Consider the following 47,922-nt stretch of genomic DNA (forward strand, 5'->3'; position numbering starts at 1 on the left):
GACAGGCTCCGGGTCGGGCGTCGGCGTGGGCTCCGAGGGCTGCTCGGATTCATCCGGCTCCGTCGGTGTCGGCGCGGGAGTCGTGGGTGTCGTGGGGGATGGCGCGGGCGGGTTGCCCGTCGAGGGCGCCTCATCGGTGGACGGACGTGAGCCCGTGGTCTGGGTCAGCTCGCTCGTGCCATTGCAGGCAAGCAGGGCAAGCAGGGCAGCGGAGCAGTAGGCCGTCAGCAGCGGTGAGCGTTGGCGCATCCTGTCAGACTCCATGTGTGGGTCGCGGCGTATGGGGCGCTCGCGAGGACGGCCGCCAATCGGGGCGCGCGTCCTGTTCATTCCCCGACCCGATGGCAACCCAGACTCGCCAGGCCGCAGGGCAAGAAGGCAGGAAATGGGATTTCGGGCGGTTACGTTGAGCGCGAAGAAGTCAGGCTGATGCGCGCGGGCCCGAACATTCGTGCTGCTGCCTGTGCAGGTGTGCGGATGAAGGCGGTTTCATTCCCGACGCGGGTGGGCGGGACTTCACTCGGAGAGAAGGTCGCTCCGAGCGGGAGCATGCGGACGGGGGCGCGCCGAGAAGGCGTCTCCGACGAGCTGTGGACTGTCCGGTCGGCTCTGGGGGCACCGCGCGGCGAGGGCCTTTCCCCGTGCGCGGGCCGGGGCCTCGTGCCATTTAGCGCGCGAGGCATCGCATCCAAAGGGAACGCCATGAACGTGCTGGTTACGGGAGCCACGGCCGGGTTCGGCCTGGCCATCGCGCGCCGCTTCATCCAGGAGGGTGCGCGGGTCATCGCCACCGGGCGGAGGACGGAGCTGCTGGAGAAGCTGCGCGCGGAGTTGGGTGAGCGGCTGCTGCCGGTGACGCTCGACGTGACGGAGCGCGAGGCGATGGCGCGGGTGCTCGGCGCGCTGCCGGCGGACTTCGCCGAGGTGGACGTGCTGGTCAACAACGCGGGGCTGGCGCTGGGGTTGGAAGCGGCGCAGTCGGCGCACCTCGACGACTGGGAGGTGATGGTCGACACGAACGTGAAGGGGCTCATGTACTGCACGCACGCGGTGCTGCCCGGCCTGGTGGCGCGCAACCGGGGCCACATCATCAACATGGGCTCGGTGGCGGCGGACTATCCGTACCCGGGTGGCAACGTGTACGGCGCGACGAAGGCCTTCGTGCAGCAGTTCAGCCTCAACCTGCGCGCGGACCTGCTGGGCACGGCCGTGCGCGTGACGGACATCGAGCCAGGGCTCGTGGGCGGCACGGAGTTCTCCAACATCCGGTTCAAGGGCGACGCCGCTCGGGCCGCGGCCCCCTACGCCAACACGCAGCCGCTGACGCCCGAGGACATCGCGGACGCGGTGCACTGGGTGGTGTCGCGACCGGCGCACGTGAACATCAACGTCATGTCACTGATGCCGGTGACCCAGGCCTTCGGGCCGCTCGCGGTGAAGCGACAGGGCTGAGTGAGCCACTCGGTGGGCACCCGACGGGGTGCCCGCCCGCTCCACTGCCTGGTGGCGTCACACCCCGGCCCACCGCAACTCCAAGGAGGGAGAAGCCTCGCGCTCCTCGCCGGAGTCCCGGCGGGCCGATGTTCGCGAGGCAGGGGGAAGCGCGATGAAGCGCTACGGCACGACCTGGTCCATCATCCTCGCGGTCTTCGGCGTGTATGGGCTGGTGATGTTCGGGGTGTCCTTCGCGGGCCTGACGGGAGAGACGCCCATGGTGCTCTCCTCGGTGCTGGGCCTGCTCGTCTGGGCGGCCTTCGTCGCCCTGGTCATCCACGCGCTGCGCTTCACGCTGCCGGTGGCCAAGGGGAGCGACGACAAGGTCGACGAGAGCCTGCGCTGGACGTCCCGGACCTTGCTGGCGGCGGCCATCGCATCGCTCTTCACCGCCGTCGCGCTCGCGCCGGGAGCGTTCGCCGCGTGTGGCCCCACGTTCCTGGCGAACCTCTACCACTGGGGCGGGATTGTCGGCAGCATCGCCGCCTTCGCCTTCTGGTTCGCCTTCCCGCACATCGCGCGCGGCATGCTCGAGGGGCGCGCGGCGAAGGTGGAGCTGCACCGGGTGCGCAACATCGTGCTCACGGGCGCCGTCGTCTACGGCCTCATCGGAGTGTTCTGGCTCGGCGCGTGGCTGGTGCTGCGCGGCTCCATCGACTCCGGCGAGTACCCCAGCGCGGCGAGCTCGCCCTACCGGCTGCCCTACCCCGAGGGAGACCGCTCCTGGGTCATCCAGGGCAACAACTCCCACCTGAACCACAACGACGACGAGGAATACGCCTGGGACTTCCGTCGACAGTGCGGCACCCCGGTGCTGGCGGCGCGCGCGGGCACGGTGTCGCGCGTGGTGGACACGAACAGCGGCAACGGCGGCGACAAGCCCAACAACCGCATCGAAGTCGAACACGGCGACGGCACGGTGGGCCGCTACTTCCACATCTCGAAGGGCACCGCGAAGGTGGGCGTGGGCGACACGGTGAGCCAGGGACAGCAGCTCGCGGAGGTGGGCAACGTGGGCAACAGCCTCACCGGCCACATCCACTTCGATGTGGAGAAGGGCGGCGACAGCATCCCCGTCACCTTCAACAACGTGGACGAGGACAAGGGCATCCCCCGGACCTTCGAGGGCTACGCCTCCACGAAGTAGCGGGCACCGCGTGACGCGGTGCTTCCCCGCCCGCTTCAAACATGAACCACCATTCACTTTTTGGACAGGGTCCCCTGCGTCCCCGGCGCGGCTTGGGTTAACGTCGCGGGCATGAGCGACTCGGACCGCCCGCCTCCACCCAGGGGACTCCTCGCCCGGGGATTGAAGCTCCTGGGCCACCTCACCCATCCGGAGACTCGAACGGGCCAGGTGTTCACCCGCGCCGAGCAGCGCCTCACCCGTGTCCTCACCCGCGTCTCCGAGAGCCCCACCTACCTGCGCGCCAGCGGCACCGTGCTGCGCCAGGGCCTCAACGCCCGCATCCGCCGCAACAGCTTCGTGGAGAGCGCGCTGCACACGCTGCGCCTGCCCACGACGTCCGAGGTGGAGAGCCTCCGCGACCAACTGCGCCGCGTGAATGACCAGGTCGAGGCGCTCGGCTCCCAGCTCGAGGTGGTGGTGGACCTGCTCCATCGCCAGGAGTCCGACAGCCCTCCCACCAAGCCCGGCGCCTGAACATGACCGCGTCCACCCAGCGGCTGCGCTCCTTCGTCACCGGCCAGTTCGAGCTCACGCGCGCCGTCGCTCACGCGCTCAAGGCCCGTCCCTTCAATCCCTACCCGTACCTCAAGCCCTTCATCGAGCGGGCCTCCGGTGTGCGCGAGCCGCCCATCAGCGCCACGCCCCACACCGTCGTGTACACGCGGGGCAGCATGCGGCTGTTGCGCTACGCGGCGCCCCGTCGGCGCCACCGCACGCCCATCCTGTTCGTCTACTCGCTCATCAATCGCTGGTACATCCTCGACTTCCTGCCGGGCCGCAGCCTCATCGAGCACCTCACCCAGGAGGGCTTCGACGTGTACGCCATCGACTGGGGCGTGCCGGGACAGGACGAGGAGCGCCTCACCTGGTCGGACCTGCTCGGAGGGCGCATCCAGACGGCGGTGCGCTGGACGCTGCGGGTCAGCAAGAGCCGGGACCTCACGCTCTACGGCTACTGCATGGGCGGCACGCTCGCGCTGGCCTACACGTCGCTGCATCCCGAGGGCGTGCGCAACCTCGTCGCGCAGGCCACGCCCGTGGACTTCAGCAAGGGCGGTGTCTACACGCTGTGGACCGCCGCCAATCACTTCGACGTGGACTCGCTCGTGGATGCCTACGGCAACGTGCCCACGCCCGTGCTGGAGAGCGGCTTCCTCATGGTGGCGCCCGTGCAGCGCCTCACGCGCTGGCTGGAGGTGTGCCGCCGCATCGACGACCCGGACTTCGTCAGCACGTTCCTCGCCATGGAGCGCTGGGGCTCGGACCCCGTGCCCTTCCCCGGTGAGGTGTATCGCCAGTACATCAAGGACTGCTACCAGCAGAACCTCTTCCACCAGGGACGCATGAAGGTCGGCGGAGAGGCCGTGGACCTGGGCCGCATCCAGGCCTCCGTGCTCAACGTCATCGCCGAGCACGACACCATCGCCTTTCCCGCCATGAGCGAGCCGCTCGTTGACCTGGTGGGCACGAAGGACGCCCAGACGCGGCGCTATCCGGTGGGCCACATCGGGCTGTCCGCCTCCAGCAAGGGCCCCACCCATGTCTGGCCCTCCATCTCCGAGTGGATTGCCACGCGCTCACAAGCAATGGAGCCCTGATGCACTCCGTCTCGGAAACCACCTCGGGCTCGGGCGTGCAGGTCCGTGAGGGCGTGCTTCGGCTGAAGGATGGACGGCGGCTCGCGTACGTGGAGTCGGGAGACCTGGACGGAGTCCCGGTGTTCTTCGTCCACGGCAACCCGGGCTCGCGCTACATGCGGCATCCGGATGACCGGCTCACCCATGGCCTCGGCGTGCGCCTCATCACCCCGGACCGGCCCGGCTATGGGCTGTCCGACTACCAGTCCGACCGCACGCTGCTGGACTTCCCGGACGACCTCGAGCAGCTCGCCAACGCCCTCAAGATAGGCCGCTTCTCCCTCTTCGGTGTATCCGCGGGCGGCCCCTATGTCGCCGCCTCCGTGTGGCGACTGGGCGAACGAATCATCCGCTCCGCCATCGTCTCCGGCGCCTCGCCGCTGAAGCGGCCCGGTGGCATGGAGGGCGTCAACCGCGACTACCGCAACGCCTACGCCATGGCCGCGTGGCCAGAGTGGCTGCTGCATCCGCTGATGGCGATGCATGACAGGCAGGTGCGCTCGAATCCAGAGCGAGCCCTGGCGGCGCTGCTGGCGCATGCGTCGGAGGATGACCGGCTCGTGCTGTCGGACCCGCACATCGCCGCGCAGGTGCAGGGCTGGCGACGCGAAGCCACGCGCCGAGGCGTGGCGGGCATGCGCCGCGAGGCCCACATCCTGGCGTCGCCCTGGGACTTCGCGCTGGAGGAGATTCGAGGAGAGATGGACCTCTGGTACTGGGACGGCGACAGCATCGTCCCGCCGCAGATGGGGCGCTATCTCGCCTCGCGAATCCCGCGCACCGTGCCCCACTTCCTCTCCGGAGGCGGACACTTCTCCCTCTACTCGCACTGGCGCGACATCCTCGCTCCGCTGGCACGGCGGGGCTCGTGAGCCAGGAGGGGCGGTGGCCCTCTCGGGCCTTCATCGAGGAGGAGGCGCACGGGCGGATGGAGCCGGAGATGCGGCTGCTCCTGGAGGGCTTGCGCGCGAAGGGCATCCCCACCGAGTGCTTCACCGCCAAGCGCCTGGAGCGGCGCCAACTCCCGCTGACGTCGGACACGCTGGTCGCGGGCTACGTGCCCACGGTGCTGGGCGCGCTGAAGCAGTTGGGCATCGAGCCACCTCCAACGAACGACTACCCGCCCAGCCTCACGCCCTTCCTCCACCGCCGACTCTGGATGAGCACCGTGCGACAGCTCACCTCGCACCTGCACGACGTCGCGAGTCCGCCCGTGTTCGCCAAGCCCCAGGGACGCAGGAAACGTTTCACGGGCCAGGTCTTCCAGAGCGCCAGCGACCTCCTCTTCCTGGAGCGGGCGTCACAGGGCACGCCGCTCATCTGCTCGGAGGTGGTGCGGTGGCTGAGCGAGTACCGCGTCTTCATCGTGCACGGAAGGCCCGTGGGCACGCGTCACTATGCGGGAGACGTGACGGTTCCCCTCGACGAGGCGCGAGTCCACGAAGCGCTCCGCCTCCTGGAGTCCTCCGGGGAAGCGACCGCGGGCTACTCCGTCGACTTCGGCGTGCTGTCCACCGGTGAAACAGCGCTGGTGGAGTGGAATGACGGCTTCTCGCTGGGCGCGTATGGACTGGAGCCGGAGCACTACACCGCGCTGACCGTCGCCCGCTGGTGTGAGCTGACGGGACTCGCTCAGCCACCGCCGCGAAGCACCTGACAACGTTCAGTGTCCGACGCGGGCCTTGCCTCCGGGAGCACCACACCCCAGCTTCGCCTCCGGCCGGAGGGTGAGCGGACTCGCGGAGAATGAACATGGGACGGTGGCGGGCAGGCACTGCGGGGCTGGTGCTGAGCATGTGGACAGCACTCGGCTGTGGTGGGAGCGGCGCGTCCACGCAAGCCCCTCCCCCCGAGGAAGAAGACCCAGGCTCCACGCCACAACCCCCCAATCCTCCGACGCTGGAGCCAGGGGATGCGCGGTGGACCGTTCACTCGCGAACCCTGGGGCGACAGGACGCGGTGGCCGTGGCCTCGGACGGCCTGGGCGGCAGCGTGCTGCTGGGCACCACCCACGGCGCGACGGGCACACCGGATGCGTCCTCGACGGATGGCGGCGGCACGGCTCTCACCCTCGCCCACCATGATGGCGCGGGACAGGTGCTCTGGATGCGGAGCTTCATGCCCGAGCCGTCCGAGAGCGGAGCGGCCCAGGCCCACGCGCAGTTCCTCGCCGTCTCCTCCGGGGGAGAGCTCTTCGTCGCTGGCAAGCTGGAGGGCCGGCTGCGCCTCGGTGAGACGCTCATCACCGACAGCCACTTCGTGGCGAAGCTGGCCTCGGACGGCACGCCGCTGTGGGCTCGCGCGACAGGCACCGTGAAGGCGCTGACAGCGGACATCGAAGGGGAAGTCGTGGTGGCGCACGGCCGGCTGGTGACGCGCTACGACACCCGAGGCACGGCGCGCTGGTCCCAGGAGATGCCCGCGCTGGCCTCCGCGTCCGTCGTGGCGCTGGACTCGGATGGCGGCGCGGTGCTCGCGGGGCAGCGCCCGCTGGCCCCTTTCGAGAGCATCGGGTTCATCGCGCGGCTGTCGCCCGTCGGCGAGGTGTACTGGGAGTTGGAGGTGGGACCGGACGCACCCTCCTTCACGCAGGTGATTTTCGCGGCCGATGGCGGGCTGCGACTCACGGGCGACTTCCAGGGCACGCTCCACTGGGGAGGCGCCGTGCTCATGCCGTCCTGTGTCGCGGAGGGCTGCGCTCGCGCCGCCTTCGTGCTCGCGGCCGATGCGGCGGGACGTCCGCTGTGGGGACATGCGCTGACCAGCCCGTCGCCAGGGGAGGCCCGTGGCGCGCGCCTGGCGGCGGATGAGGAGGGAGGCGCGGCGGTGCTCTGGAAGCATGGCTGCGGCTCGGAGCTGGTGCGACTGTCACCCCTGGGTGAGCTGTCGTGGCAGGCGCCCTACGTCACCCAGCCGTGTGACGAGAGCCTCCACCTGCGAGACCTCACCTTCCTGTCGGGCGGAGACATCCTGGGTACGGGCACGTTCTCCGGCACTCGCGCGCTGGGCGGCGAGGAGTCCTTCACCTCCGACGACACGGACGTCTTCCTTCAACGCCTGGTGCCGTGAGGCCCGCGTCGCCCCTCAGGCGGCGCGCGTCTCAGCGGGGACGGCCACCTCCGCCACGGGCTCGGGGAGCGGCTCACCGTCCGCGCCGAGCACCACGGGCTTGATGCCCAGCTTGCGCTCCACCAGGGCATGCCCCAGGTAGATGAAGGGTGTCAGGCTCACCGCGACGAGCAGCTTCACGACGTACGACGTGGCGATGATGTTGAAGATGACCGCGGTGGGCAGCACGCCCGTCCACGCGACGAACTGGACCACCGTCGTGTCGATGAGCTGGGAGACCAGCGTGGAGCCCGTCGCGCGCAGCCACAGCATCTTGTTGTTCGTGACGCGCTTGAGCAGGTTGAAGATGGAGATGTCGCAGAACTGGCCCACCAGATAGGCGATCATCGACGCCAGCAGGATGCGCTGCGAGCCACTGAAGACGTTGTTGAACGAGCCCTCCACCGTCCCCGTGAAGTCCGGTGCGCGCGTCAGCGGAGCGAAGGGCACCTCCACCGCGATGGCAATCACCGTGAAGGCGAAGATGGCCATGCTGAAGCCCACCCACGTGACGAAGCGGGCGGCCTTCTTGCCGTAGAACTCGTTGAGGATGTCGGTGAGCAGGAACGTCACCGGGAACGGCAGCATGCCAATGGACATGACCGCCACCACGAAGCCCAGGTTGACCTCGAACAGCTTCACGCCGATGAGGTCTCCCACCACCAGCGACGTGACGAACACCGCCGCCAGCACCACGAAGAGCTGCATCCGCCTGTCGAGGTTCATGCCGTTGTTTCCTCTGGGCTCCGAAGTCGCGTCATACCGTGTCTCGCGTCCTCGGAAACAGTCCCCTCACCGAGAGTGCGTCCCCGTTCCTCAGGGCTGCTTGTCCGCGGACACACCGGGCGCCGCGGGCTCGTCATGGGGGTAATAGGACGTGCCGGTGATGGACAGGAGCGCCGACGCGGGAGCACGCGGCTCCACCGCCTGTGGCTCCGGCTCCAGGAAGCGGGGCCGATACACACTCAGCACCGTCTGCTCCTGCGCGGAGGGGTTGTCGTAGCGACGCGGAAAGCCCCGGGGCCAGTGGAAGGCCATGCCCCGCTCGACGGGGTGCCCCTGCGACATCAGGCCCTGCCCCAGCACCAGCTCGCTCTCCTCCATGCCTGGATTCGAGCTGGCGGGGACGGTGCCACCGGGCTTCACGCGCAGGCGATACACGCCGTATCCCGCGCCCTCGTGGATGACGTCCAGGCGACCGAAGGACCGCTCCTCCGACGCATAGCTCATCTCCTCCGCCGTGCGGTGCACCTGGAGCGAGGGCACCGCGAGGCCGCCCAGGGCCAGGGGCTTGATGACACGCACGGTGGCGGCGTGGACCTGCGCGCGCGGCACGTCCGCGGTGGGGGTGGCGAGCAGGTAGCGACTCACCGCCTCTACGGCGGACTCCAGCAGCTCGAAGCGACACGCCTCCAACAGGAAGCGCAGCTCTCCGGCCAGCCGCCCATAGTTCACCGTGTGCGCCAGCCGGCCGCCCGTCGCCGCGTTGCGCGTGTCCAGGAAGAGCGCCACGTCCAGCCGGAGCGGCTGCGCCGAGACGCGCTCGCGGTTGTACACGCCCACGATGCAGTCCACCGTGAGTCCGCGCAGCTCGATGACGTCCAGCGGACGGCCCTTGCTGTCATTGACCACGGGAGGATGGAAAGCCAGCTCCGCGCTCATAGTCTCGCGCTCCTGCCGCCGTCGACGGCGATGACCTGTCCGGTGACATAGGGCGCTTCGCGCGCGAGGAAGACGATGGTGCGAGCCACGTCCTCCACGCTGCCCTCGCGTCCCATGGGAATGTGTCGCAACACCTCTTCGCGCGCGGCGGCGTCGAAGCTCTCCGGGAACGCGGCCACGCCGGGTGATACGGCATTGACGCGCACGTGCGGCGCCAGCTCTACCGCCAGCGCGCGCGTCAGCATCAACAGGCCCGCCTTGCTCACCGAGTAGTGCGCGAAGTGGCTCTCCGGACGCTCACCGGCGATGTCTCCGACGTGCACCACCAGCGGGTCCCTCCCCGCGCGCAGCGCGGGCAAGAGCGCCTGGGTGAGGAAGAAGGGCGCGTCCAGGTTGACGGCGAGCATGGTGCGGTACTGCTCACGCGAGATGTCCGCGAAGTCGACCCGCTCATAGAGGCCGGCGTTGTGGACCACCACGTCCAACGCGGGCCAGGCCTCGCGGACGCTCGCGGCCAGGGCGTCGACCGCGTCGGGCTGACTCAGGTCGGCGGCATGAAGGGTGACGCGGCGACCTTGTGCCCGGAGCTCGTCCGCCAGCGAGGCCAGCGCGTCCATGGAGCGGTTCGCATGCAACGCCAGGTCATAACCCGCGCGAGCCAGCGCCCTCGCCACGGCGCTCCCGACGCGGATGCCTGCTCCCGTGATGAAGGCGGTCCCCATGCGGCGCACTGACTAACAGGCCGCACGGGGAAAGGCACCGGGGACCTGAAAACACGAAGGGCGATGCTGGATACCCCCGTATCCGGCACCGCCCCTCGACCCCCTGTTTTTTCTCAGCGAGAACTACGGGTAGTAGCTGGCCGGGTGCGTGCGGTTCGAGCTCCAGCCATTGCCGCGCTCGTAGGACACCCAGACCCACTCGGCGGTCTGCACGTAACGGCCTTCCACCCACCGGTTCTCATAGAAGCCACCCGAGCAGCGGGAGACGCGGTGCCGACGGCCACGACGCTCCTCGCACACCTCGGGCACCCACACCTTCTCGTAGCGGCCCTCGACCCAGCGATTCACCGTCTGCATCTCGTAGCGACCGCGAGCCTGGGAAGGAGGACGGGGCGCCGGAGCGTGGTGGCAGCCGCCCGTGTGGATATGGGCCTCATAGCGGTCCGGGTGGTGGCCCCGGCGGTTGTCCCGGTCCTGGTGGCCCCGGTTGTCGTCGCGGTCGTTGTCCCGGTCATGGTTTCGGTCATCGCCGCGGCGGGCCTGCTGCGTCGCCCAGTCGCGCACACTGCCGTCCTCCGCCAGCGCCGTCGAGGAACCAAGGAACAGGGTGCCGAGAGCCAGGGTGGTGAGAGCAGTCTTGAAAGCCATGGTGTCCGTCCTCCGTCGTGTTGCTACTTCTGACGGGGCACCCTCCGGAACATTCACCATCGGGCACCGCCCTTCCTCGCGGACATCGAGCGCGGATGTAGGCAAGGCGCTCAAACCCCTGTAGAACCAGGGACTTACCGGGCGAAGCGAGGTGCGACCTCCGCGCAGGTGAGGCCCTCCTCGGGCGCGCAGTTGCGCCCCACGAAACAGCCTCCCGCGCCTTCATGGTCCACGCAGCGGATGGGCCGGCAGTCCGCGTCACCCACGCACGAGCGACGACTCACCGTGCACGTGCCCTGGCTGCAAGCATCCTGCACGCAGTCGGTGTCCTGCTGGCATGAGCAGAAGCCCTCCACGTCCCCCTCCGCAATCGAGCAACGTCCCGCGCACGCGCCCTCGGGCTGTCCGTCCGACTTCACGCAACGCCCGCCGCGTCCACAGTGCGAGTCCTCGCGGCACGGCAACGAGGGCGACGGCGCGCACTGCGCATCCGAGCGACAGCGCGCACGACTGGTGACCACCACCACGTCCGAGCACTGGTAGCCATGAGGGCAGCCCTGCCCCTCCGAGCAGTCCGCGCCGCAGAAGGCAGTCCCCGGGCTCGCCGTCTCGCGCAGACAGAAGTTCGCGCCGCGACCACAGACCTGGAGGCCACCGCCATAGGTGCAGCTGGCGCAGTAGGGACGTCTCACCGGGTCGAAATCGCTGAAACACGTCCCCGTCTCCGCGCCCGACGACGTGCCGCAGGACTCACCGAAGGCGCAGTCTCGCGCGTCCGCGCAGAAGCTCGCGTCGCAGACACCCAGGGCACACGCGGCGCGCCCTTCTGGCGTGGTGGCATCGCAGAGACACGGCGCGTCGCCGCAGCGGCAGGCCGTACCCGCGCAGTCTCCGGACGTCCGACAGCCCGCAACGCACGTGGTCCGCGCGAGGTCACAGACTTCGCCCAGCGGGCAGTGCAGGTCCGTGGCGCAACGGCCACGCGTGAGGCAGGTGCCGGTGCTGGTGTCGCAGAAGAGAGAGTCCTCGCCGCAGTCCGCGTTCGACTCGCACCCCGCGCGGTCCTGGCAGAAGCCCGCTTCGTTGCACAGCTCTCCCGGCGCACAGGCGCCGTCCGTGCGACACCGACAGGCCGACGTCTCTGTGTCACACCGATACGCCTCCGACGGCGTGCCGCAGTCCGAGTCCACGCGACAGCCCTCATCGCCCACGGGAGCGTCACCGCGACAGGCGGCGAGGAGGAGCAGCAGCGGCACGGCGAGGGGAAGCCAGCGGCGCATCACGGGTCGAAGACCTCCGAGCGCCCCAGGACGTAGGCCGTCCAGGTCGCGGTGGACAGCGTGTCGTAGGTCCACTGCGAATACTCGAAGCGAGGGACTCGCGCGAGGGAGAGGTCCGCGCGAAGTCGCGCGCCTTCGGGCAGCTCCGCGCGCAACGCCTGCAACGCGGCCTCCGGGAGCGTCACCCGCGTCTCGCCGCCCGGAAGCACGGCGGTCCAGCGGATGCCACCTGTCGTGCCGGGCGCCGTCAGGGTGAGGACCTGCACGTCCGGCATGGCACCGGAGGACGACGGAGTCCAGGCCACCGCTCCCGTGAAGCGGGCATCCCGCGCGGGCTCGGTGAAGACAGGGAGCGGGAGAATCGGCGGGAGCGTCACGCCCGCCTCCAGGGCTCCTGGCTGCCGGTGATACAGCACGCTCTGGGGATAGGCCGTGGTGCCTCGAAGCAGGTCGAGGAAGAGAAGGCTCGCCCCGTCCACGCGAGGAAGCTGGGGGAACGTGAGCAGCGGACCGGCCCCTTCGACGGAGGAGAAGAAGCGCGAGCCCGTGCCCCAGTTGTGCGGATGCGGAACCAGCCCCTCCGCGCCCAGGTCCAGCCACGCGTAGACCTGATGCAGGGCTTCCTCGCCCGCGATGATGACGGGCCCCGCCACGGAGAGGGGCACGGCGACGTCCAGATGCACGTCGAACACCACATCCTGTCCTTCGGACACCCGCGTGCCCGAGGCCGCGATGCCGCGACGCACGCCGAGCAGGTAGGGCTCGAAATCGACCTCGTCCTTCAGCACGCCGAGCACCGCGTACACCGCGCGCAAGCCGGGCTGCGCCTGCACGACGTAGGCGCCCCCCTCTTCGCGAATCCGCCACGTCTCCGCGCGACGGTCTCCTGGCCCCGCGAAAGGAGGGCCCGACGCGGGGCTCAACTGCGCCACGAAGACGCGAGCCTCCAACACCTCTCCAGGCTGGAGCGGCCTGGGCGGCTTGAAGCCTCGCACCCGGCCCGTGATTCGAGCACTCGCGGGCACAGGTGGATTGCCCGGGTTGCCTTCGCTGTCGAGACGGCGCAGGTACACCGTCAGGTTCTCCGAGCGGATACCCGCCACCGTCACCACGTCGTGGCCCGCCTTGAAGACGGTGACGCTCTGCGCGCCCACCATCCGCGAGTCGGACAGCGTCAACTGTCCGCGTGCATCCGTCTCACCCTGGAGGAGTGCCGTCGAGCCCGTGCCGAGCAGGACCTTCGCGCCCACGACGGGCTGCCCGTAGGTCCCCGAGGAAGTGTCGAGCACCGTGACATTCAACGTTCCCGTGAGCAGTGCACCCGAGAGACCTCCAGGGCCTCGCGGGTCGAAGTAGGTGAAGGCCTCGGAGAGCGCCGAGCGCACAGCCCCCTGGATGACTGCCACCTCCTCGGGCCCCTGGCTCCGCGACACGGGAGTTCGACAGGTGAGGGTGTGGGCGTCCACCACGTGCACGTCGCTCGCGGGCTCTCCACCAAAGGTGACGCGGATGCCTTCGACGAAGCCGGTCCCTCGCACCGTCACTCGCGAGCCTCCCGCGATGGCACCGCGCGCGGGCTCCACCTGGGAGAGTACGAGCGCGGGCTCGTAGGTGAAGGCGTTCGGGAACAGGGCTTCGTTCTCCGGGTCGCTCGCGGAGGAGACATGGAGCGCGTGCGCTCCCGCGCCACCTGGCGGCGTGGTGAGGCGGAGCTCCGTCGTTCCCAGCACCGTCACATCTGGAGAGGGAAGCGCGCCGACTCGCACCACGGCATCCGGAGGCAGTGCGTCTCCTTCGAGGAGGACCTGACTTCCTCCTTCCGAGGAGCCTGTTCCAGGCGTCACTCGCGTGAGCCCGAGCCGATAGGTGTAGCCCCCTGGGAGGTGACTGCGCAGCGAGGCCGCGCTGACCGTCACGGGGACCGTGCGCGAAAGCGTGCCGCGCGGGGGAACGCGGACCGTGAGCGTGAACCGGGTCGCCGCGACAATCTGGACGGGCGTTTCATCGAAAGTGACGGAGAGGTCCGGAAAGTCGAACGCCAGTCCTGTCAGCGTCACCGTGCCGTCCTCTCGCGCCCCCACGCGTGGAAAGACTCCCAACACACCGAACAAGGTGCCCTGCGGACTGTCCGCGTACGTGAATCCCTGGCGCACCGTCCAGACACCTCGTGGGGTGACGATGCGCACGGGGACTGCTTCCATGTCCATGTGCCGTGGCGAGGTCACCACGAGGCGCGTGGGTGACTCCACGCGGAAGGAGGGAGCGGGCGTGTCTCCGAAGAAGACCTCCGTCGTGCCCTCGAAGCCCTGCCCCGTGAAGACGACGGATGTGCCCCCGAACGTCGTCCCCGTGAGCGGCTCGATGTCGGTGACGCGGGTTTCCTCGACGTAGCGGTATGCACGCCTCAGCACGTCACCCACGCCGGCGCCCTGCACCCGCACGTCGACGGGGCCGACAGTGGTGCTCCGGGGAACAACGGCTCGAAGCTCCGAGGAGGAAACGCGCGTGACGGAGGGACTCGCCGTGCCTCCGAAGAGGACCTGGAGCCCAGTGCTCGAAGGGAAGCCCGCACCCACCAGCGTCACGGTGTTACCGCCCCCTTGCGCTCCCGTATCGGGAGAGACAGCGCGGAAGTCGAAGACATCGAAGTACGTGAAGCACGCCGCGCAGACCGTCGTCCCGTTCGGGTTCGTCACCGAGACGTCTGCCGTACCTTCGATGCCAGGAGGCGTGCGCAGGTCGAGCGTGGTGTCATCGATGAGCTGGAAGTCCCGAACCGCGCGCGAGCCGACCCGCACCTCCGTGCGCAGCGCGGCTTCCGAGGGCGTCGCGGCCACCCCTTCCACGAAGCCACGGCCCTTCAACGTCACCCAGGTTCCACCCCCACTCTCTCCCCGCGTGGGCAGCGCCGAGTGGATGACGGGCGCGGCCGATGCCCCCGCATCGACCTGAGTCCCCGCGTCCGTGGGGCCTGCGTCCTCCGCACCCGCATCACGTGAACCCGCGTCCGGCAGGTCGCCCGGTGGTCGGGACGAGCCTCCGCAGGCCGCGAGGACAAGGACCAATAGACTCAGCACGAACCCGCGCAGAGGTCGCTCGACATCGACACGACTCGCGCAGCCGGGCCAGAAACGGCCGCTCCTGGCAGCGAGCCACAAGCCCATACGCACCAGGGTGTCATGCACGATGGAGGAGCAGTTGCCCGCTCGGGCCGGAGCCCTCATCGCGAAGCCATCCGGGATTGGCGTGCGTGATTCCCGCGAGCCCGAAGGCAGGTGGTTGTTCGCCGTCGGCACCGCCATGCGGCGACCAGGCCAGGAGGAACTCCTCATGGGAGCCACTCCACCTGGAGCGTGTAGCCATTCGTCGTTCGCGCGTCATCGCCCACCACTCTCGCGGTGAGCCGCTGGCCCGCCACGGTCGGAGCCGGCAGCGACACAATGGCGCCCTCCGCGTCTTGCGAGCAGCCCAGTTCCACGCCTCCGCTCTCTCCCAAGAGACACAGGCGCAGCAAGCCACGGTCCGCCGCGTAGCCCGACAGCGACACCTTCACGCCTTGGGCCGCGGGCACGGTGAATCGAACATGGTCCTGCTCTCCCGGGCAGACCATCCCCTCCAGCGACAGGCGCTCCGGCAGGTCCGTGGCCGTATCGACGGTGTCGTTGGGCTCGTGGACATCGTCATCACAGGGCGTGCCTCGCGAGAGGAAGAAGCCGATGTCATACGCTCGCGGCAGCGTGTCACAAGAGGCGACGCGCACCGTATACGTGCCTCGCTCCGCCACGACATGCGACATACGGAAATGTCCCGTCGCCAGCACCCGGCCCCTCGCGTCTTGAAGGGTCGTGGAGAACACCGACTCCGCGAACACCTCCGCGTCCACGTTCACGCCGAGCTGGTCCCCTCGCTCCAAGGTGAGCGAGTAGTGGTCCACGTCATCCGGGCACAGCGTCAGCTTCACGTAGCGACTCGCGCTCACGGGGAACGCCGTGGACACCGTGTCGTTGGGCTCCAGCGCATCCGGCTGACAGGCCCGGGGCCCACAGGTTCCCGTGCCGAGGTCGCAACGCTGGTCCATCGCGCAGTCATCATCCGAGCCACACGGCGGAGGACGCGGCAGGCATGCCCCGCTCGCCAGATGACACACCCGAGGCACGTCGCAGTCCCGGTCCGAATAGCAACGCGGTGTCGATGAACACCGTCCCGCCGCGTCACACACGAAGCCCACCGCGCAGTCCGTGTCCACGTCACACTGGACGCAAAGCCCCTCCGTGCAGTGCTCCCCTTCCCCGCACGAGGTGGCCTCGGTGCAACGGGCCACACAGGCATGCAGCCCCGCGTTGCAGCGCTCCTCGGCACCACAGTCCGCGTCCTCGACACATCCCAGGTCCTCCTCGCAGACGAGCGTGGACCCATTGCAGCGTTGCCCGGTAGGACACTCGCCCCTCGCTCCCGAGGGACAAAGCACCACCTGCGTCCTCGCGAGACAGAGTCCCTGTCGGCACCACAGCCCGAATGCACACGCCTCGTTCGTCTCGCAGTCCGTGCCCCAGCCCTCACGAAGCACACAGGCCCGCGCCTCATCGTCACAGCGTTCCTTGAGCCGACACTGGCCGCTCGACTCACATGCACCACAGACACCCGCGAGCGTGCAGACCTGTCCTCCCTCGCAGTCCTCGCGTCGCGCACACGACGTCGGGCTCGGCCCCGCATCCGGCACGGGTGGCACTGTCTCCTTGGAGGAACAGGCGAACACGCAGCACGCCACCACGAGGAGCCACCACCGCATCGTCACGGCACCTCCGTGACCACGCCCGAGGGCCACCGCACGTCCGCCACCGTCCACACCTCACCCTGACTCGCCAGGATGCGACGGAACTCGCCCTTCAACACGCCCCGGTCATACACACGCACTGTCGCCCCGCTGCGCGGGTCCACCGCTCCATTCGCACGCGCCAGCACCACCGCCACACGGTAGGTCCCCGCCACCGGGTTCTCGTAACCGAACACCTCCGGGCCGTAGCCCGTCAGCCGGTCTCTCAACAACTCCGGGTCCTCCGCGAGGCCGGGCGCACCCCAGTCCGGACGCGGATTCGCGTAGTGACAGTCGTCCACGGAGCCCGGCACCGCGTCCACGCCCCGCGACACATGCAGGTCCAGGTCCGTCTCCGCGTGGTCCCAAGACACGTCCACCAACAGTCGCTGCGCGGGCACCGCCAGGACCCGCGCGCTCGCGGGCCGCGGACTTCGAGCGCCGGCGGCATCCGTCACCGCGAGTTCCACCACGTACGCCCCCGGCACCACCGGGTCCAACCGCAACACCGTGCGGGCCGCCCCCGCCTCCATCACCTGAGCCCGCGCACCCACCGGTCGCTCCCGCAGCACCCATTCGTACGTGAGCGGCCCATCCCCATCCGGGTCCGTCGAGGCCGTTGCGTCCAGCACCACTTCGCCTCCCGGTACGCTGTCCGCCAGCGCCCCCATGACAGGCACCGGCGCCAGATTCACCCCGCCGTGCAGCGCCACTCGCGCCTCGCGGTGGTCCGGGTCCGTGGTCCGCAGCAGGAGTCCTCCGCTCACCTCCTCGGAGGCAGCACCCAGGGGCACCGCATAGCGGACCGACAGCTCCACCTCGCTCGACACATCCAGGACCGCCGGGGTCGTCGTGGAGCCCACGAGCTGAAAGGCCGACGGTATCGAGTCACCAACAAGAGTCAGTGATTCGAGCACCAGCGGCGCGTTGCCCCGCGAGCGCACCTTGAAGGAACGCACCACGGCGGCACCTTCAGCGACACGTCCGAACTCGATCCGCTCCGCGTCCAACTCCAGAATCGCCGAGGTACGCCCCTCTCCTCGCAATGACACGTCGAGCGACGGACGACTCGGGTCATCCGTGTGCAGCTCCAAGGTCGCCGTGTACAGAGACTCGCGCGGAGGGACGAAGGCCAACAGCACGGGGGACTCCGCCTGCGCGGGGACTTCCACTGGCGCGGAGATGATTCGAAACGGACTGTCCGCCTCCCGCACCGAGACACCCACCACGCGCAGCGGAGCGCGCCCCGCATTCACCAACGGCAGGGACACCGTGCGCTCGTTCAGCGCGGGCACCTCTCCGAAATCGAGCGTGGATTCGGGCGCCACCCAGCGAGGCACCACCGACAGCGGAGGCGCATCCTTCCCGCAGCCTCCCGTCAGCAAGCAGCCCACGACGAGCCACCACCCTCCGCGAGCCGCCCACGTCCTCACGACGCGTCCTCTTCCACGTACTCCAGCTCCACCCTTGACCCGAGCCCGGGCACCGAGTCCCCCGCGAAGAACACCGTCCTTCGCTCGGGCTGGTACACCCAGCCATCCACGGCTCCGGCCCTGGGCGTGCAGACGGCATCCAGCGCTTCGCCTGGTTGACCCGCGCACGCCTCTCGGTCCACGGCGTCACAAGCGCTCAGCGCGTCCTGCGTCGCGCCACAGGGATACCGCACGCGGACCCGCAACGAGTCCACACGAGGGACACGCTCCAGCGCGAACGTGCGCCGCAAGCCCACCGCGCTCGTCGCCAGCGTGCGGAGCGCTCGCGCGAAGTCCTGGTCACAGATGCTCCCCAGCTCCCCACCCATCAGCGTCACCAGCTCCGCGTACCGAGTCCCCGGCTCCGCGCCACAGCCATTCGCGGGCACGTCCCCGATGATGGCGGAGGCCACCACCGTCCCGTCATTTCCCAGCCCCTTCGCCTGCTCGAACGCGCGCCAGTACATGCGCACGTCATGCGGCGAGCGGTCGTCCTCGTCCGTCACGAAGGCCAGATAAAGCCACGCTCCCGGACGCAGGAAGTCCACGGCGTGCTCCAGCGCGCAACCGTCGCGGCAGGGCTGAGTGGAGCAGCGCGCCACACAGGCCGCGCGGGCCTCCAGCACCGGTGCGTTCTCCCGAGCCACCTGCTCCAGCACGAGGTTCGCGGCCTCCAGGCCCTCCTCGTATGCACTTCCCTGCGTCCCCACGCGCACGCTGTTCGCGAAGGCCTGCTCCAGCTCAGGTGTGTCCGGCCTCAGGATTCGCGGCGTGCCCACCAGCGCCCCCGGTCGCGTGAAGGTGTCCGTCGTCGCCACGCCCATCCGGTAGTCGACGTGCCCCTCGCGGAACAGCGAGATGAAGGACTGGAAATTGCGCGCGAGAGACTCCTGACGCGGTGCCATGGAGGCCGAATCGTCCACCACCCACAGGACATCCACCGCGGGGGCCGGGCGCTGCGCGTACGTGTCGACGTGATAGCCGGCGGGAAGCGAGGGCACGAGCCGCTCGTCCCGACAATCGACGACCAGGAGCGCCAGGAAGGCGACGGCGGCTGCACGGCGCATGAGCGAGCAGCCTATTACCACCGCTCCTCGGGAATCGAGCAGGCCGTCCCGCCGAGCGTTCATGGCGCACATGGACAGCCAGAAGCAGTCCTGGCGCGGCCCCGGGTGCGGTACACCCAACCTCACCATGTTCCACCGCCAAGGGCCCACCCTCCTCGAGCTGGCCGAGCAGGCCATGACCTCCGTCGAACACGGCTACGACCTGCTCGCCCCCAAGTTCGACTACACACCCTTCCGCACGCCAGACCCCGTGATCCAGGCCGCCATCGACGCCCTGGGCCCTGCCGGCTCCGTCGACACCGCCCTGGACGTGTGCTGTGGCACCGGCGCCGCCATGCGCCACCTGCGGCCACTCGCCCGGGAGCGCGTCGTCGGCATCGACCTGAGCCAGGGCATGCTCGAGGAAGCCGACCGCCGCCTCTCCGGCGCTCCAGGCACCGCCGCCTTCCAGTTCGTCCGGGGTGACGCGCTGGAGATGACCTTCGACGCCGAGTTCGACGTCGTCACCTGCTTCGGCGCCTTCGGTCACATCCTCGAGTCGGACGAGCCGCGCCTGCTGCAAGGCCTCCATCGCGCCCTGCGTCCCGGTGGCCGGTTCCTCTTCGTCACCGGGCATCCACCGTCGATGCTGCGTCCAGGCTACTGGGTGGCCCGAGGCTTCAACGCCGCCATGCGCGTGCGCAACGCCCTCTGGAAGCCACCCTTCGTCATGTACTACCTGACGTTCCTGGTGCCTCGCGCCAGGGCACTGCTGGAGGCCCAGGGGTTCACCGTCGAGGTGCGCGACAGCATCCTCCCCGAGCCCTTCACGCCCCTGGCCACCGTCATCGCGACGAAGCGCTGACTACTTGCTGTCCGTCGCCTTCGCCGCGCCCTTCTCCAGGCCGCGGTACACCGTCTCCAGCCACACGTCCGTCTTGATGTAGCCCTCGCCGAAGGACTTGAGGTGCTCCGGCACGCCCTCCGCCTTCACCTGCTCCAGCGTCTTGCCGGCCTCGCGCCGGGTGCGCACCAGGGTCACCGACTCGCGCAGCGCCGCCACGAAACGCTCCAGGCCCGCGCGGTCCGTCAGCGGCCCGTGGCCCGGAATGATTTTCACGTCCGCCGGGAGCGTCTGGAGCAGCTTCTCCACGTTGCGCACGTACCCTTCCACCGAGCCGCCGCTGTTCACGTCGATGAACGGGAAGGCGTCCACGAAGAACTGGTCACCCGTGTGCATCACGTTGGAGCCCACGAAGTGCACCAGCGTGTCGCCGTCCGTGTGGCCCGCCGGCAGGTGCGTCAGGCGAATCTCCTCGCCGTTGAAGTACAGCGACATGCCCGTGTCGTAGGTGATGACCGGCAGCGCCTCCTTCTTCGCCGGAGGGACGACTCCGCGGTCCCCCCTGTCCTGCCCGACCACCAGCCGCGTGCGCACCTCGCGATGCGCCACGATGCGGCCCTCGCGGCCGAAGACGGCGTTGCCGCCCGTGTGGTCGCCGTGCCAGTGCGTGTTCAGCACATAGGCGATCTTCGCCTTGCTCAGCTTGTCCAGGGCCTTGTGAATCTTGGGCGCCAGGGGCTCGAACTGGTCATCGACGATGAGCAGGCCATCCGGTCCCACCGAGACGCCAATGTTGCCGCCCGCGCCCACCAACATGTGCACGTTGCCCGCGACGGGACTGCTCGTCACAGAGACCTTCTCCACATCCTTCAACTGCGCCAGGGCCAGCGAAGGAATCGCGACCAGGACCGCCAGGAGGCTTCGCATGTCGGGGACTCACAAGGACAGGGGTGCGGGAAACGGAGAGGCACCATAGTCCACCGCGACCACCGTGTACTCCACCGCGCCCCGGGGTCGCTCCACCTGCACGGACTCCCCCACTTCCTTGCCCAGCAGCGCACTGGCCAGCGGCGACTCCACGCTGAGCCTCCCGGCCTTCACGTCCGCTTCATCCAGGCCGACGATCCGGTAGCGCACCCGCTCGCCCTCTTCGTCCTCCAGCTCCACCCACGCGCCGAAGAAGACACGTCCCGCCTGCGCCGGGTCTGGCTCCACCACCCGCACTTCCTCCAACGTCGCCGCGAGGTGCCGCGCTCTTCTCTCTCGCTCCTGACGCCGCACCCCGGCTTCCAGCGGCGTCAGCCCTTGCGCACCCGTGTCCGGGCCCTGCATGGACGCCAGTTCGTCCTGCAGCGCGCGGTAGCCCTCGGGTGTGATGTAGCGCTTGTCTCCCGAAGCGGACCTCGGGCGCGGAGGCACCAGCGCCTCATCCCCACCCGAGTCTTCCTTCGTGAACGCCTTCGACATTCCCGCCTCCACGAGCCGAGGCACTTCAAGGCCCCGAGATCAAGCTACGCCGCTTCCTCCATCACTCAAGGGGTGCGCGCATGGCAGGGCAGGCAAGGCTGACTGGCAAGCAAGGCCAGGAACTGGCGGGCTCTCGTGGTGGGGCCTGAACGCGCACATCCAGGGCGTCGCCGACCGACTCGCGAAGGAGGGCTTCGCCGTGTTCGCGGTGGACCTCTACCACGGCCGCACGACGAAGGACGCGGCGGAGGCGGACAGGCTGCTGGCGCAACTGGACTGGGGCAAGGCCAGCGAGGAGCTACGCGCCGCCACGGATGCGCTGCGCGAGCGCGGCGGGCCGGGCACCAAGGTCGCCGTCCTGGGCTTCTGCATGGGAGGCGCGCTGACGCTGCTGGCGGGAGTCAATGACCCGGGGCTCGACGCCGTGGTCCCCTTCTACGGGATTCCTCCGGAGACCGTGGACGTCACGCGCATCCGCGCGCCGGTGCAGAACAGAACGCGCGCCAGGCGTGGAAGCGCACCGTGGACTTCCTCCACGCGAAGCTCGGCTGAGTCTCGCGCGGAGGACGGACGACGCTCGGCTCAGGTGCCGGGCGTGGGCGCGGGCGTACCGGACGGCTGCTGCACGGGGCTGGGCGCCGCCTCCGGGGTGGTGGCCGGCGTGCCGGACGCGGGGGTCTCCGTGGCCGGGGTCTCCGTTGCGGGGGTCTCCGTCGCGGGAGCCTGCTCCGGCGCGGCGGGAGCCTGGGGCGCGGTCTCCACGGGAGCGGCGGGCGCCTCACCCGAGGGCGCGAGCTGCAGGCGGTACTCCTTCACGCCCTTGGGCAGCACCACCTCCACCAGCGGGTTCTCCTTCAGCAGCGCCTCGTTCGCCTCCAGCTTCACCAGACCATCCGCGTCGCTGAGGACGTTCAGGCGCGTGCGGCCCTCGCCCGCGCGTACCCGGGCCCCCTCCACGGGCTTGCCGGAGCCATCCACCACGCGCAGCGCCACAATCTGCCCGGGGGCGACGCCAGCGGCGCTCGGAGGAGCAATCAGCTCCTTGTAGGTCGGCCGCAGGGCACAGGCGGTCAGCAGCGAGGTGGAGGTCAGGACGACGGTCAGCAGGGCTCGGCGGAGGCTCATGGGAATTCCGTACGGACGTGAGGGGACTAACGGGCGCGGCAGCATAGCCGCAGACGGCGAGCCGCCAAGCCCCACGCCCGCCCCCTTGGGTTTGCCTGGCCCGTTTTCCCCGGCTTGCCCCTGGGATGAACCAGGGGGCCGCAGGGCGGCCCGCTCACCGATGGGGGCAGCAGCCCTTCCACATGTCCGTCGCCGACCCCACACCTGAGGGACGGCGGGAGCGCCACACCTGCCCCTTGGGAGGCTCGAAAGCCATGGTCGAGATGATTCGCTCCGATAGAACCACCAACCCTCCCCCCTATGCGCGGGATGTGCACCGCGAGCTCAGGTACTCGGAGCTTCCAGCGGGCATCGGGATGAAGTCCGAGGAGATCCGCTTCAAGCACAACCGGTTCGTCGTCAGCGTGGCGACGATGCTCATCACCAGCTTCGTCGTCTTCTTCGTGCCGCTCTTCAACGGCCTGATTGGTGGCGCGTTCGGCGGGTTCCACGCGCGGACCATGAAGCGCGCGCTCGGCGCGGCGCTCGTCAGCTCCATCGCGCTGCCAGTGTTCATCGCGCTCTTCTCCTTCCTCGCCGGCCCCACCCAGCTGCGCATCTTCGGCGGGCTGGGGTTCTGGGGATGGACGGCACTCTACGTCATCGGCACGTTCATCGGCGCCGCCACGGGCCCCTACTGTCGCCCGCTGTTGACCGAGGACTTCAACGCAGCTCCAACCCCAGTGCCAGCCGACGGTCCATCGTACCGGACCACCACGACGACGGAGACCGTGACTCGCGAAGTGATTGTGGAGCGAGTGAACCCTCCCAACGAACCTGTGCGCGAGGAGTGAGCAGCACCCCGAAGGGCCCCGCGCGCCCCAGCCACCACTCCACCTGGAGCCAGGCCCCCGCCTCGTGCGTGAGGCGGGCGTCGCCCATGCGCCAGGTGGGGGCATAGGCCGCTTCCAGGCGCACCGCGTTGGCCCCCGAGCCCGGCAGGCCCGTGCGGTGTGTCAGCGACAGGCGAGGCCCCGCCGCGGGCGTCAGGGCGTGCTCGCTCCAGTGCATCCGCGCGAGTCCTCCCACGCCCACCGCCGTGAAGCGCGAGAAGCGCGCGCCCGCGTCCACCACCACCAGCGCCTCCGCCTGCACGGTGGCCCGGTAGGGCAGCGCTCGCGCCGCGTCCGAGGCCACGCGCGCCTCCGCGCCCCACCCGAGCGAGTCCCATGCGGACTCGCGGAACTGGGGCAGCTCGCGCTGCAACGTGCGGTAGCCCACCAGCGTCATGTCCGTGGACACCACGCGCGGAGGGCCCCAGCGCGGCTCCAGCGACAGCTCACCATCCAGGACCCGCAGCTCGCTGCTCGACTGGAAGCCATGCAGGCGCGAGTCCCCCAACGCCTCCGCCATCCCCGCGGTGCGCACGCTCACCACGGGACGCGCCGCGCCCACGTCGGGGAAGTCCATGCCCACGCTCACCACCGTGCGCGCCGCGCCGGACTCCCGCAGCGCCGAGGCCGCCCAGCGTTTCTCGGCCTCCACCTTGCGACGACGGTCCGCCCCCAGGAAGGCCACCGCGTCGACCTCCGCCAGCACGCCGTCATTCAGCTCGCCCTGTGCCTCGGTGGCCCGGACGAAGGCGGCCTCGGTGCGCTCCGCGCGGACGAGGACCTTCAGCTCCTTGGGCGTCGGCGGGCGGCGCGGCGCCCTGGCCAGGGCTTCCTGGAACAGCGCCGTCCGGTCCAGCACCGCCAGCTTCCGCTGCAGCGCGTCCTCTCGCTCGAAGACCCGCTGACGCTCGCGGATTCCCGCCTCCGCGGAGCCCTTCAGGGGTGTCTTCACCGCGAGCAACCGCTGGCGCTCGATTCGCAGCCGCTCTCCTTCCAGCCGGTCCAACGCCGCGCGCTCCACCCGCACCGCGTGGGCCACATAGGCATGCAGCGTCTCTCGCACGGAGGCTCGGGCCTTTGGCGATGCGGAGGCGAGCACCCCGCTCACCGTCTCCGGCAGCTCTCCATAGGCCTCGCGTCTCGTGTCGGGCTCGGGAGATTGAAGACGGGCGTGAAGGCGCAGCAGCCGCGTCAGCGCGGAGGTGTCCACCAGGCCCGTGAGGGACTCCAGGGTCTCTCTTCGTATCGCGTCCGCGCGCACGGCGCGGTCTCCGGTGGACTCGAAGGCGTCCGGAATCAGCTCCAGCAGCGGGCCCGCGGGGCCTTGCTTGCCCAGCACCTCCAGCTTCGCCAGCGCGTCCAACGTGGCCGTGGGCAGCACCCACAGCGCTCCGGGGGGACTCACCTGTCGCCCGTGCTCCAGGACTCCGTTGAGGAGGAAGAGGAGCGCGCTCGCGCAGTTGTCGGTGAAGAAGTAGTAGCCCATGTACCCGCGCCGCTCGAGCTCCCAGATGCGCTCCAGCATCCGCGCCTCCTCGCCGCGAGTGAGGCGCAGTCGGAAGCGGCGGATGGTGCGTTGCTCCAGCTCCAGCGACTCGTGGGTGAGGTCGCCCATCGTCCCGGTGAGGAAGACGGTGTCGTAGCTGCCCGTCATCCCCTTCACCACGTAGCCCAGACCTCGGGGCTCCAGTCCCGTGAGCGCCACGAGCTGCACGACGCGCTCGAAGGAGGGGCCTCGCACCTGGGCGCCCTCGTTCCAGACGGGGCGCAGCAGCAGGTGGCCGAAGAGGGACTCGGGCTGCCGTCCCGTGGCCGCCACCAGGAGGACCTCGACGTGGGACAGGAGGTCGAGCTCCGCCCAGGCGTCGAAGGCCGGACAGTCCCCGCGTGAGCGCGGCGCTCCGAGCCCCGTGGCCTCCACCAGCTCCGTCAGCGCGCGCGACTTGGAGAACTCCTGACAGCGCACCTGCTCGTCCACGGACAGCGCGTCCTCGCGCAGGGACTCCACTGGGACGAAGTATTCTTCCGCGAACGTCACCAGGTCCTGCGATGCGCTCTTCTGTCCGAGTGCGCGACTGAAGGCTCCGGCGTAGTGCAGGCGCGCTTCCTCCTTCCAGACCAACGGGCGCTCGAAGGGCTTCATCCAGCCCGACAGGCGGCGCCAGTTCACGGTCCGGCTCCACTGGTAGGCGTCGTCCCAGCGCTGCACCACCGCATGCACCACGGCGCGGCGGCGCCACAGCCGCGCCGACTCCTCATCCGTCAGTCGTGACAGTCGCAACGTCGCACGACGCTCTGAGGACAGTGCGTACTGGTAGAGGTGGAAGCGGGCGCGCTCCTCGGACCAGTCCGGGCGTGCCGCCGTGCCATCACCCAGCCCCAGTGGAGCGGGTTCGGGATGAAGGACGAACTCCAGCGGGCCTCCTGGAAAGCGGCGCATCGCGGGCGGCAAGGCGCTCAGGCCTGCTTCCACCTCGCGCACCAGGGTCTCGTCGCTCGCTGCGGCACCTCGCAACAGGACGCCTGCTCGCTCCAGCGCGGACACGCGTTCCTTCAGGGGACGTGTGTCCTCCGTCGTCCCGCCTCGCGATGGAAGCCCGGCCTGCTCCGTCACTCGCGCGCCATCTCGTGGCGACGCTTCGTCCTCCATCGCCGCACTTCGCGATGGAGGCTCGGCCTGCTCCGTCACTTGGGCGCCATCTCGCGGCGGCATTTCGTCCTCCAGCGCCACACTTCGCGATAGAGGCTCGGCCGGCTCCGTCACTCGGGTGCCATCTCGCGGCGACACTTCGTCCTCCATCGCCGCACTTCGCGATGGAGACTCGGCCTGCTCCGTCACTCGCGCGCTATCTCGCGGCGACACTTCGTCCTCCATCGCCGCACTTCGCGATGGAGGCTCGGCCGGCTCCGTCACTTGCGCGCCGCCGGGCTCCGCCCACGCGGGCAGCGTGAGCGCGAAACTCAGCAGCCACGCCGCCCGGCGCCTCACTCCACCACCTCCGCCGTCGCCTCCTCCCCACCATGGGCCGCGAGGAAGGCGCGCCGGTCCTCGTCGAGCCTCGGGTCCGTGCGCGCCAGCTCACCCACCCGCGCCAACCAGGCCAGCGCCCGCTCGGGCGTCAGGGTGCGCGTGTCCGCCATCGCCAGCAGCTCGCGCCGGTTCGCCCGCAGCAGCCGCCCGAAGGTCCCCAGGTTCTCCCGACGGATGCTCGCCGCCGACGCCAGGTCCTCCACCGTGGGCCCCGCCCCCAGCGCCAGGTCCTCCCGAAGCTGGTGCGTCCGGGAGCGCAGATACACCTGCGCGGCCCGCCCCACCTCCTCCGGCGGAGGAGGCGCCTGACGACGCCGCTCGGCCGCCGCTATCACCCGCCAGATGACCACCCCCAGGCCAATCACCGTGGCCGCCACCGTCGTCGCCGACACCACCCGCCCATCGTTGTTCTCGCTGTTGCTCGTCTCCGAGCGCGAGTCCTTCCCCTCCCCTGCACCCTCCGACTCGCTGGTCCCCGTGTCGCTCTTGCTGGAGCGCGACTCGCTGGACCCTCCCTCCTCGGAACTGTGGTTCGAGTTCTCGCTGGAGCCCGACTCCGACTTGCTCGAATCGCCGGACCCCTTCGACGAGTCCCCGGACCCCTTCGATGAATCCCCGGATCCGTCCGACGAGCCACCCGACCCCGACCCCGAACCCGAACCGTCGGACGACCCCTCCGACGCGCTCATCCCTCCACTCCCCGTGGCCCCCGGCGTCCGACACCCCGTCACGCCCAGCAACACGGCCATTCCCAACGCAAGTTTCCCGGTGCGCATCATCGTCATCTCAGACTCCCCCTGAATGAGCATTCGTTCGCCGCGAGCAATGGACAGACATCCGTCCAGCCTCACGGAAGGAATTCATTGTCATGAATATGTTAGCCAGTGGCGTGCCGGCTGCGAAACAGTGATGTTTCGCGGCCTTGCGGATGACGCCACGCATCAAAGCGCGAAGCGGACGTCCCAGGGGTGCGTCACGGGCTTCGCGCCAGATGTAGGGAAAGTGCGGGGTACAAGGGCGACGCGCCGGGCATCGACTGTCGATCCCCGGCGCGCGCTCACATGAAACCTACCGCGAAAGGCCCTCCCCCCCGGTGGGCCTGCACTTCATTGTCGCGCGGTACGCACTGCGATTTCCATGCGGGGAAGCCCTGATGTCTGCTTCCACCCGGAAGCCTCAGACTCCAGGGCATGTCGCCGATAAATGCTCAACAACTCACAACTTCGACGTGTTGGTGGGATAGTGGGAGTCACTCATTGCCAGCGTATACTCAGGATATCGTGATTCGTTTGAATTCCGAGGAACAGCGTATCCTGGCGGACCTGGAAGCCCTGCTCGTCGAAGCGGAGCCGAGTTCGGAGTCCCTTCCCACACTTCTGGGGGCATTGCGCGACACGCTCAAGGCGGAGCGCGCGGTGGCCTACGGCGTGGATGTAGGGCCGGACCGCTACCACGTCAGCTATTCCTTCAACTCGGGCTTCCCCCAGGAGGGGGAGTCGGTCTTCGACGCCCTGGAGACCTTCCTGTCGGACCGGGAGAGTCTTTGGGGTTGGTATGATCCAGCCCGTCCCGCGCCGGCCCAACGCAACCGGGCGCTGCACTTCCGCTCGCTGCAGGAGTCGGAAGCGCGGCAGATGCCCTTGCATGACCTGCCCGCCTATGAGGTGGGGCGGCGTCTGGGATTGACCGAGGCGGAGCTGGACGCCCAGAGAGACCGCGTCAACACCCGCTCCGGCGCGGTGTACCGGCAACTGGGCATGGAGCGCATGGCCTTCCTTCGCACCCTGGTCTGCGAGGGGCCGTCGCTCCTGGGCTGGCTGGGGTTGATGCGCGAGGAGCCCTTCACCGAGCGCGAGCAGCGGGTGCTCCAGGCGTTGACGCCCACGCTGCAGCGGCGGCTGACGATGGAGACGCGCCTGCGCGAGTCGGGCCTGATGTCCACCGCGCTGGAGGTCGCGATGGAGGCGCTCGGTCGCGCCGCCTGGGTCGTCAGCGGCAGCGGCCGGGTGGTGCACGCCAACAGCGCGGGCCGGGTGTGGCTGGAGCGCGGCGAGCCGGAGCTGATGGAGCAACTGCGCCGAGGCGCCCAGGGCATCCCCTGCTCGGGGCCGCTGACGCTCACGCCGCTGCGCACCACGGGCCTTCCCGCGCACTACCTGGCCATCGACACGGGCACCGCCTCCAGCGCCGCCGCGCGCGTGCAGGCCCTGGCCGCGCGCTGGTCGCTCACCGCGCGCGAGTCCGAGGTCCTCACGCACATCGTCCAGGGCGAGACGAACAAGTCCATCGCCGGCAGGTTGGGCTGCGCGGAGCGCACCGTGGAGGTCCACGTCACGCACCTGCTGGCCAAGGCGCACGTGGAGAGCCGCTCGGCGCTCATCGCCCGCTTCTTCCAGACGTCCTGACTCTACAATGAGCGGGTGAACGACTCCCAAGCCACCCGCATCCAGGCCGCCCACGCTCGCGCCCGACAGGCGGTGGAGACAGGTCCCCGCTCCGCGCCCCCTGACGGAGTCCCCCGCCGACGACGGCTCGCCCTGGGCGACCCGCAGGCGGACTTCGACAAGGTCCTGGGCATCCTCGACCACCACGGACTGCTGGGCGCGGACGGTTGGCTCCTGCCCGACGTGCAGCTCGTCTCGGTGGGAGACCACTTCGACTGGGGTCGTCCCGAGGAGCGCCTGCACGCGGCGAACAGCGCGCTCGCGATGGTGGCCTGGCTGGCCGCGCATCCCGCGGACCAGGTCCTCCTGATTCTGGGCAACCACGACCTGGGCCGCGTGGGAGAGCTGGCCGACTTCGACGACGCCCGCTTCACCGTCGCCCAGGCGGAGGCGGACCGCGTCTACCAGAAGGGCCTCACCGACGAGGCCGGGGAGAAGGCCTTCCTGGCGCGCTGGCCCCAGGTGCCCACGGCCGAGCTGGTGGCCCGCGACTTCGGCAACTTCCTGGAGGCCCAACGCGCCTGGGTGGAGCACCTCTTGCGCGTCCGGCGCTTTCGCACCGCGCACGCCGCGGGCCCCGGGCTGCTGGTGCTGCATGCGGGCGTCACCCACGAGGACCTGGACGTGACGGGCCTTGCCCCCGAGCGCCGCGCGGACGCGGACGCGGTGGCACACGCGCTGAACGCGACGATGGACGCGGCGGTGGAGGCCTGGACGCAGGGACGGCTGGAGGTGCCGGGCCTGCACCAGCCGGGCGACGCCGCGCGCGGCGAGGGCACGGGCATCTTCTACCAGCGCCCCAGCACGAAGCCGGAGGACGCCGAGCGCACGCGTCAGACGCCGCGTCGGCGCTTCGACCCCAGGCGGCTTCCCTCGGGACTCACCCAGGTGGTGGGGCACACCCGCGACAAGCGCATCCGGGAGCTGATGGGCGTCACTTCGGGCACGGCGCTCGACGGGGTGGTGCGCCACCTGGTGACGGACGGCACGCGGGTGGACTGCGCGCACGGTGCCCCGCCAGCCACGGGCCCGGCGGAGGCGGTGCTCATCTTCGTCGACGGCGGGATGAGCCACTGTCCCGTCAACGCGTACGAGCTGTTCGACCTGGGTCTGCGCGCCGCCGTACGAGCGACGGCGCGCTGACCTGAAGGACTACTTCGGCGCGGGCTGGGCCTCCGCCTGGAGGCCGGCGAGCTTCTTCTCCAGGCCCTTCATCATGCGCGGCGACACCTGAGAGGCGGGCAGCGTCTTGGCGTAGGCGACGGCGTCCTCCACCGTCTTCGTGGCACCCGCGATGTCCTTGCGCGCGACGTGGATGTCGACCCGGTTGGACAGCACGTTGATGCGGCGGGAGCCCTTCACCCGCGCGAGCGCCCGGTCATTCGCCGCGAGTGCATCATCCAGGCGCCCCAGCAGCCGGTACAGCGTGGCCAGCCGCGCGGGCGGGTTGTAGTCCTGGGGCAGGTCCTTCTCGCTCTGCTCCAGCGCGGGCACGGCGCGCTCGGGCGTGCCCAGCTTCATCGCCGCCAGCATGCGGTGCGAATCGAAGACGGAGCGTGCGTCGGGGTTGGGCGCCTTGGCGGCCTCCGCCTCCAGGAACGCCAACCACTCGCCCGCGAGGGCCTTCACGCCCGCCTCGTCCTTCTCCAGCTCTCGCGCGCCCACCCGCATCTCGTAGAGGCCGGAGCGGTCATCCCCCGACATCTCGATGATGGGAGCGCCCATGGCCTCGACCACCCTGGCCTCCAGGGCCACACGCAGCTCCTTGCTCGCGGCCTGGTCCGGAATCGACAGCGCGCACATCAGGCCCATCATCGAGGCGTTGGCCCACGACAGCGAGCGCGGCGTGCCCGGCAACAGCTCCAGCGCCTTCTTCGCGCACGGCTCCACCTGCATCGCGCCGTACATCGCCGTCATCAGGGACTCCACCGCGCGGCCCCGACGGGACCAGTCCGCGGGCGCCTCGGCCAGGGCCTCCGTCAGCGTCTCGACGGCCTCCGCCGAGCGTCCCTCGCCGTAGAGCGCGTCACCGCGCGCCAGGAGCGCCTCCGCGCCGGTGATGCCGCCCTTGTAGGCGCGCTCACCGTCCTCGAAGAGCTTCACGAGCTGCGCCACCGTGGCGCTGCCGGCGAAGCGCAACAGCGGCTTCTCCTCGCGCGGGTCGATGACGTACAGCGTGGGCCAGAACTCGATGGGGAACTTCTCCTGGAACGCCGCGTTCTGGGTCAGGTCGGTGTTCACCTCCAACCAGACGTAGCGTCCGGCATGGCGCGCCAGCGATTTGTCCGACAGGACATACGCCTTCATGGAGCGACAGGTGTGACACCACGGTGCCCAGACGTCGACGAAGAGGGGGATGCCCTTCGCCTTCGCCTCGGCGAGCGCGCGGGCGTAGTCATCCTCGATGAACGGCAGGGGGGCTCCGGCATGCGTCGCATCCGTGGACACGGGGGTGTTCGTGTTCGCGGCGGTGCAGGCGACGAGCCCCAGCAGCAACAGGCAGGCGGCGTGGATGCGCATGGCGGCGGACCCTACCGCGCCCTCGCCGCTCTGTCCCTCAACGACATCCGCCACGCAAGCAACTGGGCACCCGCTCCCGCACATGCTCTGGTGTGCGCGGACCTCCGATGACGAGAGACCCCTACACCCTGCGTGATTCCCTCGCGTCCGCCCTGGACGCCCTGCCCGCTCCCGAGCGCTTCCCCGAGGCGTCGGACGCGGACCTGGCCCGGCGTCTGGCCGAGCGGCTGCGCAGGGACCTGCTTCCCCGCCTGGGCTCCGCGGACGCGCCCCTGTTGCTGGTGGCCATCGCCGGTCCCAACAACGTGGGCAAGTCCACGCTCTTCAACGCGCTGGTGGGTGCGCCGCTGTCGCCCGCGAGGCCCGAGGGAGGCCTGACGAAGCAGTGCCTCGCGGCGGCCCACCCGGAGACGTGGACGGGCGCGCTGAAGGACTTCCTCACCCGTCGGTACGACACGGTGCCCGTGGCGCCGGGAGCGCTCGCGCCCGTGGACCAGCCGGGCCCCGCGGGGCGGCTGTACCTGGTGCTGGCGGACGCGGTACCGCGCGGGCTGCTCGTCATGGACACGCCGGACTTCGACAGCGTGTACCGGGAGAATCGCGAGCGCGCGGAGGCGTTGCTCGTCACCGTGGACGTGCTCGTGTTCGTGGTGAGCCGGCAGACGTACCAGAACGCGGCGCTGGTGGACTTCCTGCGCGCAGCCGTGGGCCATGGGCGGCCGTACCTGCTCGTCTACAACGAGGCCTCGCGCGAGGAGGTGGCGCGTGGGCACCTGGACAAGCTGGCCTCTGACGTGGGCCATCCTCCGCTCGCGCGTTACCTGGCGCCGCACCAGCCCGACGTCGAGGCGGGCCTGCGGGCCCTCGCGACAGAGCCGCTGGACGGGAGTCCTCCGCTCGATGCCCTCCTGGGGGAGGCCGAGCACGCACGGGAGCTGAAGGCCCGGGCGCTGGAGGCGTCGCTCGCGGATGCGCGGGCGGAGCTGGAGGCGGTGGCGCGCGCGTCGACTCGCGCGGCGAGCGAGCCGGAGCGGCTGCGGCAACGCCTGCGTCACGAGCTGGAAGGCGTGGGACGCGCGGCGGCGCTCAAGGCGGTGCCCGCGGACGTGCTCATCGATGCCTTCCGCGACGAGTTGGATGCGCGCAGCCAGTTCCACAAATGGGTGCGGCTGCCCTTCCGGGGACTGGCCACGGCGCTCACGTACGTGAGTCGCAAGGTGCGCCAGTCCTTCACCGGGCCGGAGCCGGAGGGCTCGCAGACGCCCTCGCGCACGGTGGACGCGACGATGACGGATGGGGTGCGGCGGCTGGTGGATGCCTTCGCGCCGGAAGTCGCCGCGTGGCGCGGAGACCCCGAGACGCGAGAGAAGCTGACCGAGGCCTTCGGGCCCGTGACGCTCGCGAAGCTGGAGGAGCCGCTGGGCTTCGAGTCCCTGCACGCTCACGCGGCGGACCGCGCCACGCTCTATGCCTACTGTCGCGAACTGGTGGCGGGCGAGCTTCAGGGAGGCATGCGCGAGGAGCTGCTCCAGGCGCTGACGACGCTGGTGTACTCGGTGCCGTCGGGCGCGGCGGCGGTGGTGACGGTGGCCACGGGCGGCTTCGGCCATGACGCGGTGGTGTGGGCGGGGACGCTGTTGTCCACGCCGCTGATGGAGCGCTTCGTGGACCTGCTGGGCGCCCAGGTGCGTGCCCGCGTCACCCGCAAGTGGGCAGACGCACATGGCGCCACGCTGGCGCGCGCGCTGGAGACGCGGTTCTTCTCGGACGTGCTGGGTCACCTGGATGGGCTGGCGGACGACTGGAACCACACCGCCGCGCGGCTGGAGGCCACGCGGGTCGAGCTTTCGTGACGGCTGGCGGGTGGACGAGCCGTCGTCCTCCTGCTCCAACGGGCTGGGAGGCGTGCGCACTGAGACACCGAGGCGACACCGCGCGGACGGACAGGACGGATGACATTCGGTCCGTGCGTGTGCGGCGACAATGCGCCATGCTGCGAGCGTCATGAATGGCTCGGACCCCGGAGCACCGGGCTCCCCACCTCCCGTCCTTTCCTTCCGCCACCTGCTGACCGACGCTGTCGGTACGTTCCTGGATGAGGCGGGGATGTCGTGCGCGCAGACGGCTGACTCCATCGGCGAGCTCATCGTCACGCTGTCGCGCTACCGCGAGGAAGGCGCCCCGCTGTTCCCCATGGCCTTCATGGGAGACGACCTGGGGCAGATGCTGGCGCTGCTGGGCGGCAAGGACCCCATCGCCATCGGCATCGGGCCCCGCTCACGCGCCACCGTCCAGCGAGCCCTCAAGCAGTGCGCGCCGTTGGGGCAGGGGCGGTGGTGGGCGCTGTACCTGCTGCGGGTGCCGGAGGGCTTCGCCTACGGCGTGTTCCGCACGGACCCGTTTCCGCTCGCGGAGTCACCGCTGGAGCGGCTGCGGCGGACGGAGGAGGCTCAGGCAGGGGTCGTGGGCGTGCTCCAGCTCGCGGACAACATGCTGGAGCTGCGCGCGGGTGGCGGGCTGTGCCGGCACGTGTACCTGTCGGGTGCGCGCGTGGAGGGGGCGTCACCGCCCGCGGTGCTCAACGAGTTGGCGGAGGCCATCACGGATGGCGTGGCGAGCGCCAGTCTGGAGCGAGCCCGAGGGTTCTTCCGGCGCGTGCTCTTCGAGGTGATGCAGTCGTCCCATGGGGCGCTGGTGGCGGTGCTGCCCCGGGAGCGCGCGGGCTCCACGCTCTTCGTGGACGGCATCATCCTGCCGCGCCCGTTGGACATCGTGGCGCTGCTGGACCGCTATCACGCGGACCCGACCGACTCGGCGGCCACGGCGGTGCGAGCCACCGGGCAGCTTTTGCGCGGGATGATGGCGACGGATGGAATCACCGTGCTTCGCGCGGACGGGTGCATCGTCGGGTACAACATCTTCGTGCGGCACCCGGAGTCGCTCGCGCATCAACCGTCCGTCGTGGGCGGAGCACGTCGGCGCACGTACGAGGTCCTGGGCGCCGCCGTCGGCACCGAGCTGACCGCCGCGTTCATCCGCTCCCAGGATGGTGACGCGGCCTGCCGTCGCGCATAGCAATTCCTTCCACTGCCTATCCACAGCGCCTGGTCTGGCCGACAATCATTTGTCAGACCGCCGCGAAACCGTCGTCTCTTCAACAGCCACCCAGCCATTTCAGAGACACGTGGCGGAAAGTCAAAGTGAAATCTCCCAGTGACAGCTCTCCCCACCAGCGCTCGAACGCGTCCACCAAGACCGGGCTTCTGGTGGGTATCTGCCTTGCCACGTTCCTGACCGCCCGGATCGCTGAAGCCTCATGCCCCGAAGGACAGACAACAACCTGCACCTTCGAAGGATGTGCGGGAACTTCAACATGCAGCAACAGGGAGTGGAGTGAGTGTGCGCCCACCCCGGCCTGCTACGAGACGCCGCCCATGGGTCTCCGGTACGTGACGAGCGGGATTGGGGCAGGCAAGGAGAAAACCGTCGTGGGCGTCCCAGACGCCGCCACGACAGACCCGTTCCCCACGTATCTATTTACCCAGGCGCAAAAGAGTCTGACTTTCACTGCGACCGCGGAAGACCCCAATCGGGGAGTCAAATCCGTCAAACTCACCGGCGAGCTCACTGTCTGGTGCATGTCGCCTCGCCGCAGTGTCTACAGCACCGAGACGCGCTCGGCGCAGACGTTCCCTCTCTCGAATGAGAACAGCGCCGCGACAGCCTCTCCCTCGCGCACCGTCTCCCTCGCAGCGACGTTCAAGTCGTATACGGAGGAGACCCGCTGCGCGCCCGGCCTTTTGCCCTACCGCATCGACCTCGCGCTCACGGCACAGGCCACCGACGGCAACAACAACGTCCTGAAGACGCCACTGCGCCGGTATGTGTTCGTCCAGTCATTCAAGGTCGCGACATTCAACATCCGCAACGGCAAGAACATGGCGAACCAGGACAGTGCCGACATGCTCGCCATGTACTTGGAACCCGATCACAGAGTGGACATTGTCCTCTTTCAGGAGACCAGCGAAGACACCGTTTCACGTCTCCTGATGCAGCCCTGGCTCCGAGAGCTCTCTCGATACCGAGCCCTCTCTGGGAACAATGATCTGGCCATCTTCAGCAGGTTCCCCATCGCGCAGAACGTGGTGGTCCCTTTTTCGCAGCCACTCAGGGACTACGTTCATCGATGGCACTACGTGGTGATGGACATGGGCGGATTCAATCCTCGGATTGCGAATCTTCATCTCATCGCGACCAGCGTCGCAGAGGAACGAGACCTGAATGAATTCACCTATCGCCGACAGGAAATGGATGAAGTGATGTTGGTGATGCGTCCGCCAGGCCCTCCCTCCATCATCGCGGGTGACTTCAATGCGCCCGTCTACAAAGACGACCCGCCCTATACCTACATTCGCGCGGAATGGGACTCCCTCTACTTTCAACCACCGTACAAGCATTTCTGCATGGTGGCGGGCTGCGAGGTGACGCCGGAGCTTCTGCCCCGCTACAACCTTGACCAGATCTGGCTGGGGATGAGCACGCCGGGGTTCGCGATTGTCGACGCCTACACGGCTTTCGATGAGCCCATCTACGAACCCACGTTCCTCTCGGACCACCGCATGCAGGTGGTCCGCGTGCACATCAAGGAATAGTGGGGACAGAGGGCGTCGCGCCCTGCTCCCGGTATGAGCCTCGGTTCTCCTCGAAAAGGAGAAGAACCCATGGTGTGCTGGAGCCATGAACTTCGTCTTCGTGGGTACCAGCCTTGGCGCCCGGGGAACAGAGACCCACCTGGTCAGCCTGGTGCGCGCAATGGCCCAGGCTGGCCACGGGGTGGTCACCGTCGCGCGAGAGGGGGGCTTCATCGCCAGGGAGTTGGAGTCCCATGGGCTCGCCGTCGAGCCCGGCGTCTTCCGAAACGCGGCGGATGTGAGGGGGATGCGCAGCGTGCTGCGCGCCATCCGCCGTACGCGGCCCCAGTGGTTGGTGGGCAGCTTCGGACATGAGTACTGGCCGCTGCTGATGCTGGGGGGGATGACCGGCACACCGGTCGCGCTCTTCCGCCATCTCAACAGCCGACTCAAGCCTATGTCCCGCCTGCTGCTACCCCGCTGGGCGCACCGATTCATCGCGGTCTCGGAGTCCATGCGCTCGAATCTGGTAGAGCAAGGTGTTGCCTTCGAACGGGTTCGGCTCCTCTACAATCCGTTGGACGTTGGCTACTTCCGCCCAGATGAAGAACGAAGGGCGGAGGCGCGTCGCGCTCTTGGAGTGAGCGCTGACGAAGTGCTCATCGGATTCGTTGGCGCGCTGAAGCCAGAAAAGGGAGCGTTCCGACTGGCCGAGGCCCTGAATCAGGCCATGCCACTTCGACCTGGGCTGCGCGCACTTTGGGTGGGCGAGGAGGCAGCGCATCCGCGATTGAGAGCGGCTCTTGCGCCAGAGTTCCACCACCGACACCTCCTGCGCGGATGGACGAGCGATATGCGCTCCCTCTATGCCGCCATGGACGTAGCCACCATGCCATCTGAGTGGATGGAACCCTTCGGGCGTGTCTCCATCGAGGCCCAGGCGTGCGGAGTCCCAGTGCTCGCCAGCCGCATTGGAGGATTGCCAGAAACCCTGCGGGAGGGAGAGACCGGTGGACTGGTGCCTCCTGGAGACGTCGCGGCCTGGCGTGACGCACTGCTGAACATGGCTGACATGACGCCAGCTCGTCGGCGGGCGATGGGGGAAGCAGGGGCTCGATTCGTTCGAGAGCGCTTTGCCGCCGAGCGCATCGTGGAGGAGTTCTTATCGATGCTAGAGCCGACTGGAGCCGGCCCCGCAGGTCGCCTGGGCCCTGGGGCCTGACGCCGGGCGTTCCGAGGACCGAACCGGCCAGTAGGGGTCTTGCGCACACGACGCCGGGCCGGGATTTTCGGGCTGTTCTGGATAACAGCTGCAACCTGTGTCGGTAGAGGCACAGGTTTGCTGTCCGGAGACTGACCTCTCACGTCACATGGCACCGTGGACGCACAGATGGCCGGAGAATTGAGTTTGTCAGAGGCTTCCAGCATGCTGGCGCGGCCTTGAAATCCCCCTTGTTCCGCATCGCGCGATTCGCGCTCGCTGCCCTCGCGGTGTGCCTCGTGGCCCCCTCTGCGTGGGCCCAGAAGCTACCGGACGTCACCGTCGCCGGTCCGCCTATTGCCCCCGCGTTGAGCGAGAGCGGCCAGGGCCTGTGCGTTGCGTCCAACGTGTGGACGCGGACCTTGGGCGAGTTCCCGCAGACGCGGGGTACGTACCTCGACGTCATCAATGGGTACTTCGAGGAGCCGGTCAGCAAGCAGAACCGCGTCACGACCGTGATGCGCACGCCGTTCGATCTGTCGAACAACCTCAACGATGGTCGCACGCTGAGCTATGGCGACTTCGTGGGCCAAGTCTCGGCCCCAGGATGCTCAACTGGTGGCTGCAGTTTCAACGTCATCAACGACGGGGACGCATTCACCCCGTTCGTTTCACGCTTCCGCGGCTACTTGAATGTCCCTCCTAGCCTCGCGGGCCAGACACTGCATCTTGGGTATTACGCGGACGACGCAGTCAGTCTCGTCATTTACGACCGCATTCAATCCTATACGGTCATCAACCGGCCGCCTCAGCTAGGCGCCCCCACCTGGCGAACCACCAACAGCGTGACCTTCTCGCAGGCGGGTCTCTACGCCGTGGAGGTTCTGTATGCGCAGGTGACGGAGCACGCCGCGCTCGAGATGTCTCTGTTCACCGGGCCCTTCACGGACTTCGAGCGAGCCGCCAATCAGCCGCCGATCATCAACCTGTACAGCTCCAACTTCCAACTGCTCCAGCCCGCCCAGTTCTTCCAGACGGAGAACGGCATCCCGTCCTATTCGACGGACCCCAATCGCTGCGAGCAGTGCAGCCGCTCCAACGTCAACGCCCCCAACAACGGCGGCTGTGATCCCTATTACCACTGCAACGCCGCGGCCCTGTGCGCCCCTTGCGACTCCTCGCTCCGCTGCGGCGCGGCCTGCTCTCCCTGCGGTCAATCCACGCCCCTCTGCGCCAACATCAACGGCAACACCCAATGCGTGCAGTGCACGGACGATAGCCAGTGCCCCAACGGCCGCTGCGACCTGATCGACAACACCTGCCGAGGCTGCAACGGCGACGACGACTGCCCGACCAACGGACGCTGCGACCTGAGCGACAACACGTGCCGGGGCTGCAACGACGACAACGACTGCCCGAACACCGGCCGCTGTGACCTCGGAACGAACCAGTGCTCGGGCTGCAACGACGACGCGGATTGCCCGGGCGCCGTCTGCGACGAGCCCACCGCCACCTGCGTCCCGTGCACCGACGATGAGCACTGCCCCGATGGCCAGGTCTGCGCGACCGACATCAACCAGTGCCGCGAGTGCAATGACGATTCGCAGTGTGTCCGCGGTGAAGTCTGCACCAATCACCAGTGCGCCCCCTGCGCCACCGATGACCAGTGCGCCGGCAACTCCTGCAACTGCTGCCCCAATGGCACCCAGTGCTCCGCACTGACCGCCGGCGGGTCTCCCTCCTGCGTCGAGTGCACCACCGATGACCAGTGCGCCGACGGCCAGAAGTGCGATCCGCTCAACGGCACCTGCGTCACCACGCTGCCCGAGTGCAACACCGCCGATGCCTGCGGCCCCGCCTGCGCCAAGTGCCCTGGCGAGCGCCCCTTCTGCCTCGACGGCGAGGTCTGCGTTCAGTGCCGCACCGACCTGGAATGTGGCGACGGCCAGTTCTGTCTCAGCGGCGAGTGCAGCACCTGCACCACCGACCGCCACTGCGGCTCGCGCTGCGAAGCCTGCGATACCGACGCCCCCTTCTGTCTGTCGGACGGCTCGGTCCAGAACAGCACCTGCGTCGGCTGCAGGAGCAATGACGACTGCGGCAGCGGCCAGTGCAACCCCACGACGCGCACCTGTGAGAACGCCGGCGCCTGCGCGGTGACCTGTGACGCGGGCCTCGTCTGCGATGGCGAAGCCTGCGTCCAATGTTTCGCCGACGCGCACTGCCCCTGCGGCGGCACCTGCGACCTCACCAACAACACCTGCTCCTCTTCGTGCGACGACAGCGGCGACTGCCTCGGCGTCCAGCACTGCTCGGCCAAGACGCAGGAGTGCGAGCGAGGCCGACGCAAGCCCGGCACCGACCCGCAGGGCGGCGCCTTCTGCTGCGGCACCGCCGCCGATGCCACTCCGGCTGGCAGCGCCACCATCCTCGTCCTGCTCGCCGCGGGCCTCCTGCTCCTCCGCTCCCAGCGCCGCGTCCGATGAAACCCTTCCACCTGCCGCTCCTCCTCCTGGCGCTCGGAGGGGCCACCCTCGCCTCCGCCCAGCCGGACGCCCGCTTCGACGTGCAGTTGTTCCGCCCGTCCGCGGCGCCGCAGGACCTGGTTGTCGTCACCCAGTCCCGTCCGCTGTCACACATGTCCGTGGCCTTCGGGCCGTACTTCAGCTACTCGCTCAACCCCCTCACGCTGGTGCCCGAGGGCGGAGACCTCGAGAAGATCAGCCTGGTGGGCAACCGCCTCCAGCTCGACGTCATGGCCATGGTGGGCCTGTTCGACTGGGGCGAGATTGGCGTGGACCTGCCGCTCATCCTCGCCCAGGGCGGACAGAACCTGGAGGTCATCGGCACCGAGGGAAGCGTGGAGAGCTTCGTGCTCGGTGACCTGCGCCTCTCCGGCAAGGTGGCCATCCCGGGCCTTCGCCGTCCCGCCGAGGGCAAGGGCTGGGGCGCCGCGCTGACGCTCAACGTGTCCTTCCCCACGGGCGCGCAGGACGCGTTCGCCGGCGAGGGCGAGATGACGTGGGCCCCCGGGCTCGTGCTGGACTACCGCTTCGGCAACGGCATCCTGCTCGCGTTCAACGGCGGCTTCTGGAAGCGGCCGGACCGCGTGTTCGACGGCGTGGCGCTGGGTGACATGGCGCCCTTCGGCCTCGGCACCGAGGTGCCCATCCTCCGAGGCAGTGGCATCACCGCGCTCGCCATGGTGAACGGCGCGGTGGGATTGAAGAAGGCGCCTGGAACGGAGCGGCAGATTCCCGCGGAGCTGCTCGTCGGCCTGCGCTGGTACAGCTCCACCGGCGTGACGTTCACCTTCGGCGGAGGCGCGGGCTGTGGCTGCTCGCTCGCGTCGCCCACGCTGAGCTTCTTCACGTCCATCATCTGGATTCCGGCGAAGACGCGCGAGTGGGAGGCGCTGGAGCGCTTCAAGGAGCCGCCCGAGCCGGCACCGCCGCCTCCTCCGCCGGTGGACCCGGATGGCGACTCGGTGATTGGCGTGGGCGACAAGTGCCCGGAGGTGCCCGGCCCCGTGGAGAACGCGGGCTGCCCGGACACAGACCGCGACGGCGACGGCACCGTGGACCGGCTCGACAGGTGCGCGGACCAGCCGGCGGGAAGCCGGGGCCGCGATGGCTGCCCGCTCGCGCGCCGCGACGGGAACAAGATTGTCATCCTGGAGCAGGTGAACTTCGCCACGGACCAGGACGTCATCCTCTCCGAGTCCTTCCCGATTCTGGAGGAGGTCGCCCGGGTGATGAACGAGAACCCGGAGATGGACCGGGTGTTGGTGGAAGGCCACACGGATGCTCGCGCGAGCGATGCATACAACCTGGACCTGTCGCGTCGGCGTGCGTCCAGCGTGATGCGCTTCCTCATCCAGAGCGGCGTGGCGGCGGAGCGGGTGTGTTCGCAGGGCTTCGGTCGCAGCCGGCCACTGTCCGACAACGCGACGGAAGAAGGCATGGCGCTCAACCGCCGCGTCGACTTCACCATCCAACCGCCCAGCGATGGCCCGCGTCCGCCCTGCCCCGAGGACCCGTCCGAAAAGAAGGGCAAGCGCCCCCGTACGAAGGCACCGAGCCCCAAGGCCAGCCCCGCCGCGCCGAAGCCGTAAGCGCGGCGGCACGGGCTCCGACAGCATCTGCCGCACGCCGCGCCCCTCAGCGAGGCGTCACGAACGACTCGCGCGCACGCGGAAGCCGCCGGCATCCACGGCACAGGCGGTCTCCACCGAAGGGCCCCGCTCCACCGTCAGGGAACGACGAACTCCGCGGCGGAGCGGCGGCGACCGGCGACAACGGAGACCACCGCGCGCCCCTGCCCCACCGCCGTCACCCGGCCGTCCTGGGACACCGACACCACGGCTGCGTCCGACGTGAACCACTCCAGCGGCACGCTGTCGAGCACCACGCCGTTGCGATTGAAGGCCCGCGCCAGGAGCAACACCGACTGCCCCGGACGCTGGAACTGATGGTGGGTGAGGTTGAGGCCCAGGCGCGCGAAGTCCGCGGGCACCACCTGGACGGCGATGTGCCGGGCCAGATGCCCCAGGCTCGCGCTCACCGTGGCCGAGCCGGGCTTCACCGCCACCAACTGTCCCTCCTCCACCCGCGCGACCGACTCGTCCGACGAACGGAACTCCGGCACGGCATCAGGAAGCGATGCGCCCTGCTCATTGCGCGCCACCACGCGCATCTTGATGACGCGGCCCACTTCCATGAAGTCGGCGCCCGGCGCGCGCACATCCAACGAGTTCAGGATGATCAGGTCCAACGGCAGGGCCTCACGCACCTTGCCCCCCGTCACGCCGATGACCGTCTTGCCGGACTTGCGCACCGTCACCACGCCGTCCTGCACCAGCGCCACATCCGTCGCGGAGCTGGTCCACCGCAGCTTCGGCTCGGACATGCGCTGACCCTCGGCATCGAGGACCGTGTAGTCCAACTTCACGTTCTGCCCCGGCGTGCGCAGGAACTTCGACTCCAGCGGCTGGAAGGTCAGGGACTCGGGCGACGGCCCACATGCGCCCAAGAGGCCGAGCGCGAGAACAAGCACGGAACGAAATAGGAAACGCGGCGTCTTCACGGCGGCGGAGACAGACAACGAAGCGGGGTGGGAGTAGCGCCCATTTTAACCACGCCCCTCGCCCCACGTGTGAACCGCGAGGCCCTCTTCTCACGGCCTCCGCGCCCGATGCCGTCCGCAAGGCACTCGTCCAGACAGGCGGTATCCGCTCGCCCCCTCAGGAGAAGAGGAAGTGGGGGACGTTGAAGTCACTCTCGGTGGAATCGAGGGACGCGACGATGTTGAGCCGCTGCCCGGGCTCCGCGAGGTCGACGACGTAGTCCGCCTTCGTCTTCCCTGCCCCCTGGATGACCCGGACGCGGGGTCTGGCTGCCTGCGCCGAATCCGTGGGCACATCCATCACCACGCCCAACTGCCCCCCAGACAGGCGCACCAGCGTCCCCACCGGGTAGAAGCCGGCCACCGCGGTGAACAGGCGGACCACCCTCGCATCGAACCGGGTGCCCGCCCGGTGGGTGATGAGCCGCAGCGCCGTGTCCGGTGCCAGCCCAGGATGAGGCGGCGCCGGAAACGTCAGCAGGTCGAAGGCACAGGGCACCGCGAGCAGCCGCCCCGCCAACCCCACCGGCCGCTGCACCGGTCCACTCCACGCCGGCTGGAGGCAGTCGTGCGCGGCCACGACACGCTCCAGGCGACTGGCGTCCAACGGGCGCTGCAACAGCCGGAGCGCCGTCTTCAGCGGGCCCCGCCGCGCCAGCAACTCATGGGAGGCGCGGTCGAACTCCTGCTCCGGCGCGAGCGTGGTGGCCCCCCGCCCCAGGTCATGGAACAGCCCGCTGAGGGCCAGGTCCAACTGCTGCGCGCGCGACAGCCCCATCCGCCGCGCCATCAACAGCGACAGCACCGCCACCGCCGCTCCGTGCTGCCCCCCATCCACGTCTGTCCGGCGAAAGCGCGTGAGGCCCACCAGGAGCGACTCGTGGCCCACGGAGGACTCGGCCAGGCGCAACAGCACGCGGCGGAAGCGCTCGACGCGCACCTGCCCCTGCGAGGTGATGACATGCTTGAGGAGGACGACGAGCCGCGCGTAGTAGCGGAGCATCACCTCGCGCGGGGTCAGCACGTTCGTGGACGACAACACGTCGCGCAGGCGGATGGGCCCCAGCTTCTCCTGGAGGATGGCCTGCGGCTTCTGCGCGCGCCGGTGCTTCTGGAAGGCGACGAGGAAGGCCCGCAGGTGCTCACGCCGCAGGCCCGAGCCGAAGGAGATTTCCTGCACCTGGAGATGCTCCAGATAGCGCCGCAGCGAGACGGCCGTCTCCAGATGCTCCTCACCCAGCTTCATCCTCGCGCCATTGAGGAAGGGGATGCCGCCCACGCACTGGAGCTCCACTGACTTCTGTCCCCGCAGCTCCGCGTCCAGCAGCGAACCCAGCTCCTCGAGCGCCTCCTTCACGCCCGCGTTGTCCACGTCGTGCAAGGACACCGTGTTCAGACACCGAACGACGACGCCCATGAGCCTCGGGCCCACCTGTGCCGCGTCCTCCCGTGTCGTCGACGTGTCCATGTCTCCGCGTCCCCCGACGTCCGTCCGTCGGCTTCAGCCCACCGGGGCCAGTTGCGCCAGCGCTTCCCGACAGGCCTGTTTCAGATTGCGCGGCGCGAAGAGCTTGTTCGCCACCGCCTCCAACAACGGCCGGGCCCTCGGGTCTCCGAGGATGCCGATGCAGCGCGCGCAGTGGGTCTTCAGCTCGATGTCCTGCGCTCGCTCGAAGGAAGAGCGCAGCGCAGCGCCAGCGATGGGGCCTCCCAGGTCCGCGAGCGCGCGCAGCACCGCCATGCGCTCGCGCAGCTCCATCCGCGCATCGAGCCGGGACACCAACGGCCCCACCGCCGCATCCACGCCGTAGCGCACCAGCAACACGAGCGCCGCGCCACGCACTCCCACCGCGGGGTCCGCCAGGAGCTTCAGGAGCGGCGAGCGCTGGGCCTCCACGTCGCGAGGACTCAGCCGGGACAGCAGCGCCGCGCGAACCTCCGGTCGGGGATGTCCCAGCAGGGCCGCCGTCAACGGCAGCGACTCCGGTCCCGACTCGCGCAGGAACTGCACCCAGTCCAGGTCCGCCTCGCCCAGGGACGAGGCCCGCGCCACCAGGATGTTCAGCGAAATGCCCCGGCGCACGAGCAGCTTCGCCAGGGCCCCACGGGCCTCGGGTGAGGGCAGCTCGAAGAGCAGGTCCGTGGCGCCCTGGAGCGCATCCCGAGGCAGCGCGCTCAACAACTCCAACACGCGCAGCAGCAAGCCCGGCTGGGCGGTGGCCTGGGCCAGCGCGAAGCGCGTCTTCTCCCGGAAGAACAGCCGCGTGACGGCATAGAGGTCCGGCGTGCGCGCGCCCGAGGCCCGGGCATCCCGCGTCATGCCCTGCACCACCTGCGACAGCTCCGCCCAGCGGCCATTCGAGACGAGGCCGGAGAGCAGCTCCTCCATCCACGCCAGGAGCTCCGAGCGCTCCTCCTCGCGACACACCGCGAGCAGGCCCCACACCACCCACAGGCTCCGCTCGTGCACGCCTTCGCCGCCCCGCTCGCGCTCCAGCAGGGCTCGCAGCTCCGCCAGCTCCGTGTCGCTCGCGCCCGCGAAGGCCGGTGCTCCGGAGCGCACCAGGTCCTGTGCGCTGACGGGGGCCAGCACCTCCGCCTCCAGTCGCGCCAGCCACTCGTCATGTCCCACGGGCCGACGGCGGCCGGAGCCCGAGGCCTGGCGCCGCGTGAGCTCCGCGAAGAGCTGCTCCTCGCGCTCGGCCAACTGGGCCTCGGCCTGCGCGGACTCGCCCGTCTCCGCCGACGCGGGCACCTCCGCGACGACGAGCTCGATGTCCTCGAAGCCCCGCTCCCAGAACCACGTATAGAAGTCGTACTCCGGAGGCAGCGTGCGCTGTATCGCGCGGTGCCACATCCCCAGGAAGGCGCTCAGCTCCTCCGAATCCAAACCCGGTTGCAGCAGCACTTCCTGTACACCTTCCAGGAAGAGGGGCCGAGTCACCGAGTCCTTCGCGGACGCCGACTCCACGAGCACCACGTCTCCCAGGAGCAGCGCCGAGGAGCGAACGTGCAGCACCACCGCCTCGCTCGTCACCTCGTGGTAGCGCCGCACCGCTTCGCTCAATCGCTGTTGGACCTCCACCAGCGCGGCATGCCCCTCCGCGTAGAAGCGATAGGCACCCAGCACCTTGTTCAGCGCGTGGCCCACCTCCGTCGCGGCGTCCCCCGGCGAGAGCGCGGGCAACCCCACGGCGCCTGGAGCTATTGTCTGACCTCTGGAAGCGGGAGTGGGCATGGCTGGCAATTCATTGGAGTCCCTCCACGACACTAAAGCCAGAATCCAAGCACCACCAAATGAAGGTTGTCTTTCAAGAACGAGGCGCGTGGACGCCCAGCGCCACCAGGGCCTGGGTTGCCAGGGCTTCTCCCTCGCGCCACCCAGCGAGTCGGGCGCGCTCCCGGGCCCGCTCCAATCGCTCACGCGCCTCGTCTGCCCTGCCCCCCGCACCGAGCAGACGCCCCACGTTGTAGTGGATGCGCGCGGCCTCCTGCGCATCGCCCCCCTGCTCGGCCAGAACGAGCGCTCGCTCCAGTTCGGCGAGCGCCGCCGCGTGCTCACCTGCGAGGACGCGCAGGCCCGCGAGGTTCGAGAGGGCGCGGGCCTGCCCCACGACATGGCCCGTGGCGCGAGCCTGCTCGGACGCGTGGGTGAAGCTGGCGCGAGCCTTCTCCGTCTGTTGGAGCCGGAGCTGGAGGCGACCCAGCAGGTTGAGGTGCTCCCAGTAGAAGTCCGACGCACGAGCGGGACGACCGCCCATGCGCTGGAAGGACTGTGTCAGCAAGTCCACAGCTCCAGCGATATCGCCCCGGGCCTCGCGGGCGCGGGCCTGTTCGCCCAGCACCCACGCCAGGACTTCCGGGTCCGCCGCGGCGACGGTGCGAATCGCCAGCAGGCGCGCCTCGGCGGCGGCGACGCGGCCGAGCTTCAAGTCCGCGGAAGCGACACGGCGCACCACCTCCGCGCGAGCGGCGGGCGACTCGGTATCGGGCAGCTTCTCCAGCCAGGGCGCGGCGAGCGGCTCCACGGCCGCGGGGTCCACCTGCGTCAGACAGGTGCACGCTCGCGTCAGCATGCCGAGCTGCCACAGTCGCGCGGCGGGCGTGGCTCCTGGGGCGTCTCCCATCGCGCGGCGGAAGTAGTCGGAGGCCGCGCGCCACTCGCCTCGCGCGGAAAGTCGCTCACCGGCGCGCTCGCAGGCCGCGGCGGCGCCAGGTGCGGCTGCGGCGAGCAGGTGGTCGGCCACGCGAACCTCGCGCGCGGGCTCGGCTGCGAAGGCATCCTGTGCCAGCACTTCCGCCAGCTCCTGATGCGAGCGACGCAGCGCGCTCGCCGGCAACCGCTCCAACAACACCTGACGCGAAAGCTCCTGCATGAAGCGCAGACACCCCGGCCGCTCCGCCACCTCCACGAGCCAGCCATCCGCGACGAGCAACTCCGCCGCATCCTCGACAGCGTCCTCGGCCGGGAGGGACGCGCGCACCAGCGCCGAAGGGAAGACGGAGCCCTCGACGGCGGCACGCGTGAGGAAGCGCTGGAGCTGCGGCGGCAGCAAGTCCAGACGGGCCCCCAGCGCGAGGCCAAGACTGTCGGGCAGCGCCGCTTCCCCGAGAGGCGCTGTCGCCTGCCAGGAGCCCCCCAGACGCTGCACGGCGCCGCGCTCGACCAGGGCCCGCATCAACTCCAGCGCGAAGGAGGGATTGCCCTGGGCACGCTCGACGACGAGCTTCTCCACCTCGGCGCTCGGAAGCGCCCCAAAGGCCGCACCCAGCAGGGCCCTCAGCTCTGGCCGAGGCATTCCCTCCAACACGGAGAGCGGCAGCGGGGCGAGCGCGACGGGCAGCACGTCCGGCACTGTCGTCGCGACCAGACCCACCCGCGAGCCAGGGGTGCTCAGCAGCGACACCAGCAATTCCAGCGAGGCCACGTCCGCGTGATGCACATCATCCACGAGCAGCAGCACGCCCCCGGGACGCGCGGCGCGCAGCAGCGTCTCCGTCACCGTCGCGTCGCCGGCCTGGAGTTGTCCCGACGGCCCGCCATGAGACAACCGCCGCCACAGCGCCGCGACTTCCTGCGCGGAGAGCCCCAGCGCGCCGAGCGGCTGAAGCGGAGCGCCATCCGGCACCGGGCCCAGCGCGCGCGCCAGTCCCGTGAGCACCGAGCGCATCAAACCCATCGCTCCCGCGCCGCGCAGGTCCTCCGCGCTGGTCCGCACCACACGCAGTGAGGCCACTTGGGAGGCGCTCTCGGCCACGGCCTCCAGCAGTCGGCTCTTTCCCACGCCCGCCGCGCCCGCGAAGAGCCTGACGCCCCCCTGCCCCGCGCGCACCGACTCCACCACGGCCCGCGCCGCGACCAGCGCATCCACCCGTCCCACGAAGGGCACTCCGCGAACCACACCGCCCAGCCCCTCCACGCGCCACGCCGCGCCCGACGACACCGCTCGCTCCGCGCCGAAGCGCACTGCTTCCTCCAGCAGCACCTTCGCCGCCGCTCCCGCCAGCACCTCGCCCGGTGACGCGGCCTGAGCCAGCGCGGCGGACCGCTCCAGCCCCGCGCCCGTCACCCGCCAGGGCACGCGCCCGCCC

The 47,922-nt window shown here is 69.5% G+C and carries 36 protein-coding genes and 2 pseudogenes; 18 read left to right on the top strand and 20 right to left on the bottom strand.

Going from position 1 to position 47,922, the window contains the following annotated elements; translation table 11 throughout:
• Nucleotides 1-249, bottom strand: a pseudogene (locus FJV41_RS17470) (right-handed parallel beta-helix repeat-containing protein); the annotation flags it as partial.
• A gap of 453 nt (nucleotides 250-702) precedes the next feature.
• Between FJV41_RS17470 and FJV41_RS17475 the strand changes: the two are divergent.
• The 7 genes from FJV41_RS17475 to FJV41_RS17505 all read left to right on the top strand — a co-directional run bounded on the left by FJV41_RS17475 (nucleotide 703) and on the right by FJV41_RS17505 (nucleotide 7,389).
• Nucleotides 703-1,452, top strand: a complete 750-nt coding sequence (locus tag FJV41_RS17475; RefSeq protein WP_141643635.1) for an SDR family NAD(P)-dependent oxidoreductase — start codon at nucleotides 703-705, stop codon at nucleotides 1,450-1,452.
• A 154-nt stretch (nucleotides 1,453-1,606) separates the two neighbouring features.
• Nucleotides 1,607-2,641: a M23 family metallopeptidase gene (locus FJV41_RS17480; RefSeq protein ID WP_141643636.1), complete on the top strand. Its 1,035-nt coding sequence runs from the start codon at nucleotides 1,607-1,609 to the stop codon at nucleotides 2,639-2,641.
• 111 nt (nucleotides 2,642-2,752) lie between these two features.
• Nucleotides 2,753-3,157, top strand: a complete 405-nt coding sequence (locus FJV41_RS17485) for a hypothetical protein (RefSeq protein ID WP_141643637.1) — start codon at nucleotides 2,753-2,755, stop codon at nucleotides 3,155-3,157.
• Nucleotides 3,158-3,159: 2 nt separating this feature from the next.
• A complete protein-coding gene (locus FJV41_RS17490) occupies nucleotides 3,160-4,281 on the top strand; it encodes an alpha/beta fold hydrolase (RefSeq protein WP_141643638.1) in 1,122 nt (373 codons plus the stop codon).
• Entirely contained in the window at nucleotides 4,281-5,192 is a 912-nt protein-coding gene (locus FJV41_RS17495; RefSeq protein ID WP_141643639.1) for an alpha/beta fold hydrolase, read from the top strand. The genes FJV41_RS17490 and FJV41_RS17495 overlap by 1 nt, the downstream gene beginning before the upstream one ends.
• The gene (locus FJV41_RS17500) at nucleotides 5,189-5,977 is read left to right on the top strand and encodes an ATP-grasp domain-containing protein (RefSeq protein ID WP_246137257.1); all 789 of its coding nucleotides are present in this window, start codon (nucleotides 5,189-5,191) and stop codon (nucleotides 5,975-5,977) included. Before FJV41_RS17495 ends, FJV41_RS17500 begins: the two co-directional genes overlap by 4 nt.
• A gap of 137 nt (nucleotides 5,978-6,114) precedes the next feature.
• Nucleotides 6,115-7,389, top strand: coding sequence for a PQQ-binding-like beta-propeller repeat protein (locus tag FJV41_RS17505; protein WP_141643640.1), 1,275 nt, complete (start codon nucleotides 6,115-6,117; stop codon nucleotides 7,387-7,389).
• Nucleotides 7,390-7,404: 15 nt separating this feature from the next.
• Here FJV41_RS17505 and FJV41_RS17510 read toward each other — a convergent pair whose 3' ends face one another.
• The 9 genes from FJV41_RS17510 to FJV41_RS52315 all read right to left on the bottom strand — a co-directional run bounded on the left by FJV41_RS17510 (nucleotide 7,405) and on the right by FJV41_RS52315 (nucleotide 19,092).
• Nucleotides 7,405-8,154 carry a queuosine precursor transporter gene (locus FJV41_RS17510; RefSeq protein ID WP_141643641.1) on the bottom strand — a complete coding sequence of 250 codons (750 nt, stop codon included), beginning with the start codon at nucleotides 8,152-8,154 and terminating at the stop codon, nucleotides 7,405-7,407.
• Between the two features lie 90 nt (nucleotides 8,155-8,244).
• Nucleotides 8,245-9,090, bottom strand: a complete 846-nt coding sequence (locus FJV41_RS17515) for a dihydroneopterin aldolase (RefSeq protein WP_141643642.1) — start codon at nucleotides 9,088-9,090, stop codon at nucleotides 8,245-8,247.
• The gene (locus FJV41_RS17520) at nucleotides 9,087-9,812 is read right to left on the bottom strand and encodes an SDR family oxidoreductase (protein WP_141643643.1); all 726 of its coding nucleotides are present in this window, start codon (nucleotides 9,810-9,812) and stop codon (nucleotides 9,087-9,089) included. Before FJV41_RS17520 ends, FJV41_RS17515 begins: the two co-directional genes overlap by 4 nt.
• 123 nt (nucleotides 9,813-9,935) lie before the next feature.
• Nucleotides 9,936-10,460, bottom strand: a complete 525-nt coding sequence (locus tag FJV41_RS52310) for a hypothetical protein (protein ID WP_174486667.1) — start codon at nucleotides 10,458-10,460, stop codon at nucleotides 9,936-9,938.
• Nucleotides 10,461-10,594: 134 nt separating this feature from the next.
• The gene (locus FJV41_RS17525; RefSeq protein WP_141643644.1) at nucleotides 10,595-11,743 is read right to left on the bottom strand and encodes a hypothetical protein; all 1,149 of its coding nucleotides are present in this window, start codon (nucleotides 11,741-11,743) and stop codon (nucleotides 10,595-10,597) included.
• On the bottom strand, nucleotides 11,740-15,072 hold the full coding sequence (locus FJV41_RS17530) for an IPT/TIG domain-containing protein (protein WP_141643645.1): 3,333 nt from the start codon (nucleotides 15,070-15,072) through the stop codon (nucleotides 11,740-11,742). The genes FJV41_RS17525 and FJV41_RS17530 overlap by 4 nt, the downstream gene beginning before the upstream one ends.
• Complete coding sequence (locus tag FJV41_RS17535; protein WP_141643646.1) at nucleotides 15,069-16,529, bottom strand: hypothetical protein; 1,461 nt, start codon at nucleotides 16,527-16,529, stop codon at nucleotides 15,069-15,071. The genes FJV41_RS17530 and FJV41_RS17535 overlap by 4 nt, the downstream gene beginning before the upstream one ends.
• 2 nt (nucleotides 16,530-16,531) lie before the next feature.
• On the bottom strand, nucleotides 16,532-17,986 hold the full coding sequence (locus FJV41_RS17540) for a choice-of-anchor D domain-containing protein (RefSeq protein WP_181790724.1): 1,455 nt from the start codon (nucleotides 17,984-17,986) through the stop codon (nucleotides 16,532-16,534).
• Nucleotides 17,983-19,092 carry a vWA domain-containing protein gene (locus tag FJV41_RS52315; RefSeq protein ID WP_181790726.1) on the bottom strand — a complete coding sequence of 370 codons (1,110 nt, stop codon included), beginning with the start codon at nucleotides 19,090-19,092 and terminating at the stop codon, nucleotides 17,983-17,985. Before FJV41_RS52315 ends, FJV41_RS17540 begins: the two co-directional genes overlap by 4 nt.
• A 127-nt stretch (nucleotides 19,093-19,219) precedes the next feature.
• Between FJV41_RS52315 and FJV41_RS17545 the strand changes: the two genes are divergently transcribed.
• Nucleotides 19,220-19,936 (top strand): class I SAM-dependent methyltransferase, encoded by a 717-nt coding sequence (locus tag FJV41_RS17545; protein ID WP_141643666.1) that lies wholly within the window; start codon nucleotides 19,220-19,222, stop codon nucleotides 19,934-19,936.
• Here the strand turns inward: FJV41_RS17545 and FJV41_RS17550 are convergent, their stop codons facing one another.
• Entirely contained in the window at nucleotides 19,937-20,842 is a 906-nt protein-coding gene (locus FJV41_RS17550; protein WP_141643648.1) for an MBL fold metallo-hydrolase, read from the bottom strand. It lies immediately after the preceding gene.
• Nucleotides 20,843-20,851: 9 nt separating this feature from the next.
• Complete coding sequence (locus FJV41_RS17555) at nucleotides 20,852-21,382, bottom strand: GreA/GreB family elongation factor (RefSeq protein WP_141643649.1); 531 nt, start codon at nucleotides 21,380-21,382, stop codon at nucleotides 20,852-20,854.
• On the opposite strand from FJV41_RS17555, the pseudogene FJV41_RS17560 reads away from it, so the two are divergent.
• Nucleotides 21,366-21,812 (top strand): annotated as a pseudogene (locus FJV41_RS17560) (dienelactone hydrolase family protein); the annotation flags it as partial. The gene FJV41_RS17555 and the pseudogene FJV41_RS17560 sit on opposite strands and share 17 nt — an antisense overlap.
• 152 nt (nucleotides 21,813-21,964) lie before the next feature.
• On the opposite strand, the gene FJV41_RS17565 reads toward FJV41_RS17560, so the two are convergent.
• The 3 genes from FJV41_RS17565 to FJV41_RS17575 form a co-directional block, all read right to left on the bottom strand.
• On the bottom strand, nucleotides 21,965-22,507 hold the full coding sequence (locus tag FJV41_RS17565) for a YajG family lipoprotein (protein WP_141643650.1): 543 nt from the start codon (nucleotides 22,505-22,507) through the stop codon (nucleotides 21,965-21,967).
• 702 nt (nucleotides 22,508-23,209) lie between these two features.
• Nucleotides 23,210-26,092 (bottom strand): lipoprotein N-acyltransferase Lnb domain-containing protein, encoded by a 2,883-nt coding sequence (locus FJV41_RS17570; RefSeq protein WP_246137258.1) that lies wholly within the window; start codon nucleotides 26,090-26,092, stop codon nucleotides 23,210-23,212.
• A 272-nt stretch (nucleotides 26,093-26,364) separates the two neighbouring features.
• A complete protein-coding gene (locus FJV41_RS17575; RefSeq protein WP_246137259.1) occupies nucleotides 26,365-26,802 on the bottom strand; it encodes a hypothetical protein in 438 nt (145 codons plus the stop codon).
• Between FJV41_RS17575 and FJV41_RS17580 the strand changes: the two genes are divergently transcribed.
• The 3 genes from FJV41_RS17580 to FJV41_RS17590 all read left to right on the top strand — a co-directional run bounded on the left by FJV41_RS17580 (nucleotide 26,777) and on the right by FJV41_RS17590 (nucleotide 29,997).
• Nucleotides 26,777-27,211, top strand: coding sequence for a hypothetical protein (locus FJV41_RS17580; RefSeq protein WP_141643652.1), 435 nt, complete (start codon nucleotides 26,777-26,779; stop codon nucleotides 27,209-27,211). The two genes, FJV41_RS17575 and FJV41_RS17580, sit on opposite strands and share 26 nt — an antisense overlap.
• Nucleotides 27,212-27,690: 479 nt before the next feature.
• Nucleotides 27,691-28,815 carry a response regulator transcription factor gene (locus FJV41_RS17585; protein WP_141643653.1) on the top strand — a complete coding sequence of 375 codons (1,125 nt, stop codon included), beginning with the start codon at nucleotides 27,691-27,693 and terminating at the stop codon, nucleotides 28,813-28,815.
• Nucleotides 28,816-28,830: 15 nt separating this feature from the next.
• Entirely contained in the window at nucleotides 28,831-29,997 is a 1,167-nt protein-coding gene (locus tag FJV41_RS17590) for a metallophosphoesterase (RefSeq protein WP_141643654.1), read from the top strand.
• A 9-nt stretch (nucleotides 29,998-30,006) separates the two neighbouring features.
• Here the strand turns inward: FJV41_RS17590 and FJV41_RS17595 are convergent, their stop codons facing one another.
• On the bottom strand, nucleotides 30,007-31,374 hold the full coding sequence (locus FJV41_RS17595) for a thioredoxin family protein (RefSeq protein WP_141643655.1): 1,368 nt from the start codon (nucleotides 31,372-31,374) through the stop codon (nucleotides 30,007-30,009).
• 107 nt (nucleotides 31,375-31,481) lie between these two features.
• Between FJV41_RS17595 and FJV41_RS17600 the strand changes: the two genes are divergently transcribed.
• From FJV41_RS17600 to traB, 6 genes are all read left to right on the top strand, one after another.
• Nucleotides 31,482-33,227 (top strand): GTPase domain-containing protein, encoded by a 1,746-nt coding sequence (locus FJV41_RS17600; RefSeq protein ID WP_141643656.1) that lies wholly within the window; start codon nucleotides 31,482-31,484, stop codon nucleotides 33,225-33,227.
• A 151-nt stretch (nucleotides 33,228-33,378) separates the two neighbouring features.
• Nucleotides 33,379-34,449, top strand: a complete 1,071-nt coding sequence (locus tag FJV41_RS17605; RefSeq protein ID WP_174453984.1) for a hypothetical protein — start codon at nucleotides 33,379-33,381, stop codon at nucleotides 34,447-34,449.
• Between the two features lie 359 nt (nucleotides 34,450-34,808).
• Complete coding sequence (locus FJV41_RS17610) at nucleotides 34,809-36,026, top strand: endonuclease/exonuclease/phosphatase family protein (RefSeq protein ID WP_141643658.1); 1,218 nt, start codon at nucleotides 34,809-34,811, stop codon at nucleotides 36,024-36,026.
• Nucleotides 36,027-36,111: 85 nt separating this feature from the next.
• Complete coding sequence (locus FJV41_RS17615; protein ID WP_141643659.1) at nucleotides 36,112-37,227, top strand: glycosyltransferase family 4 protein; 1,116 nt, start codon at nucleotides 36,112-36,114, stop codon at nucleotides 37,225-37,227.
• 278 nt (nucleotides 37,228-37,505) lie between these two features.
• A complete protein-coding gene (gene traA / locus FJV41_RS17620; protein WP_306440887.1) occupies nucleotides 37,506-39,692 on the top strand; it encodes an outer membrane exchange protein TraA family protein in 2,187 nt (728 codons plus the stop codon).
• Nucleotides 39,689-41,320 carry an outer membrane exchange protein TraB gene (gene traB, locus FJV41_RS17625; RefSeq protein WP_141643661.1) on the top strand — a complete coding sequence of 544 codons (1,632 nt, stop codon included), beginning with the start codon at nucleotides 39,689-39,691 and terminating at the stop codon, nucleotides 41,318-41,320. The genes traA and traB overlap by 4 nt, the downstream gene beginning before the upstream one ends.
• Nucleotides 41,321-41,457: 137 nt before the next feature.
• On the opposite strand, the gene FJV41_RS17630 is transcribed toward traB, so the two are convergent.
• The 4 genes from FJV41_RS17630 to FJV41_RS17645 all read right to left on the bottom strand — a co-directional run.
• Nucleotides 41,458-42,261 carry an Ig-like domain-containing protein gene (locus FJV41_RS17630; RefSeq protein WP_246137260.1) on the bottom strand — a complete coding sequence of 268 codons (804 nt, stop codon included), beginning with the start codon at nucleotides 42,259-42,261 and terminating at the stop codon, nucleotides 41,458-41,460.
• A gap of 187 nt (nucleotides 42,262-42,448) precedes the next feature.
• Nucleotides 42,449-43,798: an HD-GYP domain-containing protein gene (locus FJV41_RS17635; protein ID WP_141643662.1), complete on the bottom strand. Its 1,350-nt coding sequence runs from the start codon at nucleotides 43,796-43,798 to the stop codon at nucleotides 42,449-42,451.
• Between the two features lie 33 nt (nucleotides 43,799-43,831).
• On the bottom strand, nucleotides 43,832-45,517 hold the full coding sequence (locus FJV41_RS17640; RefSeq protein WP_141643663.1) for a HEAT repeat domain-containing protein: 1,686 nt from the start codon (nucleotides 45,515-45,517) through the stop codon (nucleotides 43,832-43,834).
• A gap of 124 nt (nucleotides 45,518-45,641) precedes the next feature.
• Nucleotides 45,642-47,922: ATP-binding protein (locus FJV41_RS17645; RefSeq protein ID WP_141643664.1), on the bottom strand; the 2,281-nt coding region annotated here is incomplete at its 5' end.

Source organism: Myxococcus llanfairpwllgwyngyllgogerychwyrndrobwllllantysiliogogogochensis (genome assembly GCF_006636215.1).
GTDB classification, from domain to species: Bacteria; Myxococcota; Myxococcia; order Myxococcales; family Myxococcaceae; genus Myxococcus; species Myxococcus llanfairpwllgwyngyllgogerychwyrndrobwllllantysiliogogogochensis.

Bases quoted from the DNA above. Each gene is read 5' to 3' on its own strand.
- FJV41_RS17550 (WP_141643648.1), bottom strand. From the start codon at position 20,842: ATGCGAAGCCTCCTGGCGGTCCTGGTCGCGATTCCTTCGCTGGCCCTG.
- FJV41_RS17475 (WP_141643635.1), top strand. From the start codon at position 703: ATGAACGTGCTGGTTACGGGAGCCACGGCCGGGTTCGGCCTGGCCATC.
- FJV41_RS17635 (WP_141643662.1), bottom strand. From the start codon at position 43,798: ATGGACACGTCGACGACACGGGAGGACGCGGCACAGGTGGGCCCGAGG.
- FJV41_RS17600 (WP_141643656.1), top strand. From the start codon at position 31,482: ATGACGAGAGACCCCTACACCCTGCGTGATTCCCTCGCGTCCGCCCTG.
- FJV41_RS17490 (WP_141643638.1), top strand. From the start codon at position 3,160: ATGACCGCGTCCACCCAGCGGCTGCGCTCCTTCGTCACCGGCCAGTTC.
- FJV41_RS17545 (WP_141643666.1), top strand. From the start codon at position 19,220: ATGTTCCACCGCCAAGGGCCCACCCTCCTCGAGCTGGCCGAGCAGGCC.
- FJV41_RS17480 (WP_141643636.1), top strand. From the start codon at position 1,607: ATGAAGCGCTACGGCACGACCTGGTCCATCATCCTCGCGGTCTTCGGC.
- FJV41_RS52315 (WP_181790726.1), bottom strand. From the start codon at position 19,092: ATGCGCCGTGCAGCCGCCGTCGCCTTCCTGGCGCTCCTGGTCGTCGAT.
- FJV41_RS17565 (WP_141643650.1), bottom strand. From the start codon at position 22,507: ATGAGCCTCCGCCGAGCCCTGCTGACCGTCGTCCTGACCTCCACCTCG.
- FJV41_RS17495 (WP_141643639.1), top strand. From the start codon at position 4,281: ATGCACTCCGTCTCGGAAACCACCTCGGGCTCGGGCGTGCAGGTCCGT.
- FJV41_RS17485 (WP_141643637.1), top strand. From the start codon at position 2,753: ATGAGCGACTCGGACCGCCCGCCTCCACCCAGGGGACTCCTCGCCCGG.
- FJV41_RS17535 (WP_141643646.1), bottom strand. From the start codon at position 16,529: ATGCGGTGGTGGCTCCTCGTGGTGGCGTGCTGCGTGTTCGCCTGTTCC.
- FJV41_RS52310 (WP_174486667.1), bottom strand. From the start codon at position 10,460: ATGGCTTTCAAGACTGCTCTCACCACCCTGGCTCTCGGCACCCTGTTC.
- FJV41_RS17505 (WP_141643640.1), top strand. From the start codon at position 6,115: ATGTGGACAGCACTCGGCTGTGGTGGGAGCGGCGCGTCCACGCAAGCC.
- FJV41_RS17570 (WP_246137258.1), bottom strand. From the start codon at position 26,092: ATGCCGCCGCGAGATGGCGCCCAAGTGACGGAGCAGGCCGAGCCTCCA.
- FJV41_RS17595 (WP_141643655.1), bottom strand. From the start codon at position 31,374: ATGCGCATCCACGCCGCCTGCCTGTTGCTGCTGGGGCTCGTCGCCTGC.
- FJV41_RS17520 (WP_141643643.1), bottom strand. From the start codon at position 9,812: ATGGGGACCGCCTTCATCACGGGAGCAGGCATCCGCGTCGGGAGCGCC.
- FJV41_RS17615 (WP_141643659.1), top strand. From the start codon at position 36,112: ATGAACTTCGTCTTCGTGGGTACCAGCCTTGGCGCCCGGGGAACAGAG.
- FJV41_RS17510 (WP_141643641.1), bottom strand. From the start codon at position 8,154: ATGAACCTCGACAGGCGGATGCAGCTCTTCGTGGTGCTGGCGGCGGTG.
- FJV41_RS17515 (WP_141643642.1), bottom strand. From the start codon at position 9,090: ATGAGCGCGGAGCTGGCTTTCCATCCTCCCGTGGTCAATGACAGCAAG.
- FJV41_RS17605 (WP_174453984.1), top strand. From the start codon at position 33,379: ATGAATGGCTCGGACCCCGGAGCACCGGGCTCCCCACCTCCCGTCCTT.
- FJV41_RS17555 (WP_141643649.1), bottom strand. From the start codon at position 21,382: ATGTCGAAGGCGTTCACGAAGGAAGACTCGGGTGGGGATGAGGCGCTG.
- FJV41_RS17530 (WP_141643645.1), bottom strand. From the start codon at position 15,072: ATGAGGAGTTCCTCCTGGCCTGGTCGCCGCATGGCGGTGCCGACGGCG.
- FJV41_RS17610 (WP_141643658.1), top strand. From the start codon at position 34,809: ATGGGTCTCCGGTACGTGACGAGCGGGATTGGGGCAGGCAAGGAGAAA.
- traB (WP_141643661.1), top strand. From the start codon at position 39,689: ATGAAACCCTTCCACCTGCCGCTCCTCCTCCTGGCGCTCGGAGGGGCC.